Here is a 57671-nt window from a genome sequence, read left to right on the forward strand (position 1 = left end):
CGAGCGAGCCTGCCTGGTGCAAAACCACCGCCGTGCCGTTGAGGGCTAGGCGTGAGACCAACAGCGAGAAGACGCGCATCACACCGTCCTCTGCCCACGGGTCCGGCCTGGCGCCGCCTCGCATCGACTGCTCCTCGCCCTGACGCGGGGAGATGCCGGAAGCGAGCGTCAGGTAGCAGCCCTCCCGTGGAAGGTTCGGAAACTGCCGCAGGTCCAGGCCCTCACGGGGCAGGGGGCCGTTTCCCCTGAAGACACGCACGGTGTGCCGGCCGTTCGTGAGCCGGACTTCCTGGCCGACCTCCACGGTGAAGCCCAGCTCTGCCAGGCCCAGTCTCGAGAGCCACGCGCCTGGAGCCTCCGCGAGGCCGGGCAGGGGCTCCGCGAAGAGGACCGAGGCATGAGCCAGCGGGCGGGGAGGCGAGAGTCCCGCCGGGCCCTCGGCAATGGGGATGGCGTCTGGAGAGGAGTTCACGAGAGCGGATCGGGGATCGTGCATGAGAATGGGGACACAGGGAGCCTGGCCGGGCAACGGCAGCGCCTTCGCGCGGGGGCTCATCTCTCAACGCGCCAGAGCCCTCCGTCACTCCTGACCTCCTGAGCCGGAGTTGGGCCCCTCCGTGTGCCTGTCCCTGTCCGAGTGCGCCTGAGTCCGCTGTGCTTCGTCTATCCGCGGCCCGTGGCGACGCCGCGGGTTTCTTCAATCAGTCGGAGCAGGGTCGCCTCATCCAGGGAGTCCTTTCCCAGCCCCTTGCAGCAAGGTCTGACCCAGTCGGCGCTCTTCTGACGCATAAGAGGGATGGGGGCCTGTTGAGGGGGAGGGAGGGTGCAGAGGGGCCGAGGAGGGCCGCCGACGGGGCCGCCCGATTGGATGCTCCCGTCCGGTGGACAGGCCGCTTGAGCCCCTGGGGTACACGCCTGCCCAGACCGCGCTCCCTTCAGGTGCGTAGCAGGGGCCTGGACCTCTTGGCGCCTCTTGAGCCTCAACACCACGCGGCCTGGGGTGACCCTCGTGCCTAGGCCAACCTCGCACATGCCGTGGGCAAGCCCAGGTGCTTCTGAATTGCCCGCACCCCGGGCGCCCTGGTGTAGCCCCCTTCACGTACGCCAAGACCCTTGAACCTGCCTCCACACCTCACGCAGGCGTACACGTCGAAGTCGAACGTCCTCCTGAGCAACTCTGCGAATGTCCACTCGCGGTGTCCTCTCCTTCATCCGCTCCTTCCTGGCCGCGGCCTCAAGCCCCGCGCTCGCCTCCTACACACCTGCTTGAGGGAGCGCATCTCCACCACCAGCGACGCCGCCATGTCGCTGAAGATGCGCTCCGAGCGCGTGGCCGAGGTGGTGCGATCCTACCGCGTCTGAGCCACACGCCGGTCCGGACCAGCGAGAGGCCCACTGGCGATTCGCGTCGCGGAGGCTCCGTCAAGGCGCGAGCTGCTCGACGGAGGGCGCGTGCGAGATGCGGATGGCGGGGTTGTCCACGACATCGTCGTTCTTCACGCGGGTGCCCACCATGACCTGATACGGCGGTTCGTCCATGACGGGAGCGCGGCCGTAGACGATGAAGTAGCGTCCGCTCGCATACGCGACGTTCCCGAAGAGGAGTTGCCGGATCGCAGGGCCCTTGGAGATGGCGAAGCCGTTGCGGTCACGGACGTCCCCATTACGTTTCACCCGTGCAGCGCGAACACGGGCGGTGTCCGCCGTCAGGGCGCTCCAGGAGACGAGCACCTCGTCACCCTCGGAGGCAACCCTGGGCGAGAACTCCGTCGCGCTCGCGGTGGAGATGCGGATGCCCAAGGGGTCCAGGACGTTCGCAGACCCGCGCTTCAAGCGGGTGCCGTAGATGTCTGCCGAGCCTGAGCGTGAGTCGCTCCACGCAACGAAGAAGCCATACTTCGTCGCTGTCACGGATTGGTAGTTCTGGTTGCCCGGCGCAGCGGAGATGATGAAGCCATTTGGGTCGAGCACCGAACCATTGGCGCGGACCCTGGCGGCGAAAATGTCATGGCTGCCGTATCGCGTATCCGTCCATGCGACCAGGTACCGATCTTCTGACCATGCCACGGAGATGCCAAAGGAGAACTCAGTGCTCTGGGAGCGGGAGATGACCACTTCCTGGACATCCAGGCCCGGTTTGCCCATGTCGAGGGTGACTCCGCGAACCTCACGAGACACCGTGAGTCCAGAAGCAATCCAAGCCACCAGGCACTTGCGTTTGTGGCAGGCAATGCCGGGGGAGCCCACGGCATTGTGGTCGGTGGGTGTGAAGAGGGTGATAGGATCTCCGTCGAGCGTGCCATCCCGGTTGACGCGGGCAAGGAAGACTGATCTCTCCCCGGTCCAGATGACCAGGAACTGCCGTCCATCGAATGCGGTAGCGTGATAGTAGGCGTCCGGGCGGAGGTTGGGGTTGAGGTCGATGGCGTCGGGATCCAGCAGCCGGCCGTTCACCGACACGCGCGCGGCAACGAGCTTGCCTGCACGACGCCAGTCCGACCAGGCGACGAAGAACTGATTCCCGTCCTCGGCCACCTGGGCGTTGTTCGCGAAGGTGGGTGTCGACCAGTTCGGGAGAGGCCCTTGCCCCCCATTGCCGTGAAGCCCGAGCTCGAGGTCCCCCTGCGAACTCGGGTCTTCAAAGGCGGCTTCCGGTTCACCGCCACACGAGACGGCCAAGAACGCTCCGAGCAGCGCTCCTCGCCAAGTCCGTAGGCTCATTGTCTGTCCTTGCATGCTTCGCTCCCTTCAATCGCAATACGGCGACAGGTCCCATGGTTCGGGATTGACGGGCAACACCATGTGGACCATGACGAACGCGAGTGGACATCTGCGATAGACGTCAACGCTCTTGCGTTGCACCTTGAACGAATGAGAGGAACTCACGCCGCATGGCCAGCCGCGGTCCATGGCTCGTCCATGTCGCCATGAATCATCTGATACAGCTTTCACATCAAAGGACAGCGGCGATGGAACAATGGTTCTGGGAGTAATTGCATCTACGTAGGAACCGCCATTGACGAACAGCGTGTCCCTGATGCGACGCTCATCCCCCGTCTTCATGACAGGACTGTCAAACAAGGAGAAGGAAATGAAGCGAAGCAGAGGCGTTTCCCTGCCACGCATGGGATGGGTTGTCTTGGCTGCTCCGATGATGTGGGCATGCGGGCCCGAGGCACAGGCACCCGCGGCGCAGGAGGTGTCGCAACAGGATGTGCCGCGGGACGTGGTGAGCTGGGAGGAGTATCAGCGGAACGCGGCGCGTGTGGTGGATGGAAAGGAGCTGTACATCGTCGAGTGGGACCTGGCGCTGACGCGCGACGAACTCCGTGACAGGTACGACCGATATGTGGCCGCCGCGTCCACCGGGCAGGACGGCTCGGAGTCGCCTGGCCGCACGGAGTCTCCCCTTCGCGTCAACCGCGTCGGGAGCTCGGACGACATCTGGACTTGGGCGAACCGGTACAACCTGCGCTACTGCGTCAGTAATGCCTTCGGTACGAACAAGACGCGAATCGTGAATGAGATGGCGAACGCGGCGGCGAGCTGGGAGTACGTCGCGGACGTCGACTTCATCTATGACAGCACCCAGGACGCGAGCTGCACCAATGCGAACCCCGCGGTGACGTTCGCGGTGCAGCCGTGGACGGCCGGTGGTGCGTGTGCCTTCTTTCCGTCGGGAGGTGGCTGTATCCCGCGCACGGTGGTCATCGACATTCCCAGCCTGGACCCGGCGCCCCCCACCTCGCCGAATGTCACGACGGGAACCGTGCTCATCCACGAACTGGGGCACGTGCTGGGCTTCCGCCACGAGCACTCGGCTTCGTCGCTGAACCCCTGTTATGAAGACTCGAACTGGAGGGAACTCACCACCTACGACGTCGCTTCGACGATGCACTATCCCTGGTGCAACGGCGTTTCGACGGCCACGCTCAACCTCACGTACATGGATGCCGCGGGGGCCGCCGCCCTTTATGGCTGGCATACCAATGCAAACAATGGGGACCGCCGCTACCCGGCGGCGCACACCAATGACTATACTGCGGCGCTTCAGATGGGACAGTCGTTCCTCATTCCCTTCGCGGTGACCACGAACTTCGCGGAGGGGTGCTTCCTGGTGGGCAACGGCCCGACCGCCGCTCACATCCGCTACGGTGATGGCATGGCAGGCGCTGTGCTCGCGTCCGCGACGAGCGTCGTCAACACGGGGGTCCAGTGTGGCGTCAACTCCTCGTACACCTGGCACCGCGCCAACTTCCCGGGCGTAGCGATGTTCGCGAACAGCGTGTTCACGGTGGTCTTCGGCAATGGCACGCAGACGCTCCGCATGGCCATCAACATTGGAAATCCATACACCAGTGGAAACATGTGGGACTCATTTGGCGGCGGGCGCAGCCTGTCTCCTTGGGATGGGCGGGTCCGGATGGGGCGCCTGGGCCCTCCGTGAGTTGAGTGAACGGTGGGGCCGAGGTCCATGGCCCCCCGGTGGAGCGGGGAGGGCGCTCCGGCCTTCCTCGCGCCTCAGGTGTGGCACGCGACTGGCGAAGATCGTCGGCACGATTCTCCCCGGGCTGCCCGCGCGCTCCGCCAAGGCGCTCATCGCCGCCATCGAAGTGCTCGAGGGGAGGCTCCAGGACCTGAGACTCCCCCTGCTGGTGGTGCACGGGGGCGAGGACGTCATCACCTCCATCGAAGGCAGCCGCGCCCTGGTGGCGCAGGCCACGATCGCCGACAAGCGCCTCATCATCTACGAGGGCCAGCGCCACGACCTCGCGCACGAACCCGACGCGGAGAAGGTCATTGGAGACATCGTGGCCTGGGTGGAGGCCCACGTCCCGCCGAGCGCCGCCCCCTGACAATGGGAGCGGTCGCGGGACACAAGTCTCCCCCTGAAACCGCCCAACCACAGCGCATCATCAGTACCGCGAGCGGCTGTAGTCTCTGACCTGCGCTTCGATCCAGGGACGGAACGCAGAGACCCGGGTATAGACACCAGGCAAGCCCGGCCTCGCGCAGCCCACGCCGAAGCTCGTGATTCCGTAGAGCACGTATCGGCCACCGACCTGAGCGACCAACGGCCCTCCGCTGTCCCCCTGGCAGCTATCCTTCCCCCCTGACATGTACCCAGCCCCGAGCATCACATCGGGATCGATGATGATGCCTGCTTTCTTGTACGCAGTCTTCAGGGTCTCAGAGTTCACGGTGGGAACCCACACCTGCATCAAGATGGAGGATGTATCGTATCCCCCCTCCCTGGTAAGACCCCATCCTGCGGTCACCATCATCGTGCCATCCGGGACATCCGCACCCACCGACGAGAGCCCCACAGGGTTGAGCGACGTTTCAGCCAACGGGGACTGCGCGACCAGGTTGGGACGCATGCCAACACTGCTCGTGCCGCACGCAGCACCGCTCACCGAGAACGAATCCTCCGAGAGACACACAGGCTGTACCGCGGAGGTGAACTTGATGGGCTTGTCGAGCACGACAACCGCGACATCGTTCGCCGTCGTATCCGGGTCGTACTCTGGATGGTAGACAGTCTTTCTCGCGGCGACAACCTGCTGCGAGGGCGACGGGCGATTGAAATTATGAGCCCCAGCGACGACAGTCAATCCGGATGTTCCGTCGTAGACGCAATGGGCAGCCGTGACCACGATATCGCTCTCATCCTTGTTGCCAACCCTGATGAGAGAACCACCGCAGAAATGATCGTTGTATTGCTGCAGGCTGACAACCCACGGATGACTCCCAGGACGTGCCTCGACCCCTCCCACAATCGCCTGGTCCATGCGGCCCGTCGCTTCGACGTCCTGCCTCTCCAGCTCCGGACCACCACATCCCAACAGGCTGACCGTGACAACCACTCCACTCACGAAGCGCAATGCGCCCTCCTTGATCATGCGACACATGCCAAAAGCAAGCCACATGCCATGCCTCAACTAAAGGAATCCCGAGCGCATTCGACTCACGGCGCGCCGTTGACACGTCAGCGAGCTCTCGCAGAGACGGGATGACGCGTCAGCCGTCCATTCGTCGTGCCGCGCGGGCCGAAGAGCCAGCCTGGGTCACTCCTGAGTCATCTCCTGCGTCTGCTCGGACACACGTACGATGGAAGCTCTCCACTTGGGGGGCCTCCTGAGCAGCTCTGCGAAAGTCCACTCGCGGTGTCCTCTCCTTCATCCGCTCCTTCCTGGCCCCTGCCTCAAGCCCCGCGCTCGCCTCCTGCGCACCGGCTTGAGGGAGCGGAGTTCGGACGGGTCATCGGGCTGCGCGCACATCTCCGGGTGAGGGAGGTGTCTATTCATGGCAAGCTCCTCCGCGAGTCCTCCGAGAGCCCACCATGGCAAACGCATCCTCTCGCCCTTCCCCGCTGCTGAATCGCCCATCCCTGAAGCGCGTCCGGGATGCCGCCAACTTGCTGGCCTCGCTCGCACCGGGCGTGCTGTTCGTAATGGCGCTGCTGGTGGTGTCTCAGCAGACGCGATTCTCCTGGCTCGCCGAGCCCCGCCACTACCCCTGGGAGTTCTGGGTGGCGGGGCTGGCCGGAACGACGGCGACAGCGGCCGGCGTGGCGGACTGGCGCTACCACCGCGTGGCCCGGCTCCGAGTCGGGCCACGGGAGCACCTGGCGGAGTTCCTGGCGCTGGCTGGCGGAGGACTCCCCCTGTTCCTCTTGATGTGCGCCGCGTCGGTGGCGCACAGGCCCCTGATGTATCTGCTCCCCGTGCTCGTCGTCCTCATCGGGACGGTGGCCCTCATCTGCTACGACGAGTTCGTCTTTCACCGTCGGCGGTGCGACCGGTGGGAGGCCCTGCTGCACCGGACGCTGCTCGCCGGCCATGCGGCGGCCTTCCTCGCGTGGGCGCATTTCTGCTTCGTCCGTGAGAATCTTCATGGCGGATAGCCCATCCTCGCCATGGCAGCGAGGCATCGAGTTGCTGAAGCGCGCGGCCTGCCTCTACGACGCCCCCGGCTCGGTGCTCGCCGACGAGGCACGAGGCGCATGGCGAACGGGCTTCACTGGCGGCGCGGCGTGGATGGCGAACGGTCTGGCCCTGGTACGAGGTCAGCCCGCGGCCGCCGTGCCGTCCAACGTGGGTCGATGGGGCGCCCTCAAGTACGGTGGCGCACTGCTCTCCGCAGGAGTCGCCGGAGGGTTCGCATCCGGACTCGGGGCGCCTCTCGCGGTGGCGCTCGTAGTGGCGGGGCTCGCGTTCTATGCCGCTGAGGCCCAGGGGCTCTTCCTGTTCCCACTGCTGTTGGATGGCACGGAGCATCCTTGGCAGAGCGGACGCGTCCTGCTCCGCCGGGCAGGCGGCACGCCGAGCGCCATGGGAACGGTGCTCATGCTGGCCGGGGTGATGCTGCTCGGAGGGGTGGTGGGACGCGGATGGGTCCGCTGTTGGTGTCTGGGCTGTCTCGCGGTCGTGCTCTGGTACGAGGAGCTACGAACGTGAGCCGCGCGCGGTCCCTCCCGGAGTGCTGGAACCACGGACTCGCCCTCGCGATGGACGCGGTGCGCGTCAACACGGTGTCCCTGGAAGTCCGGCGAGGCGTCTCCCTCTGGCACAAGCAGCGACGCCTCGGCATGGGTGCGGTCATCCTCGTAGGCAATGTCTTCCTGCACCTATCGCGCAGCCGCATCCGGATGCATCCTTCAATCTCACGCTGGCGAGCTGGCGAGTTGGCCTCCTTCGCGCTCCTGCACCCGGGCCGCCTTGCCGAGCCTTGTGGCGGGCGCGCGGTTGCCCTGGAGGCCCTTCCAGGAGAGCGCCTCGACCGGCTGCTCCAGCAAGGTAGACTCACGCCGAACATCATGGAGGCCGCCGCGAGGGAATTGCACCGGGCCCACCGCCTGACGCTACCCGGCGCCTCCCGGGCATGGTCCCATGGGGACGCCCACCTGAAGAACCTCCTCTATGACGAGGCCGAGCAGCGCGCTTGGCTCATCGACTTCGAGACGGCACACGACACGAGCCTCGACGCCAGCGAGCGGCATGCGGACGACCTCCTCGTCCTCCTGCTGGACCTGAGAGGACGCGCGCCGCAGGAGCCAGCTCGCGCCCTGGCGGAGGCATTCCTCCGCGCGTACCCGGAGCAGACAGTCCGGCGGGAACTGATGTCTCGCCTTTGTCCGCCCCGAGGACTGGAGCGGGCACTCTGGAAGAGCCGCTCCCATCACCTCCCCGACGAGGCCCTCATCGACTGGCTGGAGTACCTGCGAGCAGTTGTCGCTGAAGCGGATGCCAGGGCGGCGGCACCGAGCGCCCCCTGACAGGAGTGTTGCCGCCCCGATGCCCCCCTCTCCTTCCTCCGTCGGCACACCAGTTACTCGCGAACTCACGCCGAAGCTCGTGCCCGAGAGGAGAGTCGCTCTCAGCGTGTCGCTGCATACGAAGCCGTCCGGCGTCGTCATCTGGCAGGGGAACCCCTGCTGAGAATCAGTCGCACGCTGGGGCTGGCGCGAGGAACGGTGCGCAAATATGCCGCCGCCGAAGCCTTTCCAGAACGCGCGGCGCGTGTGCCTGAACCGAGCATTCTCGGCCCTTGTCTGGAGTACCTGACGCAGCGGCAGGCCGCGGGGTGTGAGAACGCATGTGAACTCTGGCGGGAGATTCGCGCCCAGGGCTTTCGTGGCACATCACGTCAAGTCCACAGTTGGCTCCCAATGCGACGGACCGTTCCGCCTCGCTTCGGCGCACGCAGCTACCCCGGCGGCAATTTGGTGGTCGACGGGCACGCGCCCCGACGCGCTCGCCTCGCCGAAGCAATTGGCGTGGCTGTGCGTGAAGCGGCCCTCCGAGCTGACCTCCACGGAGGCCGCGGCATTGGCGCGCATCGAGCAGGACGAGGAAGTCGCGCGTGTCATCGCATTGACTCGGCAATTTTGTGAACTCGTGCGCTCGCGGGGCATCGCACGCAGAGCCGAGCCAACGAGGTCCTGTAGGCCCTTTGAAACGTGGCTGGGTAAGGCTCGCAAGTGCGGTGTGCGCGTAATTGAAACCTTTGCGAGGGGACTCGAACAGGACGGCGATGCCGTCCGGGCCGCGCTGACGTCTCCCTGGAGTAACGCCCAGGCCGAGGGCCAAATCACGAAGCTCAAGCTCCTCAAGCGTCAGATGTACGGCCGCGCCAGCTTCGACCTGCTGCGTCGTCGCGTGCTGCTCACCATTTGAGCCTACGGTCCACACGAAGTGCGGGAGAGCCACCGAAGCAGGTGATGCTCAGTTCGGATTACCGGGCGAAAGAAGGAACTGCTCAAGACGAGCGGTGGAAAATATGTCGCGCCGCTGAAAATCGAGGCACAGCTCAAGCGACACTCGCGCATCCAGGAGGCGGTCCTGATTGGCGATGGACGGAATTACTGCACGGCCTTGTTTGCGCTCGACGCTGAGATACTCGCCGAGATGGCTCGCCGCGAGGGGCTCCCGGCGGACCCGACCCACCCGCGAATCAACGACGTCCTGCAGACACTGGTCGCGGAAACGAACGTGGGTCTGGCGTCCTTCGAGTGCATCAAGACGTTTCGAGTGTCGCCCGGTCCGTTCTCGGTGGATGGAGGCGAACTCACGGCGTCGCTGAAGGTCAAGCGTCACGCGGTCGTTCGGAAGCACGCGGCGTTGATTGAGTCGATGTACGGAGCCCCGGAGTCGCAGCCGTAAGCGACTGTTCGTTGAGCCACCGTGCGAATGGTGCTTCGTGAGGCCCAGGGGCATCCCCCCGCTCAGCCGCAACGGTCTCCGCCCAAAGCACGACGTCCCGGCATCCCATGCATTCTTCCAACCGAGGCCCGGCGATAAACAGCGGGGCCCGAAATCAGGTGACGCTCCACTGGCGATGTCCCCTACCATCCAGCGAGTCCCCACCGCTGAGGCCGACTCCGCTGAACGCCACCGAACCCCGTCACCTCGCCGGCCTGGACCTGCTCCGGTGCCTGGCCATCCTCATCGTCCTCCTCTTCCACTACCCGCGCCCCGAAGGCCACGAGACCTACCGGATGCTCGCCAACTTCGGCTGGACGGGCGTGGAGTTGTTCTTCGTGCTGAGCGGCTTCCTCATCGGCTCTCAGCTCCTGGAGCCGGTGTCCCGAGGGGAGACGCCATCCCTGAAGCGCTTCTACCTGCGGCGCTCCCTTCGCATCCTTCCGCCCTATCTCATCGTAGTGGCCCTGTATCTCTTCATTCCCGCGTGGAGTGAACGCCCCGTGGAGACGCCCGCGTGGCGCTTCCTCACCTTCACGCAGAACTTCGGGCTGCGCCTGAACGGCTTCTCCCACGCGTGGTCGTTGTGCGTGGAGGAACACTTCTACCTGGTGCTGCCCCTCGCCGTCCTCGCGCTGCGCGGACGCGTTCGGGCTGCGCACCTGCTCGCGGGCGCGGTGGGATTGATGGTGGCCGGCATGCTTCTGCGAGGCGGCCTGTGGCAGCGCTACTTCTCGATGCTCGGACCGAGTGATGCCGGATGGCGAGGCTACGACACGCTCCTCTACTACCCCACGTACGCGCGGCTCGACGGGCTGACATGCGGCGCGTTGCTCGCGACGCTGCGCGTCTTCCGGCCCGCGGCATGGGAACGATGGACGCAAGGGTCCCGCGCCGGAGTCCTTGCACTGGTGGGACTCGGGTGCCTGGGAGGCGTGCTCTGGCTGAACGAGCAACACTTCCGATACCTGGCCCACACGATGCTCGCGTTCCCCCTGACGTCACTGGGCTACGCGGCGCTGCTCGTAGCCCTGGCGGGCCCGGCCGCCTCGCGTGTGTGCGCCCGCATCCCCGGCGCGAGGACCTTCGCAGTGTTGAGCTTTACCGTCTACCTCACCCACAAGGCCGTGCAGCACGGAGTCCGAGTGGCGCTGGAGCCCCATGGCATGGACGCATTCCACCCCGTCACGCTGCTGGGAGGCGCCGTGACGGTGCTGCTCGCGTCGCTCGCGCTGCACCACGGTGTGGAGCGGCCCGCGCTGAAGTGGCGCTCGCGGCTGGAGACGTGGCTCGTCCGCGAGCCGCTTCCCCAGCCCGCCGCCAGCGTTCCGCGGCCCTGAGTCCACCTGCGCGGCAACGACAATCATGCGCTGGACCACGGGGTCACCGGATGGACTCCCGACGGCCCAGGATGTGACGCGTAATCCGCTGCCCCTGCCCATCTTCGAAGCGGTTGCTGCGCCTTCAGAAATACTCGGGATGCTTAGCGGCCAGCATCTCCTCCAACGCGCTCACATCCTTCAGCAAGTGGTGGCCCGGCGCGATGTTCCTCGCAGCATCCCAACACAGCCAAGCCGCGCCCATGTCCCAGTCCGCGACGCAGATGTCTCCCAGCTCCGTGTAGGCCCAAGTGAAGAATGGATTGGCCTCAATGACCTCAAGCAGCAACGCGTGCGCCTCTTGGGGCTCATTGAGTGTACGGCGGGCCCCTGATTCGAAGCTCTTGAGAACATGCGCGTGGCGCCCCGCCGCCGCACGAAGCTCAACGAGTGTCGCGGCCATGGTGCTGGCTGCTGCGTTGTCGGAGGACCTCAACATGACCTCCCAGAAACGGCGCATGTCGGCGTCCGGAGTGCTTTGAATCGCCTCTCCCAACCCCGGTACCGCCTCACCGGTTTGCAACGTCAGCTCGAAAAACGCGAGCACGCTGTCGAGCATGCGGCCGGCGTCCACGGACTCCTTCGCTTCCATTTGCCGCCGCTCCCGCACCTGGGCGCTGTCCGGAGCGGCGCCGAGCGTCACGCGCTCCAGCGTGGCGTCGTCCGGAAGCCCGGGTCTTCCCTGCACCACGCGGCGGTAGCCCTCGAGCGGTATCCCACTGTCGGGCACGACGTTGGCGGATTGGACCCGCAACGTGATGGTGCTCCCGGGGAAGCCTCGCATGTCTTTTGCGCTGTATTGAATTTCGCGCGGCACGCGGCCCTCCGAGGCGAGCCGTTCGAGGATGAGAGGATGGCCGTGGTAGCGCTCACGGAGAAACTGGACGAAACGCCTGCCCAGGTCGGGCTCAATGCGGGTGCCTTCATCCGAGTACGAGAACAGCCGGCGTCCCTCCGCGGCGGCATACACCGTGTGCCCCGCTTCGGACTCCACGGAGATGTCTCCTTGCGGCTTTGGGCCGGAAAGGGCGGACCGCAGCAGTCCGCCGAGCCCGGTGCGCTTCGGCGGCGCCGCATCCGCGAGCGTTCGTCCCCGCGCCTTGTCGAGCACGGAGAGCTGATGCTCCATGATGACGGGCTCGAAGTCGGAGGTGTCACCCTGACCGGCCTCGATGACTTCGCGGACATGCTCGCGGTTGGACAACTCAAGGTGCCGAAAGCAGACGTTCGCGTACTACCGCACCCGTCGAGGTCGCGCCACCGACGCGGTCTACCTCAACGCGGAGGAGGACCATGTCCATGCCATGGTCGCTGGGCCCTGCTTACCGTCGTTGTCACTTGCGTCTATCCATCGGCTTCAGGCCAGCACTCTCTGCTCGAACTGGGAGATGACGTCATCCAGGACGCTCAGAAAGTAGCTATCCGCAGGAGCCTGTGAAGCACGGATGGCGAGGAGCAATGGATAGAAGCTCGGGTCGCCCGAAGACGCAGCGGCCTCAAGCGCGTACACCATCACTTGAGAGCCAGAAAGCGCCGCACGCACGGGCTCGACTGCGCGAGGGTCCTTGCGGGCCGCCAAGCCCACCAGTGCCTCCCCGAAAATCTCCGCGTCCTCTTCGCCGAGACGCGCTGCAAGTGCATCACGCAACTGCGGTGTGTCGACATCCTCCCGAAGGGAGGCCAGACCAAAGGTCGCCCAGTCCCGAACGTCGCGGTCCTCATCGGCCGAAAGCCGAATGAGTGCATCAACAGCTTCCGGCGCCTCCAAGACAGCCAGTCCGTGCACCGCGCCATAGCGCGCCTCGGCAATTGGATGACTCGCCAGATGGATGAGTTCAGAAAGGGCACGAGGCTCCCTCAGATGCCCCAGCGCAACACCGACAGCGAGGAGGACAGCGGGCTCCCTCTCCCGCCGGAGCTGGTCCAGCAGCGCCTCGCCGCACTCCGCCGGAAAGGCGGGGGTTCCACCTCCAAGCTGACCCAAGATGGCTGCGCCGCGCTCCCGTGCCTTCGCAGAGCGAGCACCGAGAAGTTGGATGGCAGCATCCAGCACGTCGCGCGTCCCCCGTCGGTGCAGCGCCCTGATAGCGGCCCAGGCGCGCTCATCGTCCTCGTCACCCTCAAGTGAAGCTTGGATGAGCGCTTCGGTGCTTCTCTCTTCGCCATCGTCGAGATGACTCATGGTGCCCCCCTGTGTACTCCGCGAGTACCGGCCGCCAGAGTGCGGCCCAACGTACACCGCTCCTGCCCTCCCCCCGAAGCGGCCACACAGGGGTACGCATAAGAGGGATGGGGGCCCTGTTGAGGGGGAGGGAGGGTGCAGAGGGGCCGAGGAGGGCCGCTGACGGGGCCGCCCGAGTGATGCTCCCGTCCGGTGGACAGGCCGCTTGAGCCCCCTTGGGGTACACGCCTGCCCAGACCGCGCTCCCTTCACCCCATGCATTGAATCTGGATTCTCGGGTGGCTTCTGCACCAGCAGCAAGTCTTGCTACTGCTACTGAACCGCCTCGCCTGAGCTGAATGCCCCGCGGCTGAGCGCTGCCCGCGCTCACCGCGCGGGCCGTTTCCAGGGCAACGCGCTGACCTCTGGAGCCACGCGTGACGAACCCCATCGAATGCCACGTCTCGCGGGCAATGACCATCCGCTGCATCTCGCTGGTACCCTGCCACGAGGAATGACCACGTTCTTTGGCCACTGGAGCGGCGCCCTCCACTACCGCGAGCGCTTCTTCATCATCGACTCTTTCAGGGGCTCAGGGCTGTTCCAGCCCAAGCCGCATGGACTGCGTCCCCAGGTTGTCTCCATCCCCGATGTCGGACGCTACCAATGCACCTACGGCGTCTCGGATGGAGCCCTGTACCTCGAACAATTCCGATCTTCCCGAGCCCATGCGGGAGGTGAGAAGGCACACCGCCCACACCGCCATCTGCTGGCACGAGGTCCACGAGCTGCGCTTCCAGGAAGGTTGCCTGACGGAAGCACGGGATGTGTCCGAGGCCGCCGCCCGCTTGCGCGAGGAACTGGCCGTGGAGACGAACGAGCCCGGAACCCCGGCCTGGAGCGAAGACCTCCAGCGCCGGCTCGGGTGTCTCTTCCACCTGGACTACGGTGGGCTGATGCAGCCTCGTGTCCTCCGGTGAGCAAGGCCCCCGTCACGGACGCTCTGCTCACCGCGCGGGCCTGGCCCCGGGCAATGCGCCTACCTTCGAAGTGGATGATGTGTCGGCGGAGGCTCCTCTGCGATGGGGCATTCTGACTTCAAGGAGGGTTGAGCTCACCCCACACGGTCAGGTAGACGACAGATCCCCCTTTGATTCGGAGGAACCTTGTTCAAGTCGATGATCCTGGCGGTTGCGGTGTTGGGACTGACGGCATGTGGCAGCGATGACTCGGAGCAGAGCGCCGAGTGCAAGAAGTACCTGGCCTGCATCAAGGCCACGACCCCCGAGATTCAGGCCACCGCCGAAGTGACCTACGGCGCCGACGGTTCCTGCTGGAAGACCGACGAGACGGCCAGGGTCTGCACTGCCGCGTGCACCGACGGCCTGACGCAGCTCCGGGGCCACCACCCCGACGCGTCCGCCTGCAAGTAGGACGGAGCCCTGTAAGGGCACCCTGGCCGCGCACACGTTGCGCGGCCAGGTGCAGGACTTCAGCCCAGCAGCTTGAACGTCTCGCGGGCAAGGGTGCAGAGGGGCCGAGGAGGGCCGCTGACGGGGCCGCCCGAGTGATGCTCCCGTCCGGTGGACAGGCCGCTTGAGCCCCCTTGGGGCACACGCCTGCCCAGACCGCGCTCCCCTCAGGTGCGTAGCAGGGGCATGGACCTCTTGGCGCCTCTTGAGCCTCAACACCCCGCGGCCTGGGGTCGCCCTCATGCCGGGGCCAACCTCGCACATCCCGTGGGCAAGCCCAGGTGCTCCTGAATTGCCCGCCCCCCGGGCGCCCCCTTCACGTACGCCAAGGCCCTTAAGCCTGCCTCCACACCTCACGCAGGCGTACACCTCTAAGTCGAACGTCCTCCTGAGCAACTCTGCGAAAGTCCACTCGCGGTGTCCTCTCCTTCATCCGCTCCTTCCTGGCCCCTGCCTCAAGCCCCGCGCTCGCCTCCTGCGCACCGGCTTGAGGGAACTGGCCTGACCTGCGCGCCGACACGGGCGTGCGCGGCGGTGACGGGCCGGCCTTCATGTGTGGCTGGTGCAATGGCGCACCCGGTATCGGACTGGCACGGCTCGGCACCCTGCCGCTCCTCGATGACGCCCGTGTCCGCGAGGAGATTCAGGCCGCGGTGAACGTCACGCGCACCACTGGCTTTGGCTACAAGCACGGCCTGTGTCACGGCGACCTGGGCAACGTCCTCTTCCTGTTGGAAGCGGCGCGCGTCCTGCGCGACGACGCACTCCTGCGGCACACATACCGGCTTGCGGGCGGCATCCTCCAGGACATCAACGAGCACGGCCATCGGCACGGGCTGCCCGAAAGCATTGAGACACCGGGCCTGATGGTCGGGCTCGCGGGCATTGCCTATGGCCTGGCCCGCCTCGCGGCACCGGAGCGGGTGCCAGACATTCTCGCGGTGGCGCCCCCCATGGGGTGATGCGGCCCGGACCTCGACGAGTTCCGGCACCGCGAGGGTTGGCGGCCCGGTGGCTGTCCCACACAACCCATGAGGACGACCCCATGAGCGACAACAACAAGAGCCACATCCTCCGCGCCTGGCGTGACCCGGACCACTACGACAGCCTCTCCGACGCGGAGCGTGCCGCGCTGCCCGACAGCCCCGCCTCCGTCCTGGAACTGGACGACCCGACCCTGGCCTTCATCACGGGCGGGGACGGCGCGTCCACCTGCCCCAACACGCCCCCCCGTCAACACCAAGACTTGTCTCGGGACGGTCTGCGGGAGAATCGCCTGCTGCATCTGAGCGGCGACCCGCGATGACGTGAATCTGGAGCGACTCACAGCCCTCCAGAACGCGAACGAGCAAGCGCCGGGGGAGCGGCGGGGCGCGGCCGCTCTACCCGCACAGCTCTGGGTGTCCTCAAATCCTCTCTGGAACCTCATTGGTGACACAACGCGCAAGACACACCACCTACCTCCAAAAAGCAGACTCCCACAGCGCCTCTGTCCCACACACCCTGAGCCCTGAAACCATCCACATATAAAATCTGGATTTTCTTGATTTTGCGGTATTTGCAGAATATCACCAGCCATTAATGGAGCATCCCATCCGAGGCTCCATTGCGAAAGGATCCACCACATGAAGAAGCTGTCTTTGATCGCGATGCTAGGACTCTCAACCGCGCTGTTCCTGGGCTGCGGGGGCGCTCTCGAGGACCCCAACCAGGAGGACGTATCAGCCACTCCGCAGCAAGAGGCGTCTGAAACCAACACCAGCATTGAGGGTGACTCGCGCACCGTGACGGCTTCTGCCTATGGCTGCTGCGCGTGGTGCTGGAATCGCGAACGGTACCATCTGGTCGAAGGTGTCGTCTCCAATTGTACGGATCGTGCTCGGGACTACTGCGCTGTTGCAGGTCGTGGCGGTCTCTTTGATGCCGCATGGGATTACTGCAGCCCGTAGCGTCCCTGGCGATACGACATCGGTAACTTGACGGGTTGGAGCCTGGGTGGTGCAGCCCAGGCTCCTCTCCCAGTCAGTGCCCACCTCTGACTCGACTTTCGCCATTTTGAGGGCGAAGGAGCCAGCAGTGCGAGGTCCCAGGCGAGCGCGAATGCCTCAAGAGCGCGGCGAGGCACGGTGACGTCGGATGGCCACGTCAGAACGAAACGGAAATGGATGCGATTTCGCGCCTCGCGCGGCGGCGACGCTCCCCTCCCCTCCCCTGCCCTACTCCTTCGCGAACACCGCCACCTGGCGCTCGGCGCCGGAGAACGGCAACCGGTACGCCCGCGAGGACACGACGCGCAGTTGCCGCTCCGCTGCGCGCGCCGCCGCCTTGATGAACGCGACCTTCTTCCCCACCGTGTCCACCAACGTGACGCCCAGCGACAGGCACCCCAGTCACCCGTGAAGGCGCGCGCGCGTGCCGTGCCTACTCGTAGCGCGGGTCGTCGGACACGCTGCGCGTGGACTGCCGCACGACAATGCAGCCGGCGGCGCCGCAGCCCTGATGCCGGTTGCCGCCCCCGGGGGCGGCCGTTCGGGTTCCCGGCCGCTCCGGGGCCCATGTCGCATCGCACATGCATCCCGTTTTGGATGTGCTAAGAACTCAGGCCGACTCGCCAGGAATCATTGGATGACCACCACCCGTCGTGACCTGCTCAAGTTCGGTTCGCTCGCCGCTGCCTCCGCAGCCCTGCCGGGTTGGGCAAAGCCGTCCAAGGCCATCAAACGCGCGGCGAAACCGCTGAACATCCTGATCCTCGGCGGCACCGGTTTCACCGGACCGTTCCAGGTCAACTACGCACTGGCGCGCGGGCACAAGGTGACGCTGTTCAACCGCGGCAAGCGCCCGTCACCGGAATGGCCGAGCGCGGTCGAGCAGCTGTTCGGAGACCGCAATACCGGCGACCTCAAGTCGCTGCAAGGTCGCAAGTGGGATGTGTGCATCGACAACCCCACCAGCCTGCCGTTCTGGGTGCGCGATGCCGGCAAGGTGCTCAAGGGCAACGTCGGGCATTACCTCTTCATCTCGACGATTTCCGTCTATGCCGACGGCAGCAAGCAGGGCATCACCGAGGACGCGCCGCTGGCGGTGTATGCGGGCAAGGACGCGATGGCCGAAACGCAGGACTCACTGAAAGCGGACATCGAGCACCTGTACGGTCCGCTCAAGGCGTTGAGCGAGGCCGAAGCGCGCAAGCAGTTCGGCAAGCGCGTCACCATCGTCCGGCCTGGCTACATCGTCGGCCCGCGCGACGAAACCGATCGCTTCACGTACTGGCCGCACCGCGTGGCGCAGGGCGGCGAGATGCTCGTGCCCGGCGATGGCTCCGACCCGGTGCAGATCATCGACGGCCGCGACCTGGGCGAGTGGATGATCCGCCTTGCGGAAGCGGGCACGCTTGGCACGTTCAATGCTGTTGGCCCGGCGAAACCGCTGAGCACCACGGCCATGCTGAAAGGCTGCGAGCGGGTCACCGGCAAGAAGCCGACGTACACGCATGTGTCGCCGGAATTCCTTGAGGAGAAGAAGGTTGAGCTGCCGATCTGGGTGCCGTCAAAGAGCGGGCCCTATGCGGGCTACGGGGCGGTCAGCAATGCCCGGGCGATGGCGGCCGGGCTCACTTACCGCCCCTTCGACACCACGGTGACCGATCTGCTTGCGTGGTTCCGCAGCCAGCCGGCCGAGCGCCAGGCGACGCTGCGTGCCGGCATCACGCGGGAGCAGGAAGCGGCGCTGCTGAAGGAGTGGCACGCCAAGCTCTGAAGCACGGGGTGGTTGGCGCATTGCGCCCTCGACGGTGCGGGGCAACTTCAGCGGGTGTTGACCGGTCAGCGCGCGCCTGGCCGCCGCTCACGGGCCTGTCCCGACCGCTGAGCCTCGGCATCGTCCCGAGGGCTAGAGCCCTTGCGATACTCCGTTGGGTTCGCGCTGCTCGAATAGCGTGCTCCCAAAGGGTGGTCCGAAGATGGTTGACGTATCCGAAGTCGCAGGTCCCTCAGGTCAGGCGTCGGTCGCGAGTGACGACCCGAGGAGCGAAGCGCGTGAGTCCTCGACGGGCGTCCAGTCGCTTCCCTGGGACAGGCGTGCGGAGCTGGGCCTGGGGAAGGCTTTCCGCCTGACGTGCAAGGAAGTGATGCTGCGCCCCGCCACCACGTTCGGAAGGATGGAGCCGGAGGGGAGCGTGGGCAGTTCCCTGCTCTTCGCGCTGCTTTGCTTCTGTGTGCTCTATCTTCCCTCGGGCGGGCTCTACACTCTCCTCGGCCTCTTGAATGTCCTCGGCTCCCCGTATGGGAGCTTCGACTCCTTCTCTTTCCGTCTGCTCGTTGCCCTGCCTCTCATCATCCTGGGGGTGGCGGCTGTGCTATCGCCGGTCGCGACACTCGTGGTGTCAGGGGTCGAGCACCTGTTGTTGAGGATGGCCGGAGTCCCTGGTTCGTTCCGCATGACACTGCGCAGGCATGTCATGTCCCAAGGGGTCTCCCTGGTGGGCCTGTTGCCTTTCTTCGCGCTGCCAGTGTCGCTGGTCTGGGCCACCGGGGTGCGTGTCATGGCGTACCGGAGCCTGTCCCGCTCGGGCTGGGTCAGGGCCTCGGTCGCCGTGTTGCTGCCAGCGCTCGTCATGGGCGGCCTGGGCCTGTGGGGCTATCGCGTCGTGACGGAGCCGTGGGTCGTGCAGCAGGAGTCCGCCTACGAGGGCGACGGAGCCCTCTGGGGGGAGGGCCACTGATGGCTGCCGAGAGCGGGGCGCGCATTCCCTGTCCCAGGCGGGCTCGCTGGTGGGGCCGTTGCCTTTCTTGTCGCTGCTGGCGGTGCCTCTCTGGTGCAGTTGAGGGGGAGGGAGGGTGCAGAGGGGCCGAGGAGGGCCGCTGACGGGGCCAACCTCGCACATCCCGTCGGCAAGCCCAGGTGCTCCAGAATTGCCCGCACCCCGGGCGCCCCCTTCACGTACGCCAAGCCCCTTAAGCCTGCCTCCACACCTCACGCAGGCGTACACATCGAAGTCGAACGTCCTTCTGAGCAACTCGGCCCAGTCTACTCGCGGTGTCCTCTCCTTCATCCGCTCCTTCCTGGCCCCTGCCTCAAGCCCCGCGCTCGCCTCCTGCGCACCGGCTTGAGGGACCAGAAATGGCCGCAGTCTGGCGCCTGGAGCGAAGACGCCGTGGAACCTCGTGAGGTTTGCCCGAGGCGGAGGTACCAGGGACGCTACACGCCGTAACAGTTCCAGCCCGGTGAAGAGCAGGTGCGTGGTGCCGTCCGGCAGCGGGCGCTTCATCCGATAGGCGATGCGGCCGTCCTCCGCTCGTGACAGCCGCTCCAGCGCCAGCGCACCGCGCGCCCCGTAGCGGCATCGCCGTTCCAGTCCCTGCCTGTCTTTGGCATGCAGGGAGAAACCCTCCAGCAAGGCGCACCCCGGCTGCTTGTTGGGCGGGGGCCGGACGTCCACCTCCGTCCAGCGCAGCCGTTGCTGCAGGGAGTGCGCCTGGTACGCCTGCAGCGCGTCCTCAGGCCCTTGCGCGGGCAGGGCCCCTCTTTTCTCCAGCAGGCGCAGCACCCGGTGACGCACCACCCTCAGCAGCCGCTCCACCTCAACTTGCGTGGGCGGCGGCAACGCCTCGAAACGCACGCCGCCCTCCCCCCGGCACGAAGACGCCTTCCGGCACCAGCGCATGGTAGTGAGGGACGACCACCCAGCGAGAGAGCCCCGTGCAGGTGCCCGGGGTCACGGGTGCCATCGCCGTGGCCGCGGGTGGCTACCATTCGCTGGCCCTGCTGAGCGACAACACCCTCCGGGCCTGGGGTAAGAACGAAGATCGCCAGCTCGGCGATGGGACGAACACCGACCGCCATACCGCCGTGCAGGTCTCCGGGCTGACCGGGGTCACGTCCGTCTTCGCGAGCGGTGGCCATTCACTCGTCCTGCGTAACGACCAGGCGGTGTGGGTCTTTGGCTCCGATATGTTCGGCCAGCTCAGAGATGGGAACACGCCGTCCGGCCACGGTCCCGTCCAGGTCTCCCTGCCGTGACACCGTGAGGGAAGCCGGTGCCCGGCGGTGGAACCGCGAGTCCGCCGCCGGTGCCCCTCCGGCGCGAGGTGGCGCACCGCATCGTCATTCGATGAGGCGTGGCGGATTGCTCAACGACTGACGAAGGCCTTCTCGATGAGGAAGTCGCCGCGCTCGTGCGAGTCGCCTTCCTGAAAGCCGAAGTCTTCGAGAATGGTCGCCGTCTCCTTGATCATCTCGTGGCTGCCGCAGATGACGACGCGATCGTACTCGGGTGAGAGCGGCTTCGCCCGAAGCAGGTCGGTGATACGGCCCTGATTACGGAACGGCTCGCGCGTGACCGTCGGAAAGTACGTCAGCTTCTCGCGCACGAGTTCACCCAGGTACGGGTCGTTCGGCAGCAGCTCTTCGAAGAACTTCGAGTACGAGAGGTCGCTCACGTGGCGACAGCCGTGCACCACCGTGACGCGCTCGAAGCGCTCCCAGGTCTCGGGGTCTTTCACCATGCTCAGGAACGGCGCGAGGCCGGTGCCGGTGGCGAGCATCCACAGGTGACGGCCCGGCCTGAGGTTCGCGACGGTGAGCGTGCCCACCGCCTTCGTGCCCACGAGCACTTGATCGCCCGGAGCGACCTTTTGCAGTCGCGAGGTGAGCGGGCCGTCTTGGAGCTTGATGGAGTAGAACTCGAGCGTGTCGTCGTAGTTCGCGCTCGCCATCGAGTACGCGCGCATGAGCGGGCGACCTTTGACCTCGAGACCCATCATCACGAACTGACCGTTCTGGAATCGGAAGCCGCTGTCGCGCGTGCAGACGATGGAGAAGAGACGGTCAGACCAGTGTTGCACCGAGAGTACACGCTCGGTCGTGAAACCAGTGGCCATGGTTCAGCCTAGCTCCTTGTGAGTGGTGCCCCCATTGCCACGTGCCCGCGAGGCTGTCGTCCTTTTGCCAATGAATTGGCACGAGGCCATCGAGTTGGCACGCGGGTCATTCGCGGCGCCCGAGGCCTTCCGAGCCACGTTGGTGCAGAGCCGCGACGTCACCTGGCGAAGGGGTCCCGACCTCTTGGGGCATCCAGGTTCCCCCTCATGGCGCCGCCCTGGAAGACACCACCGCCCGGCCCACATGAGGGACCGGGCAGTGGCGGGGAGGGCTAGAGGCCGTCGTGGTAGCAGAAGCCGTGGCCCCGGTCGAAGCCGCCACCGGAGAGCGCGTAGTTCATGTAACCCAGCTCATCGCCCGGGCCACACTCGGAGCGGGCGCGGTGGTAGGGGTAGCACTCGCCCTTGCCGTCGCGGTTCAGGTCGGCACACACACCACGCGCGCCCTCGGTGCCACAGTAATGCGCGAAGCCCAGGCTGCAGATCTCACCCGTCAGCGCGGGGTCGAACACGAAGCCACTCTGCTCGAGGACGGACTGCTCGGTGCACAGGCCGTACACGCCGCACATGGTGCCGGAGGGGCAGCCGGGGTTGGGCGCCATGAAGTCACATGTCTTGAGGCACTGGGCGTTCTCCGACAGCAGGTCGGTGCAGGCGAAGCCCTGCTCGCAATCCGTCGAGGCCAGTTCGGAGTCGCTCGCCGCCGCGGTCTTCGTGCAGGCCTCTCCCTGGACCTTGGTCCCCAGCGCGCGCTCCAGCGTGCCGTCGGAAGCAACGTAGTCATCCGGGACGCAGGTGGTGTCCGGCAGGTTCGCCGTCAACGAGCCCTGGCGAGGGTCGCACCCGTCCTGGCGCACCGTGTTCCACGTCGCGAAGCGAATCCACCGGCACTCGCCTCCCGGAACCACCGCGCTGCCCCAGTACGGCGCGTTGAGGGGCGGGGCATCCACCGACTCACGCAGCGTCACGTTCGTCAGCGCGCCAATGGTCTGCTGTGGCGACACCTTCACCGCGAGCAGGAGCGTGCCCGCGTCGGCGACGAAGAACTTCTCAGCGGGCGAGCCCTCATCCTGATAGCCGAAGACGCAGCGATCACAGGTGAAGGTGTTGCCTCCGCCCACGGACAGGTCATACAGGCCGGGCGCCGTGTTCACGTCCAGGCGGATGCGCGCCGGGTCCGGGAACGCCGGGTCGCCAAAGCTGTTGAAGTTGCCGCGGTACGTCGGCTGCGGTGAGTACATCGTCGGCGTCAGCCCGATGCCGTTGGCCAGCTCCCCCATCGTGATTTCGGTGCAGCCCGCGGGAGGTTGGAGCTGCTGCGCCTGCGCCTTCACGGCCTCGATGGCTTCCTGTTCGGGCGCCGGCTTCTGCGCCTCCTGTCCACAGCCAACCAGACCGGCCAGCAGCACCGCGCACCACCCCATTCCCTTCACGTTCGCTGCCTTAGCAACAGGGAACGACATATCGTGTCTCCGATTCCTCTCAGACGATGTCTGAGTTTCTCTGCCCGGACGCTCCGGGACCTGGTGAACGCCATTTCACGTGATGCAGGTGAAGCAGCGCTTTGGCCGTCAACGGGCGAGATGGACGTTCGAAAAGCAGGGATGCCGGCCTGGACAATAGATTAGCGAAATCCCATCGCAAGTCGAAAGCCATACCAAGCCAAGGAGGCGGACTGTTGCAACGGGGTTGAAAAAGGCCGCTGACCGCGGGATTCAGGTGGGAGAGCGGGCCCACCAACGAATCCGGCCCGCGCACGTTCACCACCAGGACGAGTGGCCGCGTCTCCACTTCCACCGCCTCCGCCGCCTTGGACGCGGCGGTGGGGGCGGTGCCGAGCTCGCGTACGTCAGACGCCAGCAACTCCCGTACGCCCGTGCGCAGAATGTTGCGCCCGCGCTTGAGCAGCGAGGCGTCCTTCACCAGCAGCTCCTTCAGCCTGAGCGCCAGGAGGACGTCTCGGAGCAACGCGAAGTGCTGTTGCTGCTCGGCACTCGGGGCCTGACACCGCTGCGGCCCCAAGAGGGCGGTGTACTCCTGGGGGGGTGCGTGCGCCCGCCGTGCCCAGGAGCCGACCACGCAGGAGAACGGCCACGTTCTCGTCCTCCAAATGCCACTTCAAGGCATGGCGGACATTTAGAGCTAGCCGCCCATATCCACGCTTCCACGATTCAATCAAAAACCACGCCTGAACCATGAATACACGACGCAGCGCGCCACCCCTGATGCGGCGGAGGCGGGACACGTCGCGCAGGCGCCAGACACCTCGAAACAGCCAAATGTGCAACTGGCGATACATTTGCAACGCGCATTCACCACACAAACAGTGCGGGCCATCCGTCGAAGCAGCAGTTCCGGCCTCGCACCGCTCCGTGGCGTGTATCGGCCCGGATTCCCGTTGAAATGCCCCGTTTCAGCACGAGTCAGACACCTCTGGCCCGCTGCCGCGTCGCACGCTGTGAGTGAATCAATTTGTAATCAACGACGCTCCTGCTAATCGTGCGTAGCAACTTTGCGAACAGGCCGTGACGAATGCGGTCCTCGTGACGGGCGCGGCGCGCCCGGAGCGACGGTCCCATGGGGGGACGGGGTCCTGCGCGGGAAACCGGCAGTACAGCCCTCCATGGTGGTGGGCTACCTGCCTTGGAAGGGTGGCACGCATGACTCGTGGTGCATCGCTGAAGAGCAGTCGTCGGACCGTCGCTCCCACTCACGACCGGAAGCGTGGCGTGATGCTGGGTGCGTTCCTGCTGGCGGGAGCAGCCTCGGCCGAGCTACCGGACTACACGTTCCAGTTGCAAGCGCGCACCAACCTGGCCGTCAACATCGAGGAGGGCTCCTACAACGTCGAATTGGGCAGCCTCGTCCCCGGCAGCTTCCACATGCCCATCACCGCGGACCGGCAGGTGGGCTTCCAGCTCTCCATCACGCGGGAGGGACGTCCGGGCATCTGGTACGGCCAGAACGGCGAGGGCGGCCGCATCTACCTGCTCCCTGAGGGCCTGGGGCCGGATGCACGCATCAGCGAGGTCAGCCTCAACTCGCACCGGCAGATGGTCTTCTCCGTCACCGGAACGAATGACGCGTCGAAGAACGGCATCTACGTGCTGAACGCGGCCACACCAGACGAGCCGGTGCAGATCGTCCGCTCGCCGCTGGGTAGCTCCAATTGGTCCAGCCTGGTCATCAACGAGGCGGGTCAGATGGCCGCCCGCGTCACGCTGAGCACGGGCTACGCCTACGCGCTGTACACGCCCAATGCGACGGGTGGCTTCGACTCGAAGATTCTCGCGGCGGAGAAGTACGTCGACCCGGGCTACCCCTACACGTTCCTCTACTCCCCCGGCGCGAACGACCTGGGGCAGATCGCCGCGGCGGTGGACCTGCAAGCGCCCGGCTCCGCCTGGTACCAGGAGCTGCGCATCTTCAACCCGGATGGGACGTCGCAGGTCATCGCGGACACGCGCGGGCACAACCCGGCCTCCAACATCTTCCGCTTCGCCTCCGTGCAGCCCGCCATCAACAACCTGGGCCAGGTGGCCATCCAAGCCACGCTGCTGGATGGGCCTGGGCGGCAGACCATCTCCATCCTCCTGTGGGATGGCAACGAGCTGAAGGTGGTCGCGCAGAACGGAATGGACGTGCCGGGCGAGCCCGGCGAAGCCATCGGGTCGGTGGAGGCATTCCCTCCCGACATCAACGACCGCGGACACGTGGTCTTCCGGGCCACGCGCAAGTCGGACGGGTTCCGCGCGGTGTGGGTGGGTGACGGCGTGAACTTGAAGCGCGTGGTCACCGAGCACGACATCCTCCCCTCGGACAAGGGTGACGCCCGGGTGGACCAGGAGACCGCCTCCAACCCGGTGTTCGCCGGCATGCCGAGCATCAACCGCCACAGCGACATCAGCTTCGGCGTGGGCCTGGCCCCGCCGGAGACGGACCAGGTGGAATGGGGCACCGCCCTCTACATCGCCCAGTCCTCGCTCTGGACGCCGGACGCCCCGGACGCGGGCACCGACCCCGAGCCCGACGCGGGCACCGAGCCCGACGCGGGCACCGAGCCCGACGCGGGTACCGAGCCCGACGCGGGCACCGAGCCGGACGCGGGCACCGAGCCCGATGCGGGCACCACCCCGCCGGACGCGGGCTCGGGCACCCCCGACCCGCAGCCCAACCCGGAGTCGGACAGCGGCTGCGGCTGCCAGTCCACCTCGGCCGCCGGCCTCTGGCCCTTCGCGCTCGCGGGCCTCGCGGGCCTGACGCGCCGCCGCTCGCTGAAGCGCCGCGAGCAGGCCTCGCGCGACTGACGCCCTCTCCCTCGCTTTCGCGGGGGCGCGCCCGAAGGCGGCGCGGCCCCGCAACCGCTTCGCAACATCGGGGGCGCGGCCCGTCTGGGTCGCGCCCCCGTTGTCTCTCCCCTCCTCTCCGGAAGAACGATGCATCTCAGGAAGCAGTGGCTCACCCATGTCCTGCTGGCGTCATGTCTTGGCACCAGCGCCTCGGCCGCTCCACGGTCGAACTTCGACGCATTCCTCGCGCGGCCCGGCAGCACGCCGCTCGCAGTGGCCGATGAGCAGGCCCATGCCCGCGGCCTGCGCGTCGAGCACAAGGAGGCACGGCTCGGCGTCCCCTCCGTCCTCTGGTCCATGCAGTCCGGCCCGGGCTTGCAGACCGCGGCCCGCGCTGGCACCCGTCCCGAGGACGCGGCGCGCGCCTACCTGGGCCAGGTCGCGGACCTCTACCGGCTGAAGCGAGAAGACGTCTCCGCCGCGCCGTTGCAGTCCGTACACCAGACGGGCAAGGGCGCCGTCATCGTGACCTTCCGCCAGGCGGTGGAAGGCGTGGAGGTGTTCCGCAGCGAGGTGAAGGTGGTGATGACGCAGGCGCTCGCGCCCGTGGCCGTCACGGGCTACCTGGCGCCGAGCGAGCTCACCCTCGCGGCCCGGCAGCGCACCGGCGCGAACGCCTTCCAGCGCTCCGCGGCGGACGCCGTGGCGGCGGCGTACTCGGACCAGAGCGGCACTTCGCTGGGGGCGCACGCATTCGTCGCCGTGGACTCCCGCGGCGGCTACACGCTGTTCGACTTCGAGCCCGGCGTGCGCACCGTGATGCCCGGCCAGCTCGTCGTTCCCGCGCGCGCGAAGAAGGTCTTCTTCACCCTGCCCGACGGCCTGCGGCCCGCCTGGTACGTGGAGGTCAACGCGGGCCCCAAGAGCAGCAAGGACTCGGACTACACCTCCTACGTCATCTCGGCCGTGGACGGCGCGGTGCTCTTCCGCAATGACCTGCGTGCCCACGCCGCGGAGCACACGTACCGGTACACCGTATGGGCGGAGACGGCCGCGCCGTACCGCCCGTTCGACGGCCCCCAGGGGTCCGCCGGCTCGCCCTTCCCCCGGCAGGAACTGGACGGCTACGACGCCCCGCTGGACGTGGCGCCGAACGTCGTGGAGCTGCGGAACAGCCCCTTCTCGCGGAACGACCCGTGGCTGCCCGCCAACGCCACGCAGACCGTGGGCAACAACGTGGACGCCTACGTGGACCTGGTGGCGCCGGACGGCTACCAGCCAGGCTCGGACCTGCGCGCGGACATCACCGGTGAGCGCGCCTTCGACTACGTCTACGACCCCCACCGCGCCCCGGGCTCCAGCATCGAGCAGATGAAGGCCTCGGTGGTGAATCTCTTCTTCATCAATAACTTCCTGCACGACTGGTACTACGACGCGGGCTTCGACGAGGCCTCCGGCAACGCGCAGATGCAGAACTTCAACCGTGGCGGCATCGAGGGTGACCCGCTGCGCGTCGAGGGGCAGGACTACAACGGCCGCAACAACGCCAACATGTCCACGCCGGCGGACGGCATCTCGCCCCGCATGCAGATGTATGTCTTCGACGGCATGCCCATCCTCCAGGTGACGGCCCCCGCATCGCTGGCCCGCGGCTACGTGAACGGGGATAGCCGCTTCGGGGCCCAGGAGTACACGCTGGACGGTCCGGTGCAGGTGCTCGCGCCCACGGGACGGACCCTGGGCTGCACGCCCTTCGAGGCGGGCACATTCGCCGGCCACGTGGCGCTGCTCGACCGCGGCGCCTGCGACTTCATCACCAAGGCGCTGAACGCACAGAACGCCGGCGCCATCGCGGTCCTCGTGGCCAACACCAATGCCGGTGAGGGCCCCCTCTCCATGAGCGGAGACGACGCGCGCGTCACCGTGCCCGTGGCCTCCATCTCCCGGGAGACGGCGGACCTCTGGAGGGCGGAGGTGGCCGCCAACGCGAGCACCCTCCAGGTGCGCATGCACCGCTCCAAGGACCTGGACCGTGACGGCACGCTCGACAACACCATCATCGCCCACGAGTGGGGCCACTACATCAGCAACCGCCTCATCGGTAACGCCAACGGCCTCACCAACAACCAGGGCCGCTCCATGGGCGAAGGCTGGGCGGACGTGCACGCGCTGCTGATGATGGTGCGTGAAGGGGACGACTACGCGCGCGGCGCCTACGCCGTCGGCGGCTACGTTTCGGGTGGTGGCGGCGGCGACGGCTACTACTACGGCGTACGCCGCGCGCCTTACGCCACCGCACCGACGTTGGCGGCGAGCCGCAACGCGCTGACCTTCCGGCACATCGAGAACGGCAATCCCCTGCCGACGAGCCACCCGCTCGCCTACGGCCAGACGGGCCTCGGCAACTCCGCCGTGCACAGCAGCGGCGAGGTGTGGGCCTCCATGCTCTGGGAGTGCTACGTGTCGCTCCTCCAGGCCCACCCCTTCCAGGAGGCCCAGGACCGCATGAAGCGCTACCTGGTCGCCGGGTACAAGGCCACGCCCGTCTCCCCCACCTTCCTCGAGGCACGCGACGCGCTGCTCGCGGTCACCGCCGCGAGCGACCCGGCCGACTACCAGCGCTTCCTCCATGCCTTCGCCAAGCGCGGCGCCGGCATGGGCGCGAAGGCGCCGGACCGTGACTCCATGGACCACGTGGGCGTGGTGGAGAGCTTCGCGGCGGGCAACTTCATCGAGGTCACCTCCCTGCGGCTCGATGACTCCCTGGTGGGCTGCGACCGGGACGGCGTGCTCGACGTGGGCGAGACGGGCCTGCTGCGCGTGAGCGTGCGCAACGTGGGCAGCGGTTCGCTGAGCAGCTTCTCCGGCACCGTCTCCACCACCAGCAGCACGGCCACGCTGGAGTTCCCCTCGGGCAACACCCTGACCTTCAGCTCAATGGACCGCGCCGGCACGGCCACCGCCACCATCCCGGTGAGGCTGGCCGCCGCGCAGCCGAACGCACACGCCGGCCTGAGCATCACCTTCGACGAGCCCTCGCTCCCCGCCAACGCGAGGAGCACGACGTTTGACCCACGGGTGAATTACGACGAAGTGCCCGGCGCGGCGGCGGAGGACGACTTCGAGGGCGCCCTGTCGTCGTGGACCTCGTCCACGTGGCTCAACCCCTATGGCGAAGCGGACTGGAAGGTCCAGGGTCCGGAGGGCGGGCGCTACATGCACGCGCCCAACCCGGCGGTCCAGGCGGACCTCTTCCTCACCTCCCCGTGGCTGAAGGTGAATGAGACCGGCGCCTTCACGTTCAGCTTCCGCTACCGCCACTCGTTCGAGTCCGAAATCTACACCGGCGGCTCCATCTTCCCGTACTACGACGGCGCCGTCCTCGAGTTCACCCACGACGGCCTGCAGTGGTACGACATCGCCGCGATGGGCGTGACCTCCATCTACTCCATCGACCCGACGGACGGCTCCCCGGGCTACATCGAGCAGGGGCCCAACCCGCTGATGTACCGCAACGCGTGGGTGGGCCAGAACGTCACGCGGGAGAACGGCCAGACGGTGCGCTTCCCGGAGTGGTCCACCGCCGAGCTGCGGCTGGCGGACATGTTCGCCGGCAAGAACGTCCAGTTCCGCTTCCGCATCGGCACGGACACCGCGGTGGGCGCGTACGGCTTCGACCTGGACGACGTGCGCTTCACCAATGTGGAGCGCATGCCCTTCGGCGGCCGGGTGGACGAGCAGGGCGACGGCACCACCTGCAACCAGCAGCCGGTGGCCAACGCCGGGCGAGACCTCGGCAGCCCCATTGCCCCGGTGCTCGAACGCGTGAGGAACGCCGAGACGGGGGCACTGGAGCTCGTGCGCCACACGCTGGACGGCACCGCCAGCTATGACCCGGAGGGACAGCCCCTCACCTACCACTGGACGCAGGTGAGCGGGCCGGCGGTCACCCTGGTGGACGCGGACACGGCCACCCCGTCGTTCACGGCGGATGTGCCCGACGACTCCATCCTGACGTTCCAGCTCGTGGTGCGCGATGGCATGGAGACCAGCGCGGCACGCCAGGTCCAGGCCTGGGTGCTCAACGTCAACCGCGTCCCCACGGCGGTGGTGACCGCGCCGGCGGAGGTGGCGGAGTTCTCCTCGGAGCCCGTGACGCTGGACGCCCGCGGCTCGAGCGACCCGGACGGGGAGCTCATCACCTACAAGTGGGCGCAGACGTCCGGCCCCGCCGTCGCGCTCAAGGCGAGCTCCGGCGCCACGCCGAGCTTCGTGGTGCCCGAGGTGGCCTCCGATACGAAGCTCACCTTCACGCTGGTGGTGAACGACGGCAGGGCCCAGAGCAAGACGGCCACCGTGGCGGTGATGGTGCGCAACGTCGACCGGGCGCCCGTGGCGGATTCGGGCTCGGAGCAGGTGGTGGACCCGCTGGCCACCGCGAGCCTCAGCGCGACGGCGGTGGACCCGGACGGGGATGCCCTCACCTGGACGTGGCGTCAGGTGGAGGGGCCCGCGGTGGAGCTGCAGGGAGCCGACACGGCCACCCCGTCGTTCACCGCCCCTGAGGTGCGGGCGGAGACGGTGCTGCGCTTCGAGGCCATCGCCAGCGCGAACGGGCTGACCAGCGCCCCGATGACGGCGACGGTGACGGTGCGGCACGCCAACAAGGCGCCCCAGGCCCTTCCGCGGCTGGTGGGTGACGCTCGGTCGGGGGCGCAGGTGACGCTCGACGCGTCCGCGTCCAGCGACCCGGATGGTGACGCCCTCACCTTCGGGTGGAAGCAGGTGGCGGGACCGTCCGTCACCCTCTCCGCGTCCGCGGGTGAGCAGGTGACGTTCCGCGCACCCGAAGTGAAGCAGGCCGTGACGCTGCACTTCGAGCTCACCGCGACGGACGCCCGCGGCGGCGCCAGCACGGCGGTGCTCGGGGTGACGGTGCAGCCGTCCTCTAGCGGCTCCTCGGGTGGCTGCTCCAGCACGGGCGGCTCATCGCCAGGGCTGCTGCTCTCCCTGTTCGGGCTGCTCGCGGGAGCCGTTCGCACCCGGCGACGCGCGTAGCGGCATCCGTCCCCCTGTCGCGGTGGAGGGATTCGCTCCTCCGCACAGGGTGCACCGATGAAAGAAGAGGGCCGCGCCCCCTGGACGGGAGCGCGGCCCTCGCTACTTCAGGGGCGCGTCGCCAGCCTGACTACGGCCGGGCCGGGTTCTCCTCGCCGAAGCTGGACGTCTCCGAGAAGGCCCAGTCCACCATCGAGTGGGTGTCGGCCCCCTGATAGCGGAACACGCTCTGGGTGTTCTCCTCCACCACGCCCCAGTCCACCGAGACGTCGAGCGCCGTCAGCGGAGCGCTGTCGTAGGCGCACGGCACCGGGGTGGCCGTCTCACCGCGGCAGTCCACCGGACGCCAGTGGCCCTCCTCCTGGGCGGCCCGGAGGACGACGGGGTAGCTGGGCGGGCGAGTCGTGGTCATGCTCTTGTGGGAGAAAGCCACCACGTCCTGTGTGTCGCCCTGGGGATTCGCGAGGCGCAGCAGACGGTCATTGAAGGTCGGATGGCTGCTGGTCCCTGTCACGACGTCCCACGCCCCCGGGTAGAACGTCTCGTACGTCTTCTCGTCCTTGGCCAGGGTGTCATTGCCCGCCGCGAGCTCGGCCGCGTTCGGACGGAAGTGGATGACGATGAGGTCGCCCGCGGCCACCGTCACGTCCGGCAGGGTCGCCAGCCGGGACACGCTGGTGGCCTCCTCGGTGAGCGTGATGCCCTCGAGGGCGCCCGCCGTCACGGCCTTGAGCTCGATGAGGTCGCGGTTGTTCGTCGCGGAGACGCCCGTGGTGATGTTCGGGTTCACCTCGTTGATGACGAGCAGCGCCGGCACCCGGTAACCCTTGAAGGTGGCCGTCCCACTCACGCTGACGCCGGTGTAGCTCTTCACCGACGGGTCCACGGACAGCGTGTACTGCGTGCCGGGCTCCTGCGCGGTCGTGGTGAGCACCAGGGTCTTCTCGTCGAGGGTGTAGGCCGAGGCGGTCAGCCCGCTGTCGCCGAAGGTGAACTGGGTCGCCACGTCCACGAGGGTGCCCGGGTCGATGCCGGGCTCGAAGGTCACCCGCAACTGCGTGGGCGACAGCGGGACCACGGTCTGCACCTTCAGGGTGACCGCCGTTCCCGAGCAGTCCACGGAGAAGTCCGACAGCGAGAAGGCCGTCACCAGGGGCATGGGGTAGTACGGCGTCTGGGGGTTGGGGGTGTTGGTCGCGTCGTCGTAGCGCCACATCACGCCCGCCTCGACGGAGACCCGGCAGTTCAGCCCGACGCCGACGAGGTCGGCCAGCCCGGTGGGCATGCGCAGCCGCGGCCCCAACCCGCCCGTGACCGTGGTCCCGTCCATCGCGAACTGCGCGATCTTATAGCCGGTACCCGCCTGCTTGCCGGAGCCCGCCGTGGTGGTCACCCTGCCCGTCACCCGGACGAGCCGGCTCTCGTAGGTGTCGAGGTTCACCACCGCGTCGTCGGTGACGTGCGTCACCAGGCCGCCGTCCGCCGCGAGCTTCCGCACGGGGTGGCCCGAGCTCAGCTTCTGGAAGTCGGAGATGACGCTCGCGGTGTCCAGCTTGTAATCCGCGGCGGCGTTGCCGGACTGGAGGAGCTTCGTGACCACCTTGAAGGAGACCCGGTCCCCCACGGCCACCTGCACCTCGTCGGAGTGGCTGACGAACAACGCGGGGCCTTCCGCCGTGGCCTGCACGAAGAAACCGCGGGGCTCAACGCTATCCGGAGTGATGGCGGTGACGAAGGCGCCGTGGAGGGACAGCGGCTCGGGCAGGTCGCCCGTGGGGGCCGCGTGGAAGGCGGCAATCTGCGCGTTCGCCTCGTCGAGCCCCGTCAGCGTCTCGCACCTTCCAGCGGCGTTGCAGCTCTGCCGCGCGGTGCACTGGCTGTTGTCGATGCACTCGACGCACTCGCCCTGCCCGTTGTCCCGAGCGGTGTCGCACAGTGGCGTCTCACCACCGCACTGCGCGCTCTCGGTGCAGCCGCACACGTTGTTGTCGCTGCACACCGGCTGGGCGCCGTTGGCGCAGTGGCTGTTCTCCAGGCACTCCACGCACACGCCCGGGGTCCCGGGCTTGCACTGCGGCGTGCCCTCGGCACACTCGGCGTTGGTGCCGCAGCCCTCGCACACGCCGAGACCGCCGTTGCCGCCAGCGTTGCAGGCCTGTCCCGGCAGACAGCCCTGGGCGCTGCTCTCGGTGCCCTCGCGACACGTCTTGCAGCTCTTGCTGGTGATGTCACATACAGGTGTATCACCGCCGCACTGCGCGTCGCTCAGGCACTGAACGCACACGCCACGTCCGTTGTCCGCCGCCTCGTCGCACACGGTACCGCTGCCACATCCTGCCGCGCAGGGAGAGTCGTCGGGCACGCATTTCTCCTCGACGCACACGTACGGGGTCGCCCCCGTCGACGCACAGTCCGATGAGGTCTCGCACTCGGGCGAGCAACCCGTCACCCCGAGGGCAACGGCCAGCACGCCGAGTGCAGCCAAGACACTTCGTTGTCTGCTCATGTTGTGTATCTCCAGGTTGGCTGCGCAATTCTCATACGCTCCGCCGCGACGAGCGTCCATGTGCTTGGCCGTTGACGCGAGCCGGCGGACGTGCCCCGCTCCGGAGTCACACCCTTCGTGCATCGGGAACCGCCAGTGAGTGCAGATGGAATGCGTGTCTTTGGCGCCCCTCAGCAGAGGGCACCACCACTGGATGTGTTTAGATTGAGAGTGACGCAAGACTTGCGACTCATGGAAGGCCGGAGCCCTCCAGCGCACGCCGCGTCACGGCCCATGGTCGCCACTTTCGGCCCCTACTTCTGCTTCTTGGGGCCCGCCTCATCGCCCTCCATCCATACGGGAGGCGGTGGCGGCTCGTCATCGCCACTCATGAGCTGGACCTCTTCATCCTCCTCGGCGCTCGCGGGCTCCCCCAGGAGCCTTTGTTTTTTGTTTCTCGACGGCGCAACCTGTCCCGAGCCCGAGAACGCTGCGGTCCCCCAGTCCGCTGGGCTCATCTCATCGGTGGCGTCGTCGTCGTCCTCCTCCTCCTCGTCCTCATGGACGAAGCCGCGCTCCTTGCGCTTGACTCCCCTGGAGTTGTCCTCCAAGGCCTGCCACTCCTCGATGCCCTGCATCGAAGCGTCGTCCTCGACGACCTGCTCCTGCGACGCCACGCTCCGGACGTAGACCTCCGTACAACGCCAGCACAACGCCTCCAGGCGCTCGCGCAGATAATCCAGCGTCCGAGGCGCGTGTTTGTCGAGCTTCCCCAACTCCGTGCCAAGAACGATGCGCCCCTCATCGTCTCGTTCGAGCACGAGCCTGCGGTACTGGCCGCTCTCCACCTTCTGGGTGAGCACGTCCAGGTCCTCGTCGAGCATCGCCTTGTTCTTCTCGTAGTCCTTGTCCGACAGCAGCCCCGTCTCAGGGGAAGTCGCGCCGGAGAAGAGCAGCGTCCTCAACGAGACGACGTTCGGCTGCCCCAGGACGCTCGTGCTGGAGTCATCTCCCATGAAGGCCGCCTGGCTCATCACGACTGAGACCTCTTGCACGTGGAGGTCCGACGCCTGCTGCCGCACCACGGTAGGCACGAGCACGTTCACCTGCGAGACGACCAGCACCGTGCCCAGGTGCTTGTTTGCCCAGTCGATGAGTTCGTCGATCTTCTTCGTCAGGTGCGCCCACGTCCTGGGCGCCTTGCCCGGCAACCCGGCGACTCCCGTCCCGATGTCCACATGGCCCCGCGAGTGGTTCCACGGCACCACCAGCGTGGTGTACTTGCCGCTCTTCAGGAGTTGGACGGCCTCGGCACAGTCCTCATCGATGGCCTGCTGGTTCTTCGCGAGGTCCGTGTCCTCCATCCCCTTGCCCGGCACCCAGCACGTGCGAATCCCGAGCGCGTTCGAGTTCATCCGGATGACGGCCTGAGTGTTCGGCTGGGGGTATCTGGCCTTCTTCGCGACGGCGTTCTCCCCGAAGAGGAAGAGTGCGTGCGGGTGGTGGGTGGGGGTGTCGAACTGGAAGTAGCACGTGTGAGGCCACTTGCAGACCGGGCCCACCGTGTGCGGAGCCGACGCGGCGGTGGCGCTCTGCGTCGACGTAGCCGCTGTCCGCGGAGACTCGACCGTCTTCGAACCAGGCTGGGGTGCCTGCCCCTCGTCGCGGCGGCGGCGCTCGCTGAGCGCTCCCAGTTCGGCGGGGAATGCCGCGGCCGCGGGAAGCGGCGCATCCGTGGGCCCCACCGCCTCGTAGTGTGCGTTGCCCAGGTTCGCCAGCCGGAGCAGGGGCCGCGCCGCGTGTCCCTCGGTGCGCGGCACGAAGTCCACCAGGTCCGTCCAGTATGAAGTCGCCCCCGTCTGGGCGAAAACCTCGAAGCGCACCTGGAACAGGTGGGACGCCGCCGCCAGCACCACGTGGTCGCCCCAAGCCCTGTCCCGGCTCATGGCCCGCAGGTACTGGCGCCAGGGGTCCATGCCCGCCACCCGGCGATACGCGGGCTCCTGCGGCCAGGCCACACGGTGCCAGTCGAGCAGCAGCCCCATGTCCTGTCGGAACGTCGCCGCCGTGGAGGGCCCCACCATTCCCCCGTCGTCCAGCGACTGCCCGGCGAGGAGGTCCTCCAGGTGATTGACCACGACCTGGCGCACCTCGCGGTGGTGCGCCTCGGTGCCGAAGAACAACTGGGACAGCGAGCGGAACAGACAGTCCCCCCCGCCCGCGTTGTGAACCCGCCTCTGGTGGATGGAGCCCAGGTGGGCGTCCAGCGAGATGCCCTGGCCGCCCCCCTTGTCCTTCCCCTTCTCCGACTCCAGCGTGGGCCGATGGTCCCAGTACGCCTCCGGGTCGAAGCCCGCGCTCCGCAGCGCGGCGAACGTCTCCCGCCACTGCATGGCCTCCGCCACCAGCGCGTTGGAACGGGCGTGGTCCGAAGCGGAGACCTTCTCCGCGGCGTCCAGAATCGCGCCGAGCGCCTCCGTGGCTTCGTCATCCGTGGCCTGGGACTTCTGATAGGCGGCACACAGCGCTTCCAAATGGCCCAGCTCGGAGGACGCAGTCTCGGTGGCGACCTCCACCTCCTCCACGACCAGCGCCTCCTCGCCGCTGTAGATGAGCCGCAGGTCGGAGACGAGCGGCATGTGGTCGCTCAGCTTCTTCGCGGCGGCCATGACCTCTTCCCAGCGCGCGTCCTCCGAGCCCGTGAGCTTCACGCCCGGGGCACGCAGCTGGTCGAAGATCCGCTTGTCCTTGGGCAGCTCCGCGTCCTCCAGTTGGATGAGCCGCCAGAACGGCTGGAGGTGCTTGGGCAGCAGGTCGCCGTGGATGAAGAAGAGCCCCTTCTCCTTCTCGTCCGCGAGCGCCATGGGAAACGGGATGACGTAGACCGACGACTGCTCCAGCATCCAGCCATCCGTCCGCCGCGAGTACACGAGAATCTTGTCGTAGCCGCTCGCCCCGTAACGCTGCTGCGGAGGAGTGATGAACGACTCGATGTGGGCCAGCACGTCCTCCGCGGACGAAAACATTGGCCGCAGCTCGTGGCCCGTCGACATCTTGAAGGGGGCGAACATCTCCGGCTTCACCCGGCTGTTGACGAAGCTTCGGAGCGTCTTGAGCGAGCCGTCCCCGAACGCATTCTCGCTGTCCACGGCCCAGCTGCCGAACTTGCTCTTGGCGATGGTCGAGAGTTGGGGCGCCATGTCGTACAGGTGGCTCGCATCCGCCTCCGGCCCCAGCAGCGTCTGGAAGAACTGGTGGAACGACAGGCGCTCCACGCAGGTGTCGATGTACGGCGTGCCATCCTTCGCGAGTTCGGCCTTGGGCCGCGCGGTGTCGATGTTCAGGTCCGAGAGCACCACGCCGAGCACCTTCTCCTGGCGCTCGTCCTTGCAGTACTGGAGGAAGGCGCGGAAGTCCGTGCCGCGCGCGTTCTTGTTGCGGTCTCCCGGCGCGGGGGGATGCCACGCCACCACGCTCACCTCGGGCGCGTTCCGCACCTGCGCCAGCCGCACCGGAATCCGGATGGGCTCCCGCTTGCTGTAGAGACTCTTGACGGTCTGCGCCTGCTCTTCCTCCGCTTCGTCCCCCATCGTGGTGTCGACATCCATTGACGAGGATTCGCCACCCGGCGAGCGCTTCGCCACGTAAGCACTGAGGTACGAGATGGCCGATTCGTCCACGTCCAACTTGGACTTGCGCCACAGGACACCGTACGCCTCATCCTGGGTGTAGAGCCCCTTGACGGGCTTGTCGGGCACCTCCGCGGGCCACGACGCATAGACCTCCTCACCGCGCGCCTTGCACTGGTCGTTCAGCGCATCACGGATGCGAAGGAACTCGCGCAGACCCGCGTGCGACTCCGGCGCGTCCTCCACCTCGCCCTTGCGCTCCTGGTACTCGGCGAGCTTCTTTTCGTAGACGCGCTGCAGATGCGCGTCGTTGGAGCGGTGCAGGCTGTTCTCGAGGACCTGCTCCTGCCTGGCTGGGACCTTCTTGGCGTCCAGGCCCGCGATGACCGCCAGGTAGCGGTGGAACAGGATGCCGCAGTGCTCGCGGAGAAGCGCGATGCCAAGCTTCGCCAACTCGTCCCGCTTCTCCTTCTCCTTCGCCTCCGCGCCTCCCTTCTTCGAGTCCTTCTCCTTCGACGTGTAGCGGTTCGCATGAGGCTGGAGCCAATCGTAGTAGCCCTCCTCCACGAGCAGCCGCACGCAGAGCAGGCAGTAGGCATCCAGCTTCGCCTGCTTCTTCCCGTGCACGTCGATCGACGTCGCGACGAGCGCCTCGGGCGGGTCCTCGTCTTCTTCGGCGTCCTCGTCCTTCGCCTTCTTCACCGGAGGCTTGCCGAAGCGCTTCACGAGGTCTGGCTCACAGGCCCCCCAGGCCGCATCGAGCCTGCCCTCGATGATGCCCAGCCTGTCGGGTCCCAGCGCCCGCGAGGTCTCGCTCCACTCGATATGGGAGGGGTCCCACGCCTCGGCGTCCGTGCCCTGTTCGTCACGTGGCCAGATGGTCCGCCGCACGTGCTCCGCGAAGTGCTTCGCCAGGTCGTTGAGGAGCGCCGCCTCCTGCTCCGCAATCTGACCGACCAGCGTGTCGGGGGCGGTCTTGACCTGGTAGCCATTGGGCTCGACGAATGCCGACGCCAGTCGCATCAACACCGGAAGCTTCGTTCCGCTGCCTCCGCGGCCCGTGTGTTGCTTCATCGGGACCGGAGGCTTGGGCTCCACCAGACGGATGCCACCCTTCTTCTTCAGCTCCAGGATGGTGACGATGTCGGCGTTCGCAGTGCGGATGACATGGGCCAGGGCGGCAATGGTCCACGGCTTGCGCACCGGGAGCGTTCCGCTCGGGCCTCCGCCCAGGTCCGCGATGTTCCACAGGAGCGTCCGCAGCGGGAAGCTCGGCGGAACCACGGGCTTGTCGGAGACGGTGGTCTCCGAGCCCAGCGGAACACAGCGCTCCTCGGCGACGTCGTCGCCCATCGTGTTGGACGGTGGCGACTCCGGAGGCGTGATGTCGTCGGTGACCAGCGATGCCCGGAGCGTCTCATCACGCATCTCGTTGCTGGAGAGCCGGTACGACTCCTCGTCGTCCAGGAAGTCGTCCAGGACGTCGTCGTAGTCGCCGCTCTCCAGCCGCTCGACCTCTTCCTGAGCGTCCTCCTCGAAATCGGCCCCCATCGAGTCGAGGGGGGGCGGAGTGCTGGGAGGGGCCGAGACCAGCACCGCGCCGCATTCCAAGCAGCGCGGCGGCGTCACGGACAGGTCGCGCATCGTGCCGAGCGCGCAGTTGGGGCACTGCATGACGAAAGACCTCCGGTGCTACGAGCGGTGCAACAGGCCCAGCGCGGCGCAGGTCGCCTCGTCGGCCTCTCCGCTCGGAGGCAGCCCGAGCGCGTACTGGAACCACTCCACGGCCAGGCGCGTCTTCGGGCCGAACTGGCCACGCTCGCCGCCACAGGAGAACCCCAGGTTCTCCAGCCGCTCCTGCAAGCCCTCCGGAGCGCTCGTCGCACGCAGCGCCGCGAAGCGCAGCGTCACCTTGCGCTCGTCGTCGCGGCCGGGCGACACCGTCACCTCGCCCCGCGCCGCGCGTGCGGGCAGTACCTGCGCCATGCGGCCCTCCGCGTCGGTCATGCCCTCGCGCGCGGGCAATTCCTCCTCGTCGTCCAGCCACACCTTCAACAGGTAGGGCTGGTGCGCTCGGGGGTGGTGCGTACCGTCGCGCAGCACCACCACCAGGGACAGGGGAAGCCCGATGCGGTGAACCACATGCCGGAAGCCGGTCTCCACCGCCGTCCACTCGTGGGAGAACAGCCGCACCTCCACACGCGTTCCCGGCGCAGGGGCCACCTCCGGGGTGAGCGGCTGCCCCGTGCTCGAATCGATGAGCCGCGAGGGACGCACACCCAGCTTCGCCGCCAGCACCGCGAGCGACTCCGTCCCTTCGCACGTCCAGGACAGCGGCTTCGGTCGTGAGACGGAGCCCCAACGAGGCGCTGCGCCCGCGGCGCGCGGAGGCAGGGGAAGCCGGCCGAGCACCCGCCACAGCGCGGGCTCCACGTCGAGCAACCGGAAGCGGTAGCGCCCCTCCTCGAGCCCCTCGAACAGCGCGACGCCGTGCTCGTCGGTGCGCGTGCGCAGCGCCGCGTCCGCCGTCTCCTGCGCCAGCTCCACCGCTACGCCGGACAGCGGCGTCTCGCGGTCATCGACGACGACCACCTCCACCTGCCCCTTGCCCGCCTGCAATGGGCATGGAGCAACCGCCGGGTCCTGCCGTGAAGTCGAGGAAGGGGGCATGAGGCATCCAGGGAGAGGAAAAGTCAGCGGCCCGCGCCGGGCGCGGCGTGGCGGAGGCGGAAGGCCGCTTCCTTCCGTTGGTTCTGCGCTGCCACGTCCTCGCGGCGGCGGCGCTCGCGCACCACGCGGTGCAGACGCGCGACAGGGTCCGAAACGGAGGCGTCATCCAGCCACGAGCGCATCCACGCGTGGCGACGCTGTGACTCGAAGTCATCCCCCAGCGACTCGGCGAGCTGCACGTACACGCGCACGTCGTCGAGCGAGAAGATGCCCCGGTCCACCACCCTGCGCACCACCGGCTCGAGCCGCTCGCGGGTCCATCCAGGCTCCGCCGCCGAAGGCTCCGCGAGGAGCGCCGTGACGAGCTGCGCGACGCGGCTGTCCATCGCGGCGCTGCGCAACGAACTCATCTGCGACTCGCGAATCCGCAACAACGTTGAAACCGTCCCGATGGAGTGACGCGAGATTATTTCTGTTTCACGCGAATCAAACAAGGTGCGGCGACGCGCTCCGCACCGAGCACCTCGGCCTCCTGGAATTCATCGGATTCACGCGCGAAATTCCGGAGTTCGACACCGCGCCGCGCGAAGGTGGCCCCTTCGCGGTTGGGCTACAACCGCGCCGCGCCTTCCTGCCCGCACGTCCGCGCCAGGACCAACGCCCCGTGAAGGAACAGCCGATGACGCCCGTGGACCGGACCTGGAAGTACCCCTCCACACGCAGAGACGCGCGGAGCGGCTACACGCTGCACGGCCAGCGCTTCGACGACCCCTACGCGTGGATGGAACAGCTCGATGCGCCGGAGACGCAGGCGTGGATTTCCGAGCAGGAGGCCCTCACGCAATCGGTGCTCCACGCCCTCCCTGGCCGCGAGGCACTGCGCGAGGCGGTCACCCGCTCCGCGCGGCAGGCACGCAGGTCCCCGCCCATTTCCGCCGGTCCGGGGGGGCGTGAGTTCCTCTGGCAGGCAGAGGCCCGCGACGACAAGCTCAAGCTCCTGCTCCGGCGCCACGAAGGAGCGCCGTTGGAGACGTTGCTCGACCCCAACACGTGGGCGAGCAACGAGGTGCTCGTCTTCGCGGTCCCCTCCCCGGATGGCGCATTCGTCGCGTTCGGCAAGGCCGTGGGAAGCGCCCACGGCGCATTGATTCACGTACTCGAGGTCTCGACGGGGAGGCTGCTGCCGGACCGCCCCCGAGGCACCAGCCACGCCTCGGTGGCCTGGCGGCCCGATGCATCCGGGTTCTTCTACGCCGCGAACCCCGACCCCGGCGAGGTGCCCGCGGGCGAAGAGGCTCACTGGAACGCCGTCTACGAGCACCGGCTGGGCTCGGGCGCACCCGCCCGGCGCGTCTTCGGTGATGACCACGAGAAGGAGTACTGGTGCACCGTCAAAGTGAGCGAGTGCGGCCGCTTCGCCGTGCTCGCGAAGTGGGACTACGTCCACGCCAACGTCATCACCCTGCTGCGCCTCGTGGACGATGCGCGCATCCCCGTGGCCACGGGGATGAAGTCCCTCAATCAGGTGCAGGTCATCGGCGAGTCCCTGCTCATCCACACCGACCTCGAGGCGCCTCGTGGCCGGCTCTGCACCGCGCCGCTGTCGGCGCCCACACAGTGGCGGACGCTCATCCCTGAAAGCGAGCACACGCTTCAGACGGTCGCGGGCGTCGGCGGCCGGCTCTACGCCGTCTACTCACGCGCGGCGGCGCACCACGTGCGCATCCACGCCGAGGACGGCACCTGGCTGCGCGACCTGAAGCTCCCAGCCCTGGGCGCCGTGAATCGCAACGAGGGCGAGGGAATCGTCAGCGGCGTCAGCGGCCCATGGCGGGGCGACGAGGTGTGGGTGAACTTCATGTCGTACGTGCAGGCCCCCTCTGTCTATTGCTACGACTACGACGCAGACCTGCTGACGCCGTACCACGTCCCCGACGTCGGGCTCGACGCGTCCAAATACGTGACGGAGCAGGTCTGGTACCCGTCGCTCGACGGCACCCGGGTGTCCATGTTCCTCGTCCACCGGAAGGACCTGCCGCGCGACGGACAGTGGCCCGTGAGGCTGAGTGGCTACGGCGGCTTCAACATCTCCGTGGAGCCGCGCTTCACGCCGCTCCAAGCCGCCTGGCTGAAGTGGGGCGGCGTGCTGGCCTTCGCCAACGTACGGGGCGGCGGAGAGTACGGCCGCGCCTGGCACGAGGCGGCCCTCAAGACACGTCGGCAGAACGCCTTCGACGACTTCATCGCGGCGGCGCGCTGGCTCGTCTCGGAGGGCTACACGGTGCCCGCCCGACTGGCCTCGCGAGGAAACAGCAACGGTGGGCTGCTGGTCGCCGTCACCGCCCTGCAGGCCCCAGCGTCCTTTGGTGCCGTCTTCTGCCGCGCGCCCACGCTCGACATGCTGCGCTTCCCGAGCTTCGGCTACCTGAGCTCGGCCACCGTCGAATACGGCTCACCCGAGGACCCGGTTGAGGGTGCCTACCTCGCGGGGTACTCGCCCTACCACAATGTCAGAGCCGGGCTTCGTTACCCCCGGATGGCCTTCGTCGCCGCGCTGAACGACCGGACCGCCCCTCCCCACGACCCGCTGAAGATGGTCGCCAGACTTCAGGCAGACGGCACGCAGGGCGGGCCCTTTCTCCTGCTCCCGCTTCGCGACTCCGGGCATGGGGGCGGCACCACCCTGACGGCGCTCATCGAGCAGGACGTCGACGAGCTCTGCTTCTACTGTGGGGCGCTCGGCGTCTCACCGGGTTGAGGCACCTGCGCCGCAGGGCCCGGCCCCCAGAGGCCCCGAGCCCGCAGGAGAATTCTGCGCCCGACGACGTCAAGCGACCCACCACTCCGGGGATTCTTGATTCGAGAATCAACGCGCGTTATGTCGGAAATCCCTAAATTGACAGCCCTTGGGGGAAGTCTGGGGATTCGGGGCAGCCATGCCATCTGACGCATCCACCGTTAGCGATTCTCGCGCCCAGTCCCAGGATTGGCGGGCGCGCACCCAGCGGAGCGTGGTCCAGCTCGTGGGATGCGTGGGCGCCTATGTCCTGCTCGCGGGGGCCAGCTATGTCTTCTTCGCCCAAAGCCTGGTGGGCGGCGTGGCGCTGGCGGTGCTCGCGGGCGTCGTGCTCGTCCGGGTCTTCATCCTCCAGCACGACTGTGCCCACCGCTCGCTGTTCCAGCGTCCGGTGACGAATGACCGGGTGGGCGTGGTGCTGGGCATGCTGACGCTGGCGCCGCACGCGTACTGGCGGGCCATGCACCTGGTCCATCACAGCACCAGCGGCGACCTCGACCGGCGCGGCGTGGGCGACATCGTGACGATGACGGCCCAGGAGTACCTGGCGCTCAAGCCCTCCCAACGCCTGCGCTACCGGCTGTACCGGCACCCCGCGGTCCTCCTGGGCGTGGGGCCCATCTTCCAGTTCCTGCTGCGCTTCCGCATGCCGGGCATCGTCGCCAAGGAGCGCAGGCCCGAGCGCCGCTCCATCCTGGTGACGAACCTTGCGCTGGTGGCCGTCCACCTCGCGTTCCTGGCGCTGGGTGACTGGCCCCGGTGGCTGGTGGTGCACCTCATCATCACCCAGGTGGCCGCGGGCCTGGGCATCTGGCTCTTCTTCGTGCAGCACCAGGTGGAGCGGCCCTACTGGGTTCCCCGGGCGCAGTGGTCCCTGAAGGGCTCGGCGCTCCAGGGCAGCAGTCACCTGGTGCTGCCGCGCGCGTTCGAGTGGCTCTTCGGCGCCATCAACCTGCACCACGTCCATCACCTGAAGCCCCAGATTCCCAACTACCTGCTGCGCGGTTACATGGAGCGGCACGGCCTGGCCGAAGAGGGCGTGAAGCTGGACTTGCGCGACTCGGTGCTCGCCTTCCGCCTCAAGGTGTACGACGAGGCCACCGGCAGGATGACGGGCTTTCCCCCTGCCCACGCGGGCCAGGCCAGGACACCGCTGGCCTCCCCGCCCTCCATCGAGCCGACAGGTCAGCTGGTCCGACTGATGACCTTCTCCGGCGAGGAACGCTGAAAATGCCTGATTACGTCCATGTCCTCCTCGGACTCGTGCTGGGGTACGTCATCTCCTCGTACGTCGAGTCCTTCATGCACGAGTACGTGTCCGACGCGCGTCCGAAGGCGGTGCGCTTCTGGAACCGCGCGCCGCGGCTGTTCCGGCCGATGATCAACACGCACTTCTCCCACCACACCATCCATCACGTGAGGACTTTTCGGAGCAACCACGTGACGCAGTTCCGGAGCGAGGAGGAGAAGCAGAAGCTCACCGAGGAGCTGCTCCAGCGGGGCAAGCACGGCCGGACCATCATCAACGGCGCATTTGCCACCCGGCTGCACGGCGAGGGCGCCTTCGTCTTCGTGGCCCCGCTGGTCATCTTCTTCCCGGTGTTCTACTTCACGCTCAAGCCCATTGCCTTCCTGGCCGGCTGCGTGACGCTGCTGCTGCCGCCCTTCATGAGCCACTTCGTCCACCCGTACCTGCACCTGCCCTTCGAGGAAGGACAGCGCACCGCGCCCCGGTGGCTGGCGTGGCTGCTGCGGACCCGCTACATGCGCGCCGTCTACCGCAACCACTTCCTGCACCACCGCTATGGCGGCGTGTCCAACTTCAACCTGGTGCTGGGAGCGGACATCGTGCGGCGGCGCACCCGTGTGCTGACGGAGAAGGACCTGGCCGTCATGGCCGAGGTGGGCATGCCGCTGCCCGAAGAGTCCCACACGCGGACCGTCCATGGCTGAGCACGCGAACGCCTTCCACGTCCCCTGGTGGCTGCGCTTCTCCCATGTGCAGACCGTCGTCCCCCACCTGGACCGGCGCCGACACGACGTGCTCACCGAGCACATCCGCCACGAGCTGGCGGACGGCGACTTCGTGGACGTGTACTGGCTGAACCGGACGCGGCCAGGGCCCTTGTTCATCCTGCTGCCCGGCATGCAGGGCACCCAGGACTCCACCTACGTCCGCAGCCTCCTGTCGGAGCTGTCCCTGCGCGGCCTGCGCGCGGCGGTGTTGTGCCACCGGGGCGGCGCCGTGCCCAACCGGCGGGCCCCCTTCTATCACGCGGGTTTCACCGACCACCTGGCCTGGCTGGCGCGCTTCGTCCGTGAGCAGGAGCCCCACACGCCGCTCTATGGCGTGGGCTTCTCCCTGGGCGGCAGCATGTTGATTCGCTACCTGGCGGAGACGGGCCACGCCAGCCAGCTGTCCGCCGCGGCGGCCGTGTCCCTGACGTTCTCCCTGGGCAGCACGGCCCGGCGGGCCTGCGAAGGCATCAACCAGCTCTACCAGCTCCGCGTGTTGAACTCGTACAAGCGCGTCGCGCGGCTCAAGGCCCACCTGCCGGAGTTCGCGTCACGCGTTGGGACGCTGAACGGGATGCGCAGCATCCAGGCCTTCGACGAGGCCTTCACCGCGCCCCTCCACGGCTTCAAGGACGCGGAGGACTACTACGAGCGGTGCAGCAGCCAGCAATTCCTGTCGGGCATCGAAGTGCCCTTCCTCGTCCTCAACGCCGAGGACGACCCGCTCGTCGCCCGGGACACGCTCCCTGACGCACGCGCGCTGCGGGAGCACGTGCGGCTGGAGCTGACGCCGCATGGCGGGCACCTGGGTTTCATGTATCAGCGTTCCTCCGGGCTGGGTTACTACCCGCCGGCCCGGCTCATCTCGTTCTTCCTGCAGGAGCCGTCCGAAGCACATGAATCTCTATCTCAGGATGTTGTGGGTCATGCTCTCCTCGCTCTGGAAGCCGGAGATGCGCGTGGACGCGCTGACGAGCACGCTGGAGCAGCGCGTCCTGCCCAATGACCTGGACCTGAACCTGCACATGAACAACGGACGGTTCCTCACCGTCTGTGACTTGAGCCGGGTCGACCTGTTCATCCGGACGGGCCTGCTGGCGCTCATGCTCAAGCAAAAGTGGGCGCCCATCATCGTGCGTCACACCATGGACTACAAAAAGCCGCTTCGCCCGTTCCAGAAGTACACGGTGTCCATGTCGATTACCCGTTGGGACGAGAAGTACTTCTATGCCACCCACCAGTTCCTCTCGCGCGGGAAGGTGGTGGCGGAGGGCGAATCCACCGCGGTGCTGCTCGGGCGCGAGGGCGTCGTCCCTCCAGCGACGGTGCTTGAGGCGGTCACCGCCCGGCAGAACCGGACGGCGGTGGAGAGCCGCTGAGCGGCCCGGGCCTGGGCCCGCTTCACGCCCAGGCCTTGCGGACCTCCGCGTAGTAGTTGCGGAAGAACGGCACCATGGCCGCGCGATTGCTGTCGACGATGGCCAGGAGCTCCGGGGGCATGACGAACTCCTCCTCTCCCAGCGCGTCGTAGAGCGAGTCCAGCATCTGCTGGTAGAAGCGCGGGAAGGCGCGGTGCCAGCCCACCTTGGGCAGCCGGATGCCGTGCTCCCACCCCATGGCCAGGTAGTGCTTGAGCGCCTCCGCGCGCGCCTCCTTCAGCGTGTAGAGGGAGATGGGCTTGCGCTCCGGCAGGAAGTCCTCGGCCACCAGGCCGCTCTGCCCGCACATCCGCCGCGCCATGTGCTGCCCCAGCAGCGGGGAGAGGAACAGCCCGTCGCGGTACGTGCCCGTGAGCAGCCACAGTCCGTCCACGGACGTCGGTCCAATGAGCGGGCACGTGTCCACGGTGACGGGCCGGTTTCCCGCCTGCCAGGCCACGAGCTGCGCGGCGCAGAGGTCCTGGTCAATCTGCTCCAGGACGCACTCCAGCAGGAAGTACATGTCGGCCGGCGTGGTGCGAAGCATCGGCCGAGCCATCAGGATGTTCGTCGCGCCGAAGTAGAGCTGGTCGCCCCCGCGGGGCATGCCATGAAGGCCACAGGCAAAGGCCCGGTTCGGCGTGCGCACCACGTGCTGGAGCGACGGCCTGGGCACCTGGAGCAGCAGCGACGTCCCGCCGCCGCTGAAGATGCGGGGGATTCGCCGCGCCAGCTCCGGCAGCTCGTCGAGGACCGCCTGCGTCCCCACGCCCATGGCGAGCACCACCTGCGCGGCGCTCAGCGCGCGGCCATCCTCCAACCGCACGCCCGTCACGCGGCCCCCCTGGACGTCCAGCGTCTTGACCGCCCCATCCACGATAGACACCTGCGGCGACTGCTCCAGGGACAGGGTGAGCGCCCGCAGCAGGCGGCTCGCGTCCACCGAGCCCTCGCGGGGAAGGAACAGCGCCTGCTTGGGCCGGCAGTCCTCCGCGGGATTCAGGCCCGGCACCTGGTTGGGGTCCAGCAGTTCGTGGGGCTCTTCCTCATCCTTCACCGCCTGCTGGATGGCGATGAAGTTCTCATCCTCAATCGTCCCGGACTTGGCGTTGCTGAAGACGATGGTGCCGGCGCGGACCTGGACGTGCGCGTCCTCGGGCAGCTCGCCATTGAGCTGCTCCAGCCATGAAGGCCAGAGGCGCGCGGCGAGCACGCCCTTGGCATGCTTCGCGCGGCCCGGCGCGGTCCGCAACAAGGGCGCCGTCACTTCCCCATAGCACCCCAGCATCGCCCCAGCGGCGGGGGACGCTCCCGCGGGACGGCTGACGGGACCGACCATGGCGATGCGCAGACGGGGGTCCACCAGCGTCAAGGCGCGCGCGGTCGCCAGGCCCAGCGCGCCGTTGCCCGCCACCACGATGTCATAGGTGTCCATTCGCTCGCTGTCCTTGGTGGCATGGGGATACGGCACAGCGCCCGCCGCATCCGGCTCGAGAGAGCGCGGACACGGCGGGCAGAACGTCAGGGCTTCAGGCTGACCCGACGGGGGTCAGTCCTCCTTCTTGGACGTGTCGTTGACGACGTAGGGAGGCCACCACTGGCGCTCCACGCTCGACCCACACGTCACGCTCGGCTCCTGGAGCAGGTCCTTCTCGGCCACCAGGTTCTTCACGGTCTCCAGCCACTGCGATCCGTTGTTCATGCCACGTCTCCTTGCTGCCGTGTTGGCTCTACGAGGGTACTGCGTACTAGTGAGTCGAGCCCCGAACGCAACTGCCGGCGCGCCTCGTCCGGGGCCACTCTCGCGCCGACAACCTCGAGGTAAGCCCGCTCCATGTCGGAGTACGTCCGGCCGTCGCTGAGTTCGAAAATCAGCCACGCATTCAAGTCGAGCCAGTGGATGCGCGGCGCGGCCGGTGAGAACACCATCAAGCACTCGCCCTGCTTCGACGGGCGGACCCGCAGCCCGTTGACCTTGCGGTACGCGGCCCGCTCCTGCTCACAGGCTCGGGGACCGGCGTCCTTGAGGAAAAGCTCGCGGTCCACGGGCGCCAGGGACTCGCGCAGCCACCTGACGAAGTCGCGCCCCTGCGGTGTGAGCAGGTGGGCCCACTCCGTCAGCAACATCTCCCCCAAGTAGCGAGCCCGGTCCACCGAGCGGCCGTAGCGCGAGGCACTGTCGTTGTTCACCACCGACATCGCATGCGGGCGGGACACATACGCCGAGGGGTCCCCGAACCGCTCCGTCAGGGTGCGGTCCGCCGTGAGCGCGGCCGCCTTGAAGAGCGAGAGGTGCACGTAGACGTGGTAGGCGAACACCGTGCGGACGATGGACCAGCGGATGTCACGCCAGGGGACCTGGATGGTCTCCTCCGGGCGGGCCGCGAGCGCCACCGAGCGAGTCGCATCGAAGAGCTTCATGTGAAGCCCTTCGTGCAGCAGACATCCGGCGACGTCCCAGGGGTTCCCGAGTTCCTCCAGCGACAGGAAGATGGTGGAGGGCGTCAGGTCTCCCCCCGCGGCGGACAGGACGGTGCCCCCTTCGAGCCGAGCGCTGAGCAGCGCGATGGCCTCGATGTGGGTCAGCGCGCTGGCGCCCGAGTCGGGCAGCAGCAGGGAGAGCAGCTCGATGGAGTCGTTGATCTTCCGCTGCGCGGTGGCGTCCGGGCTCAAGAGCGTGCCGCCGCTCTTGGACTTCGCGCCGAAGACGCCGTCGAACGCGGCATGCAGCGCCCGGGAGTACGGGTCCGCGGGCCGAGCCACATCCCACAGCCACTTCGGCACCTCCGAGCCCACCCGCCAGCGCGACGGCATGCGCGACTCGCACAGGCCCAGCGGCAGCGCCTCCAGCGCGCCCGGCAGCATCTCCTCCAGCGGGTGCGGCGACGCCAGGTGGCCCGCCTCCAGGCCGGAGAAGGCCTGCTCCAGCGTCAGGCGCACGAGCGGGTCGAAGAAGACGCGGCGCGCGTCGGCGTCGCTGAGCGACTCCACCGCGGACGCGGCGCGCGCCAGGGACGGCAGCCGCTCTGCGAACAACTCCACGCCAAAGCGGTAACGGGTCAGCACCTTCGCCAGGATTCGCGGCGAGTCTCCGAACACAGAGTGCCTCGACAGCGCCCGGTCCGCGGTCTGAACGACGCCCAGGACACTCGTCACGGTGCACCTCCCTCGGTGACCTGCTCAATCATCCCGCTTGACTCCAGGCCCCTGAGCGTGGGCGCCAGCTGGGCCCAGGCGCGCTCGGCCCCGAGCCCCAGCGACGACGTGTACGAGGTGAGAACCTCTTCCTCCGTCTTGCCGTCACACAGCTCGAAGGCGAGCCACGCCGACAGGTTCAGGGTGACGATCTTCTGCGACGAGGGGTCCAGCGCGAACAGCACCTCCGACGCCGGAGAGCGGCGCAACGAGAGGTCCCGCCCCTGCCGGTAACGCACCGAGGACGGCGCCCTGCTGGAGCTGGACGGTGCCGGCGTGGAGGCCGCGGCGCGCGGAGCGGTGTCGCCCGTGGTGACTCCGTCCACCAGGGGACGAACCGTGTCCCAGAGCCACGCGACGAGCTCGCGCCCGTAGGGCGTTACCCGGGGCGACAGCGGGCCCGAGAGCTGCGAGTGCAGGTACGCCAGCCGCTCCTCGGCCCGGGAGTAGGGCTTGACGTCGTTCTTCACCACCGACATCGCGTGGGCCGGAGCGTCGTAGTCACGGGGCGCGCCGAACTCCGCGTAGCAGTCCGGCCCCAGGTGCTTCACCGCCTCGCGGAACACCTGCATGTGCGCGTACGCGTGGTAGGCGAAGACGCTGTTGGACAGGGCCGTCCGCCGTCCCCAGGGCAGCTCCACCGGGTCGTCATCCGTCACGATGGCGCCCGTGCGAATCAGGTCGGAGAGCTTGAGGTGAATCGCCTCATGCAGGATGTGGCCCGCCGTGTCCCACGGGTTCTCCAGCTCGTCCGGGTCGATGAAAATCATGCACGGCGTGCCGTCGCCCCCGGAGCCGGTGAGCATCCGGCCACGCGGGCCCCGGATGTTCGCCACGGCGATGCAGTGCAGGTGCAGGAAGACGCTCTGCGCCATCTCCGGCACCAGCCGCCGGAGCAGCTCACAGGCCCGCTCCAGGCCTTCCACCATGCGTGGCGTCGGACGGATGATTTCGACGCTGCTCTTGGCCCCAGGCATGAACCCGGTGCGGATGCTGTCGCGCAGCAGGTCCCCGACCCGCGACGGTGTGTCCGGGAGGTCCCAGACCCAGGTGCGGCCCGAAGGCCCCACCGTGAAGTCACGCCCCATCGCCTTGCGCGCGACGGACAGCCGACGGCTCTCCTCCAGCGAATCGAGTGCCTCTCCGAGCAGCGCCGGGAAGGTGTCACGCACCGCCCCTACCCGCCCCGTCGTCTCCAGCTTGCTGATGGCCGTCTCCAGCGCGGCGCGCACGAGCAGGTCACCGAACAAGACATTCACAGACGCGGTGTCCAGCGCCTCGACGCGCTCCGTCAGCGCTCGCAACCGCGCGTCCTGGCGCGACAACACCTCCAGGACGAACTTGTAGCGTTCGATGACACGCAACACGATTTTCAATGAGTTCCCAAACGGCTCCTGATGCTGGAACCGATGGTCGAGCTGCCGGATGACCTCAATCTGTTGCACGCTGCTCTCTCCTCGGACGACAGATTCATCAAAAAATCCGCATCCCGGCATAAACAGCATTTCGAAATTTCAAGGTACCAACCCTTGAAGCCTGTCACAAGCACCTGACGACGAAACAGCGTCCTGCCCTCGCTATTTCCCGCAAAAATCAGACAGCTATGTCTGGAAAGAAATTGTCTCAGTGAAGTAGCGAAGACGCGTTGCGTTGGCTCGCCCGGAGCACCGCGCCCAACCCCAAAGACAGCCAGCAGCGCATCGACCGCAGGAAGCAGTTGGAGTTGGGCATGGAACGATTGTCGTGACTAGGGCCTCATCCTGCCTTCCCTTTCGCGCCCTCTTCTCGATTTCGGACATAGACGTCCGGGTCATGGCGCTCCATGAAGCGCGCGGGCGCGCCCAATGGCTGAAAGCCGTAACGCGCATAGAGTGAATGGGCATCTCGCGTGGCGAGCAAGAACCGCCGAAGCCCTTGCAGGTCGGGATGCGCGAGCAGCGCCTCCATCATCCACTGGCCCAGACCCCGCCCCTGGTACGACTCCAGGACGAAGACGTCACAAAGATAGGCGAAGCTCGCGCGGTCGGTGACGACGCGGGCGTAGCCCACCTGGCCTCCAGACGAATAGAGCCCAAAGACGAGCGAGTTCTGGGCGGCCCGTTCGACCGTCTCCCGGGGAATGCCCGCGGACCAGTATGAGCGGGACAGGTAGCCATGGACGACGTCCAGGTCGATGCGCGCGGGGTCGTCGGAGGCGACGAACCCGTCATCGCGGTGGACTTCGTAGGGAATGGACTCAGTGTGGGTGCGCATGAGCGTGACGCCATCCTACGTCCTCCCAGCGTGTCGCTCGCTGTGCTGCATCCAGGGAGCAGTACAGTTCGTCGCGCGCGTCAGGGACAGGCCACCACGACCTTGTCCACCTTGGTACGGCAGCGCGTCCGCGTGTGCCGCGCTGCCACACAGCAGCAGTCCCAACGTCAGCCAGCTCGATTTCGGCCTGACGCGGGGTGGTAACACCTGTCACCAGCCGAGGACGGCTGTCACCACCTGTCCGTCATAAAATTGCGAGTGGGGCATACGCCATCACCTCACTCGCCCCTGGAAGGCGCTGCACCCGCGTTGGCATGCCGCATGCTCATGCGGACTCCACATCACGCCAGGGAATCCCTCTCACTCCCACGCGCAGGCGATGTCCCCTGCCCTGGCGTTCGCTCTGCCGCGGGAACACTCCCCATCTACTTCCATGAATCGAATGTCTGATTGGCTTTCTACCGCGGCGATGTTCGCTGGCCTTGCCACCCTGACGGGCCTGCCGATGGCCGCCGAGGCCTCGAACGATGTGTCGCCAGAAATCGTCTCCGCGATGCGCCGGGACCTTGGGCTCACCGAGCAGCAGGTGCATCAGCGCCTGTCCTTCGAAGCGAAGGCGCCCGGGCTGGAGCAGACGATGCGTGAACAACTGGGCGACGCCTTCGGTGGCGCCTGGCTCGACGCGGAGGGCGGCCAGCTCATCGTCGGTGTCACCGACGAGTCCCGCCTCGCCAAGGCCCGGGTCGCCGGCGTGAAGACCGTGCGCGTGGCGCGGAGCCTGGCGCGGCTGGAGCAGGTGAAGGCGGAGCTGGACCAGAACGTCCAGGCGCTCTCGCCCGCCATCCACTCCTGGTACGTCGACCTGCCGACGAACAGCGTCGTCGTCTACGTGGACGCCTCCAGCCAGACGAAGCTACGCGCGGAGGCCTTCATCGCGCAGAGCTCGGGCCTGAAGGACGGCAGCCTCCGCGTGGTGGCCTCCACCCACGCGCCCGAGCCCGCCTACGACCTGCGCGGCGGTGACCCGTACTACTTCAGCAACTACCGCTGTTCGGTGGGCTTCCCCGTCAACGGGGGCTTCGTCACCGCCGGCCACTGCGGCGGCGCCGGCACGCCCACCACGGGGCACAACGGCGTGGCCCTGGGCACCATCCGTGGCTCCGTCTGGCCCGGCTCCGACTACGGCTGGGTGGCCACCAATGGCTCGTGGACCCCACAGCCGTGGGTCAACAACTACAGCGGCGGCAACGTCACCGTCGCGGGCTCCCAGGAGGCTCCTGTGAATGCCTCCATCTGCCGCTCCGGCTACACCACCGGCTGGCGGTGCGGCGTGCTCCAGGCGAAGAACATCACCGTCAACTACTCCGTCGGGCCCGTGTACGGCCTGCACAAGACGAACGCGTGCGCGGACGGCGGAGACTCCGGCGGCTCCGTCATCTCCGGCAACCAGGCCCAGGGCGTGACGTCCGGCGTGGCGGGCACGTGTGCCAACGGCAATCCGCCGCAGACGTTCTACCAGCCCGTCAACCCCATCCTGGGCGCCTACGGCCTGACGCTCCGCACGACGGGCGGCGGCAGCAGCGGACGGTCCTTCGTGTCGCGCCTCAACGGCAAGTGCATCGACGTGCCCAACTCCAACTTCTCCGACGGCGTGCAGCTCCAGATGTGGGACTGCAATGGCACGAACGCGCAGCGGTGGACCTTCGTCAACGGCACCGTTCAGGCAGGCGGCAAGTGCATGGACGTGGCCTGGGCCTCCACGGCCAACGGCGCGGCCATCCAGTTGGCCAACTGCAGCGGCAACCCGGCACAGCAGTTCGTGCTGAGCGGCGCGGGTGACCTGGTCAGCGTGCTCGCCAACAAGTGCGTGGACATCGTGAACCACAACACGTCCAGCGGCGCCCGGCTCATCATCTACGAGTGCACGGGCAACCCGAACCAGAAGTGGGACTACCGCTGAACCCTCCGTCGCCTGAACGAGCGACCCGGGTGCCTGGAGGCGATTCAGGCACCGAGGGCCGCGCGGGCGTGACACGCTGAGGTCCTCCAGCGCGCCTGGGCCGGCCAGCCCAGGCGCGCCGTCTCACCAGAGGACATTCCCATGGCCCCCTCTTTGCTCCGCACGCGCCCCCTGCTCGTGCTCGTCCCGCTGCTCCTGGCGGCGGCACCCTCACCCCAAGCCCCGACGCCGCCTCGGCTGGAGGACGCGGTCCCCGACACCTTCACCGGCGTGGAGCGCGTGGTGGCGGTGGGGGACGTGCACGGTGACGTGGACGCCCTGAAGGAGGTGCTACGGCTCGCCGGCCTCATCGACGCGAAGGACCGGTGGATTGGCGGCAAGACGCACCTGGTCCAGACGGGCGACGTGCCGGACCGGGGCGACCAGACGCGAGCGGCGTTCGACCTGCTCATGCGGCTGGAGCAGGAAGCGCTCGCCGCGGGCGGACGGGTCCACGCCCTGCTCGGCAACCATGAAGCCATGAACATGCTGGGTGACCTGCGCTACGTGAGCCCCGGGGAGATGGCTTCGTTCGCCGACCAGAGCCCCGAGCAGGAGAGCGCCGGCTCCCCCCCCGGCCTCAACGGGCACCGCGTCGCGTACAGCCTCCAGGGCCGCTACGGCCAGTGGCTGCGCAAGCACGCCGCCGTGGTGCGCATCAACGACACCCTCTTCGTGCACGGCGGCGTCGCGCCCGGCGTTCCCGGCGGAAACCTGGCCGAGCTCAACCGCTGGGTGCGCCAGGACTTCTTCCCCGACCATCCGCCCGGCGGCGCGCGGGACGCACAGGGCCCCTTGTGGTTCCGAGGCTACGCACTGGGCGAGCCGCAGGACGCCGAACCCGCGCTGGACGCGGTGCTGAAGCGTTATGGCGCCAGGCGCATGGTCATGGGGCACACCACGAACCGCGACGGCAAGGTGAAGGTGCGGTTCAACGGCAAGGCGCTGCTCATCGACACCGGGCTGAGCACCGGGTACGGGCGGAACCTCGCGGCCCTGGAGCTTCGCGGCGGCAAGGTCAATGCCCTGTACCGCGAAGGCCCCGTCACGCTAGGCACCGTGGAGCCCCCCGCCGCGCCGGCTCGCCCCGCGGCCCCGAAGCCTCGGAAGAAATGAGTGGCTGCACAGGTGCGGCTGCTCAGCGTGCAGGCGCTTGCACACGCCGAAGTGCCGTCACCTCAAGGGGATGCAGGGCCCGGTGGTTGCATCCGGGCGGCCGCATGCGCCTTCCCGTCCCGCTCCTGGCGGCTACCGTGCTCTTCGCCCTGCCCGCGAGGGCGGACATCACGCTGTTCCCCGAAGAAGAGACCTGGCTGTCCGTGGGCCCCATGTACAGCGTTGCCTTCGGGGCGGACGAGCCCGGCACGGGCGTGGGCGGGGAGTTGACGCTCAATTGGTTCAAGGACGTAGGCGCCCTGGGCCTCTTCGCGCAGGCGCAGAAGATGGAGCGCGGCAGCGCGCGGCTCTGCGCCGGGCTCCAGGGCACCCTGTTCTTCGGGGGCGTGGAGCTGGGCGTCATGCATGAAACGGCGAGCCGGACACGCGTTGCGACGACGGGCCTGCACGTCGCGCCCTACCTGGCCCTCGTGTTCGGCAGCCTGGGCGTGCGCTTCGGGATTCCGCTGGCCGGGGAGCCGGACATCGGCCCCGGCGGCGTGGAGCGGACGCGGCATGCCCGCGAGGTGGGGCTGGTGTTGACACTCAAGCTCCCCATCGCGCTGAGCCGGGACTCCGTCTGGGGCCCCGTCTTCCCCTGGAACTAGCGCTCAATCGAGCGGCATTTCGTCGCGAATCCACGCCGTGACGGAGTCGTGCCGGGGATTCCACTCCAGTTCGCGGCGCGCGCGCTTGCCACGCACCCGGCTGTTGGAGCCGAAGGAGTAGCGCGCGTGGCCTTCACCCCACTCGCGGCTGGCGTCCTCCACCGACCAGGATTGGACGGGCCCCAGCCCGAGCCGCTGGGCGATGGCGGTGCCAATCTCCGCGAAGGAGGCCTCGCCGTTCTCCACGAAGTAGAAGGCACCGGCGGGAGCGCGCGCCAAGGCGAGCAGGTACAGCGCCACCACGTCATCGATGTGCACGTTGGACCAGCGGTTGACGCCCTTGCCGACGATGCGCACCACGCCGCTCTTGCGCGCCTGCTTCACCAGCGGGGGAATCTGCACGCTGTCCGGGCTGAGCCCGGTGCCCGTGCCGTAGATCATCGTGTTGCACAGGACGATGCCGCGCATTCCCTCGGCGGCGAGCACGCTGTTGTCGACCGCGTGACGGGCCTGCTTGTCGGGCTCGACGATGAAGGGGGTGTCCTCGTCGAACACCTTGTCGGAGAGCACGTCGCCCCGGACGTCATCGCCAATCACGCTGGAACCACTGGTGTGGAGCAGCGGCTTGCCGGAGCCGCGCAGTCCCGCGAGGAGCGCCTCGACAGCCTCCGCGTGGTCACTGCTGGCCGCGTTGATGACCGCGTCCGCACGCCGCGCCTCGGCCGTCAGCAAGGCGCGGTCCTCCAAATCACCCAGCACGGGCTCGATACCGAGCGCCGCCAGCCGCTCCGCCTTCGCCTTGTCCCGGACCAGCCCCCGGATGGCGTGGCCGCGGGCCTTCAGCGAGTGAGCAAGGGAGCCGCCGATGAAGCCGCTCGCGCCCGTCAGGAACAGTTGCATGGAGGACCTCCAGATTCAGGGATGCGTGCAGTCTGCGCATTCCTCACTGGAAACGCCGCCCGCCTCAACGGACCGCTGTCAGCTTCGGTGACTTCTGGGCGCGCTGGCCCAGGTAGCTCTCTCCCCAGGCGCGCAGGGCCAGCACCACCTTGCGGAGGGATTCCCCCAGCTCGGTGAGGCGGTACTCGACGCGGGGAGGCACCTCGGCGTGCACCTTGCGGTGCACCAGCCCGCTGGCTTCGAGTTCGCGAAGTTGTTGGGTCAACATGCGCGCGGTGACGCCAGGGATGCGCTTGCGCAGCTCCCCGAAGCGAAGCGTGCCGTCGAGCAAGTGATAGAGGATGAGCCCCTTCCACTTGCCGCCAATCAAATCGAGCGTGGCCTCCACGGGGCAGCCCGCGGAGCAGTCGTAGGTCTTGTGCCGGGCCATTGGTTACCTTTTTGTACCTACGTGCGAAAATAGTGCGTACTTGTCGTCCAGGTCCACTGGGGCAATGGTGCACGCAAGGAGGCCCCATGCGAGCCGTTGCCCTGCACAAATACCTGCCCGTCGATAATCCAGAAGCACTCATCGACGTGGAACTGCCCACGCCGGAGCCCGGTCCCGGAGAGCTGCGCGTCCGCGTCCACGCCATCTCGGTCAATCCCGTGGACGTCAAGGTCCGCGCGCCCAAGTCCCAGGTGGAAACCACGCCTCGCGTGCTCGGCTGGGATGCGGCGGGTGTCGTTGACGCCGTGGGCCCCGGCGTGAAGCTGTTCCGGCCCGGGGACGAGGTCTACTACGCGGGCTCCATTGCCCGGCCGGGGACGAACGCCGAGTTCCACGTCGTGGACGAGCGCATCGTCGGGCGCAAGCCGCGCTCCCTGTCGTTCGCCCAGGCCGCTGCGCTCCCGCTCACGTCCATCACCTCGTGGGAACTGCTGTTCGAGCGGCTGGAGATTCCGCAGGGCAACGCTCCGTCCCAGGATGTCCTGCTCGTCGTCGGCGGCGCCGGTGGCGTGGGCTCCATGGCGCTCCAACTCGCGCGCAAGCTGGCGGGCGTGACGGTGGTGGCGACCGCGTCGCGTCCGGAGTCGACGGAGTGGTGCGAGGCGCAAGGCGCTCACCACGTCATCAATCACAGACAGTCCCTGGTGCCGCAGCTCCAGAAGCTGGCGCCCCAAGGCGTGCGCTACATCGCGAGCCTGACGGCGACGGACACCCACTTCCCGGAGCTGGTGGAAGTGGCGACGCCCTTCGGGCGGCTGGGGCTCATCGATGACCCGACCAAGCCCCTGGACATCAGCGCCATGAAGCGAAAGAGCCTGTCGCTCCACTGGGAGTTCATGTTCACCCGGCCCCTGTATGAAGCGGCGGACCCGCTCGCGCAGCACCGCATCCTGAACCGGGTCGCCGACCTGGTCGACGCGGGGACGCTGCGGACGACGATGACCCAGGACTTCGGTCCCATCACCGCGGCCAACCTGCGGCGAGCCCACGCCGCCATCGAATCCGGCCGAACCGTGGGGAAGATTGTCCTGAGTGGCTTTCCTTCGTGAGGCACCCGACACGCGGCAGAGGACGGCGCTTTCGAGTGGTCGACCACGAAATCAGGAACCCTG

The 57671-nt window shown here is 67.6% G+C and carries 48 protein-coding genes and 1 pseudogene (1 of these 49 cut by a window edge); 27 read left to right on the forward strand and 22 right to left on the reverse strand.

The features are described from left to right. The 3 genes from OZ403_RS28590 to OZ403_RS28600 all read right to left on the reverse strand — a co-directional run. Nucleotides 1-472, reverse strand: the beginning of a protein-coding gene (locus OZ403_RS28590; protein WP_237079869.1) for a hypothetical protein. 1016 nt of this gene lie to the left of the window's left edge; the window shows 472 of its 1488 coding nt (coding positions 1-472); it begins with the start codon at nucleotides 470-472; the stop codon falls past the left edge of the window. 950 nt (nucleotides 473-1422) lie between these two features. Next, entirely contained in the window at nucleotides 1423-2679 is a 1257-nt protein-coding gene (locus OZ403_RS28595; RefSeq protein WP_140796623.1) for a hypothetical protein, read from the reverse strand. Nucleotides 2680-2748: 69 nt separating this feature from the next. Further along, the gene (locus OZ403_RS28600) at nucleotides 2749-3126 is read right to left on the reverse strand and encodes a hypothetical protein (RefSeq protein WP_268782259.1); all 378 of its coding nucleotides are present in this window, start codon (nucleotides 3124-3126) and stop codon (nucleotides 2749-2751) included. 25 nt (nucleotides 3127-3151) lie between these two features. Here OZ403_RS28600 and OZ403_RS28605 point away from each other — a divergent pair, with 25 nt between their 5' ends. Together OZ403_RS28605 and OZ403_RS28610 are read left to right on the forward strand one after the other, a co-directional pair. Beyond that, nucleotides 3152-4447: a M57 family metalloprotease gene (locus tag OZ403_RS28605; protein WP_237077498.1), complete on the forward strand. Its 1296-nt coding sequence runs from the start codon at nucleotides 3152-3154 to the stop codon at nucleotides 4445-4447. A 1-nt stretch (nucleotide 4448) separates the two neighbouring features. Next, entirely contained in the window at nucleotides 4449-4856 is a 408-nt protein-coding gene (locus OZ403_RS28610) for a serine aminopeptidase domain-containing protein (RefSeq protein ID WP_161605180.1), read from the forward strand. Between the two features lie 60 nt (nucleotides 4857-4916). Here OZ403_RS28610 and OZ403_RS28615 read toward each other — a convergent pair whose 3' ends face one another. After that, nucleotides 4917-5942: a serine protease gene (locus OZ403_RS28615; RefSeq protein WP_328285472.1), complete on the reverse strand. Its 1026-nt coding sequence runs from the start codon at nucleotides 5940-5942 to the stop codon at nucleotides 4917-4919. Between the two features lie 401 nt (nucleotides 5943-6343). On the opposite strand from OZ403_RS28615, the gene OZ403_RS28620 reads away from it, so the two are divergent. From OZ403_RS28620 to OZ403_RS28645, 6 genes are all read left to right on the forward strand, one after another. Beyond that, nucleotides 6344-6907, forward strand: a complete 564-nt coding sequence (locus OZ403_RS28620; RefSeq protein WP_268782261.1) for a hypothetical protein — start codon at nucleotides 6344-6346, stop codon at nucleotides 6905-6907. Then, complete coding sequence (locus OZ403_RS28625; RefSeq protein WP_237080660.1) at nucleotides 6897-7460, forward strand: hypothetical protein; 564 nt, start codon at nucleotides 6897-6899, stop codon at nucleotides 7458-7460. Before OZ403_RS28620 ends, OZ403_RS28625 begins: the two co-directional genes overlap by 11 nt. Further along, nucleotides 7457-8278 (forward strand): phosphotransferase, encoded by an 822-nt coding sequence (locus OZ403_RS28630; RefSeq protein WP_268782262.1) that lies wholly within the window; start codon nucleotides 7457-7459, stop codon nucleotides 8276-8278. The genes OZ403_RS28625 and OZ403_RS28630 overlap by 4 nt, the downstream gene beginning before the upstream one ends. Before the next feature lie 511 nt (nucleotides 8279-8789). Beyond that, the gene (locus OZ403_RS39830) at nucleotides 8790-9179 is read left to right on the forward strand and encodes a transposase (protein ID WP_442929632.1); all 390 of its coding nucleotides are present in this window, start codon (nucleotides 8790-8792) and stop codon (nucleotides 9177-9179) included. A 120-nt stretch (nucleotides 9180-9299) separates the two neighbouring features. Next, nucleotides 9300-9665, forward strand: coding sequence for a hypothetical protein (locus OZ403_RS28640; protein ID WP_418766509.1), 366 nt, complete (start codon nucleotides 9300-9302; stop codon nucleotides 9663-9665). 107 nt (nucleotides 9666-9772) lie between these two features. Next, a complete protein-coding gene (locus OZ403_RS28645) occupies nucleotides 9773-11044 on the forward strand; it encodes an acyltransferase family protein (RefSeq protein WP_237081487.1) in 1272 nt (423 codons plus the stop codon). A 124-nt stretch (nucleotides 11045-11168) separates the two neighbouring features. Here OZ403_RS28645 and OZ403_RS28650 read toward each other — a convergent pair whose 3' ends face one another. Both OZ403_RS28650 and OZ403_RS28655 read right to left on the reverse strand, forming a co-directional pair. After that, nucleotides 11169-12194, reverse strand: coding sequence for a hypothetical protein (locus tag OZ403_RS28650; RefSeq protein ID WP_140794498.1), 1026 nt, complete (start codon nucleotides 12192-12194; stop codon nucleotides 11169-11171). A 246-nt stretch (nucleotides 12195-12440) separates the two neighbouring features. After that, nucleotides 12441-13265 carry a HEAT repeat domain-containing protein gene (locus OZ403_RS28655; protein WP_140799563.1) on the reverse strand — a complete coding sequence of 275 codons (825 nt, stop codon included), beginning with the start codon at nucleotides 13263-13265 and terminating at the stop codon, nucleotides 12441-12443. Nucleotides 13266-13981: 716 nt separating this feature from the next. Here OZ403_RS28655 and OZ403_RS28660 point away from each other — a divergent pair. The 5 genes from OZ403_RS28660 to OZ403_RS28680 all read left to right on the forward strand — a co-directional run bounded on the left by OZ403_RS28660 (nucleotide 13982) and on the right by OZ403_RS28680 (nucleotide 16665). After that, on the forward strand, nucleotides 13982-14224 hold the full coding sequence (locus OZ403_RS28660) for a hypothetical protein (protein ID WP_268782263.1): 243 nt from the start codon (nucleotides 13982-13984) through the stop codon (nucleotides 14222-14224). Nucleotides 14225-14410: 186 nt separating this feature from the next. Continuing rightward, nucleotides 14411-14677 (forward strand): hypothetical protein, encoded by a 267-nt coding sequence (locus OZ403_RS28665; protein ID WP_140794501.1) that lies wholly within the window; start codon nucleotides 14411-14413, stop codon nucleotides 14675-14677. Between the two features lie 563 nt (nucleotides 14678-15240). Next, nucleotides 15241-15678, forward strand: a complete 438-nt coding sequence (locus OZ403_RS28670; protein ID WP_268782264.1) for a lanthionine synthetase LanC family protein — start codon at nucleotides 15241-15243, stop codon at nucleotides 15676-15678. Nucleotides 15679-15761: 83 nt separating this feature from the next. Then, nucleotides 15762-16022 carry a mersacidin/lichenicidin family type 2 lantibiotic gene (locus tag OZ403_RS28675; protein WP_268782265.1) on the forward strand — a complete coding sequence of 87 codons (261 nt, stop codon included), beginning with the start codon at nucleotides 15762-15764 and terminating at the stop codon, nucleotides 16020-16022. Between the two features lie 319 nt (nucleotides 16023-16341). Beyond that, entirely contained in the window at nucleotides 16342-16665 is a 324-nt protein-coding gene (locus tag OZ403_RS28680; protein ID WP_140794503.1) for a hypothetical protein, read from the forward strand. A 267-nt stretch (nucleotides 16666-16932) separates the two neighbouring features. Here OZ403_RS28680 and OZ403_RS28685 read toward each other — a convergent pair whose 3' ends face one another. Continuing rightward, nucleotides 16933-17067 carry a hypothetical protein gene (locus OZ403_RS28685; RefSeq protein ID WP_255508193.1) on the reverse strand — a complete coding sequence of 45 codons (135 nt, stop codon included), beginning with the start codon at nucleotides 17065-17067 and terminating at the stop codon, nucleotides 16933-16935. A gap of 274 nt (nucleotides 17068-17341) precedes the next feature. On the opposite strand from OZ403_RS28685, the gene OZ403_RS28690 reads away from it, so the two are divergent. Then, nucleotides 17342-18475 carry an SDR family oxidoreductase gene (locus OZ403_RS28690; protein ID WP_140799567.1) on the forward strand — a complete coding sequence of 378 codons (1134 nt, stop codon included), beginning with the start codon at nucleotides 17342-17344 and terminating at the stop codon, nucleotides 18473-18475. Nucleotides 18476-19175: 700 nt separating this feature from the next. Continuing rightward, nucleotides 19176-19439: a hypothetical protein gene (locus tag OZ403_RS39530; protein ID WP_140794505.1), complete on the forward strand. Its 264-nt coding sequence runs from the start codon at nucleotides 19176-19178 to the stop codon at nucleotides 19437-19439. Nucleotides 19440-19919: 480 nt separating this feature from the next. On the opposite strand, the pseudogene OZ403_RS28700 reads toward OZ403_RS39530, so the two are convergent. Beyond that, nucleotides 19920-20381: pseudogene (locus OZ403_RS28700) on the reverse strand (transposase); the annotation flags it as partial. Between the two features lie 41 nt (nucleotides 20382-20422). Between OZ403_RS28700 and OZ403_RS28705 the strand changes: the two are divergent. Beyond that, a complete protein-coding gene (locus OZ403_RS28705) occupies nucleotides 20423-20737 on the forward strand; it encodes an RCC1 domain-containing protein (RefSeq protein ID WP_268782266.1) in 315 nt (104 codons plus the stop codon). Between the two features lie 110 nt (nucleotides 20738-20847). Here OZ403_RS28705 and OZ403_RS28710 read toward each other — a convergent pair whose 3' ends face one another. From OZ403_RS28710 to OZ403_RS28720, 3 genes are all read right to left on the reverse strand, one after another. Continuing rightward, on the reverse strand, nucleotides 20848-21597 hold the full coding sequence (locus OZ403_RS28710) for a ferredoxin--NADP reductase (protein WP_268782267.1): 750 nt from the start codon (nucleotides 21595-21597) through the stop codon (nucleotides 20848-20850). Nucleotides 21598-21869: 272 nt separating this feature from the next. Next, nucleotides 21870-23021, reverse strand: coding sequence for a hypothetical protein (locus OZ403_RS28715; RefSeq protein ID WP_418764042.1), 1152 nt, complete (start codon nucleotides 23019-23021; stop codon nucleotides 21870-21872). Between the two features lie 58 nt (nucleotides 23022-23079). Then, the gene (locus tag OZ403_RS28720; protein ID WP_268782268.1) at nucleotides 23080-23520 is read right to left on the reverse strand and encodes a hypothetical protein; all 441 of its coding nucleotides are present in this window, start codon (nucleotides 23518-23520) and stop codon (nucleotides 23080-23082) included. Between the two features lie 809 nt (nucleotides 23521-24329). On the opposite strand from OZ403_RS28720, the gene OZ403_RS28725 reads away from it, so the two are divergent. Both OZ403_RS28725 and OZ403_RS28730 read left to right on the forward strand, forming a co-directional pair. Then, on the forward strand, nucleotides 24330-25904 hold the full coding sequence (locus OZ403_RS28725) for an MXAN_5453 family MXYO-CTERM-anchored protein (protein ID WP_261344648.1): 1575 nt from the start codon (nucleotides 24330-24332) through the stop codon (nucleotides 25902-25904). A 129-nt stretch (nucleotides 25905-26033) separates the two neighbouring features. After that, nucleotides 26034-30944 carry a myxosortase-dependent M36 family metallopeptidase gene (locus OZ403_RS28730; RefSeq protein WP_140794509.1) on the forward strand — a complete coding sequence of 1637 codons (4911 nt, stop codon included), beginning with the start codon at nucleotides 26034-26036 and terminating at the stop codon, nucleotides 30942-30944. 130 nt (nucleotides 30945-31074) lie between these two features. Here the strand turns inward: OZ403_RS28730 and OZ403_RS28735 are convergent, their stop codons facing one another. The 4 genes from OZ403_RS28735 to OZ403_RS28750 all read right to left on the reverse strand — a co-directional run bounded on the left by OZ403_RS28735 (nucleotide 31075) and on the right by OZ403_RS28750 (nucleotide 40138). After that, on the reverse strand, nucleotides 31075-33306 hold the full coding sequence (locus OZ403_RS28735) for an Ig-like domain-containing protein (RefSeq protein ID WP_268782269.1): 2232 nt from the start codon (nucleotides 33304-33306) through the stop codon (nucleotides 31075-31077). Between the two features lie 437 nt (nucleotides 33307-33743). Further along, a complete protein-coding gene (locus OZ403_RS28740; protein ID WP_268782270.1) occupies nucleotides 33744-38732 on the reverse strand; it encodes an OTU domain-containing protein in 4989 nt (1662 codons plus the stop codon). An 18-nt stretch (nucleotides 38733-38750) separates the two neighbouring features. Then, the gene (locus tag OZ403_RS28745) at nucleotides 38751-39728 is read right to left on the reverse strand and encodes a peptidoglycan-binding protein (protein ID WP_268782271.1); all 978 of its coding nucleotides are present in this window, start codon (nucleotides 39726-39728) and stop codon (nucleotides 38751-38753) included. 23 nt (nucleotides 39729-39751) lie between these two features. Then, entirely contained in the window at nucleotides 39752-40138 is a 387-nt protein-coding gene (locus tag OZ403_RS28750; protein ID WP_268782272.1) for a hypothetical protein, read from the reverse strand. A 254-nt stretch (nucleotides 40139-40392) separates the two neighbouring features. Between OZ403_RS28750 and OZ403_RS28755 the strand changes: the two genes are divergently transcribed. The 5 genes from OZ403_RS28755 to OZ403_RS28775 all read left to right on the forward strand — a co-directional run bounded on the left by OZ403_RS28755 (nucleotide 40393) and on the right by OZ403_RS28775 (nucleotide 45920). After that, nucleotides 40393-42486: a prolyl oligopeptidase family serine peptidase gene (locus OZ403_RS28755; RefSeq protein ID WP_268782273.1), complete on the forward strand. Its 2094-nt coding sequence runs from the start codon at nucleotides 40393-40395 to the stop codon at nucleotides 42484-42486. Nucleotides 42487-42664: 178 nt separating this feature from the next. Further along, nucleotides 42665-43753, forward strand: coding sequence for a fatty acid desaturase (locus OZ403_RS28760; protein WP_268782274.1), 1089 nt, complete (start codon nucleotides 42665-42667; stop codon nucleotides 43751-43753). 2 nt (nucleotides 43754-43755) lie between these two features. Next, nucleotides 43756-44478 (forward strand): hypothetical protein, encoded by a 723-nt coding sequence (locus tag OZ403_RS28765; protein WP_268782275.1) that lies wholly within the window; start codon nucleotides 43756-43758, stop codon nucleotides 44476-44478. After that, complete coding sequence (locus OZ403_RS28770; RefSeq protein ID WP_268782276.1) at nucleotides 44471-45547, forward strand: YheT family hydrolase; 1077 nt, start codon at nucleotides 44471-44473, stop codon at nucleotides 45545-45547. Before OZ403_RS28765 ends, OZ403_RS28770 begins: the two co-directional genes overlap by 8 nt. Continuing rightward, nucleotides 45468-45920: an acyl-CoA thioesterase gene (locus tag OZ403_RS28775; RefSeq protein ID WP_237081489.1), complete on the forward strand. Its 453-nt coding sequence runs from the start codon at nucleotides 45468-45470 to the stop codon at nucleotides 45918-45920. Before OZ403_RS28770 ends, OZ403_RS28775 begins: the two co-directional genes overlap by 80 nt. A 22-nt stretch (nucleotides 45921-45942) precedes the next feature. Here the strand turns inward: OZ403_RS28775 and OZ403_RS28780 are convergent, their stop codons facing one another. The 5 genes from OZ403_RS28780 to OZ403_RS28800 all read right to left on the reverse strand — a co-directional run bounded on the left by OZ403_RS28780 (nucleotide 45943) and on the right by OZ403_RS28800 (nucleotide 51407). Further along, nucleotides 45943-47394: an NAD(P)/FAD-dependent oxidoreductase gene (locus OZ403_RS28780; RefSeq protein ID WP_268782277.1), complete on the reverse strand. Its 1452-nt coding sequence runs from the start codon at nucleotides 47392-47394 to the stop codon at nucleotides 45943-45945. Between the two features lie 114 nt (nucleotides 47395-47508). Beyond that, entirely contained in the window at nucleotides 47509-47661 is a 153-nt protein-coding gene (locus OZ403_RS28785; RefSeq protein ID WP_268782278.1) for a hypothetical protein, read from the reverse strand. Then, nucleotides 47658-49115, reverse strand: coding sequence for an aKG-HExxH-type peptide beta-hydroxylase (locus OZ403_RS28790; protein WP_268782279.1), 1458 nt, complete (start codon nucleotides 49113-49115; stop codon nucleotides 47658-47660). Before OZ403_RS28790 ends, OZ403_RS28785 begins: the two co-directional genes overlap by 4 nt. Next, nucleotides 49112-50599 (reverse strand): aKG-HExxH-type peptide beta-hydroxylase, encoded by a 1488-nt coding sequence (locus OZ403_RS28795; RefSeq protein ID WP_140794518.1) that lies wholly within the window; start codon nucleotides 50597-50599, stop codon nucleotides 49112-49114. Before OZ403_RS28795 ends, OZ403_RS28790 begins: the two co-directional genes overlap by 4 nt. 310 nt (nucleotides 50600-50909) lie before the next feature. Continuing rightward, nucleotides 50910-51407 carry a GNAT family N-acetyltransferase gene (locus OZ403_RS28800; RefSeq protein ID WP_268782280.1) on the reverse strand — a complete coding sequence of 166 codons (498 nt, stop codon included), beginning with the start codon at nucleotides 51405-51407 and terminating at the stop codon, nucleotides 50910-50912. A gap of 442 nt (nucleotides 51408-51849) precedes the next feature. Between OZ403_RS28800 and OZ403_RS28805 the strand changes: the two genes are divergently transcribed. From OZ403_RS28805 to OZ403_RS28815, 3 genes are all read left to right on the forward strand, one after another. After that, nucleotides 51850-53367, forward strand: coding sequence for a ricin-type beta-trefoil lectin domain protein (locus OZ403_RS28805; protein WP_268782281.1), 1518 nt, complete (start codon nucleotides 51850-51852; stop codon nucleotides 53365-53367). A gap of 141 nt (nucleotides 53368-53508) precedes the next feature. Continuing rightward, nucleotides 53509-54522, forward strand: coding sequence for a metallophosphoesterase (locus OZ403_RS28810; RefSeq protein ID WP_268782282.1), 1014 nt, complete (start codon nucleotides 53509-53511; stop codon nucleotides 54520-54522). Nucleotides 54523-54626: 104 nt separating this feature from the next. Beyond that, entirely contained in the window at nucleotides 54627-55169 is a 543-nt protein-coding gene (locus OZ403_RS28815; protein ID WP_268782283.1) for a hypothetical protein, read from the forward strand. A 3-nt stretch (nucleotides 55170-55172) separates the two neighbouring features. Here OZ403_RS28815 and OZ403_RS28820 read toward each other — a convergent pair whose 3' ends face one another. Further along, nucleotides 55173-56069, reverse strand: a complete 897-nt coding sequence (locus OZ403_RS28820; RefSeq protein ID WP_268782284.1) for an NAD-dependent epimerase/dehydratase family protein — start codon at nucleotides 56067-56069, stop codon at nucleotides 55173-55175. Between the two features lie 64 nt (nucleotides 56070-56133). Beyond that, nucleotides 56134-56499, reverse strand: coding sequence for a winged helix-turn-helix transcriptional regulator (locus OZ403_RS28825; protein ID WP_140794523.1), 366 nt, complete (start codon nucleotides 56497-56499; stop codon nucleotides 56134-56136). 86 nt (nucleotides 56500-56585) lie between these two features. Here OZ403_RS28825 and OZ403_RS28830 point away from each other — a divergent pair, with 86 nt between their 5' ends. Continuing rightward, entirely contained in the window at nucleotides 56586-57608 is a 1023-nt protein-coding gene (locus OZ403_RS28830) for a zinc-binding alcohol dehydrogenase family protein (RefSeq protein WP_268782285.1), read from the forward strand. Nucleotides 57609-57671: the final 63 nt, after the last annotated feature.

This window comes from Myxococcus sp. NMCA1 (assembly GCF_026810205.1).
Classification (GTDB): Bacteria; Myxococcota; Myxococcia; order Myxococcales; family Myxococcaceae; genus Myxococcus; species Myxococcus xanthus_A.

Excerpts from the sequence above, each read along its gene's own strand:
- OZ403_RS28600 (WP_268782259.1), bottom strand. The coding sequence starts at position 3,126 with ATGCGTGGCAGGGAAACGCCTCTGCTTCGCTTCATTTCCTTCTCCTTG.
- OZ403_RS28605 (WP_237077498.1), top strand. The coding sequence starts at position 3,152 with ATGATGTGGGCATGCGGGCCCGAGGCACAGGCACCCGCGGCGCAGGAG.
- OZ403_RS28620 (WP_268782261.1), top strand. The coding sequence starts at position 6,344 with ATGGCAAACGCATCCTCTCGCCCTTCCCCGCTGCTGAATCGCCCATCC.
- OZ403_RS28625 (WP_237080660.1), top strand. The coding sequence starts at position 6,897 with ATGGCGGATAGCCCATCCTCGCCATGGCAGCGAGGCATCGAGTTGCTG.
- OZ403_RS28645 (WP_237081487.1), top strand. The coding sequence starts at position 9,773 with ATGCATTCTTCCAACCGAGGCCCGGCGATAAACAGCGGGGCCCGAAAT.
- OZ403_RS28655 (WP_140799563.1), bottom strand. The coding sequence starts at position 13,265 with ATGAGTCATCTCGACGATGGCGAAGAGAGAAGCACCGAAGCGCTCATC.
- OZ403_RS28675 (WP_268782265.1), top strand. The coding sequence starts at position 15,762 with ATGAGCGACAACAACAAGAGCCACATCCTCCGCGCCTGGCGTGACCCG.
- OZ403_RS28680 (WP_140794503.1), top strand. The coding sequence starts at position 16,342 with ATGAAGAAGCTGTCTTTGATCGCGATGCTAGGACTCTCAACCGCGCTG.
- OZ403_RS28690 (WP_140799567.1), top strand. The coding sequence starts at position 17,342 with ATGACCACCACCCGTCGTGACCTGCTCAAGTTCGGTTCGCTCGCCGCT.
- OZ403_RS39530 (WP_140794505.1), top strand. The coding sequence starts at position 19,176 with ATGTCCCAAGGGGTCTCCCTGGTGGGCCTGTTGCCTTTCTTCGCGCTG.
- OZ403_RS28710 (WP_268782267.1), bottom strand. The coding sequence starts at position 21,597 with ATGGCCACTGGTTTCACGACCGAGCGTGTACTCTCGGTGCAACACTGG.
- OZ403_RS28715 (WP_418764042.1), bottom strand. The coding sequence starts at position 23,021 with ATGGGGTGGTGCGCGGTGCTGCTGGCCGGTCTGGTTGGCTGTGGACAG.
- OZ403_RS28725 (WP_261344648.1), top strand. The coding sequence starts at position 24,330 with ATGCTGGGTGCGTTCCTGCTGGCGGGAGCAGCCTCGGCCGAGCTACCG.
- OZ403_RS28730 (WP_140794509.1), top strand. The coding sequence starts at position 26,034 with ATGCATCTCAGGAAGCAGTGGCTCACCCATGTCCTGCTGGCGTCATGT.
- OZ403_RS28740 (WP_268782270.1), bottom strand. The coding sequence starts at position 38,732 with ATGCAGTGCCCCAACTGCGCGCTCGGCACGATGCGCGACCTGTCCGTG.
- OZ403_RS28745 (WP_268782271.1), bottom strand. The coding sequence starts at position 39,728 with ATGCCCCCTTCCTCGACTTCACGGCAGGACCCGGCGGTTGCTCCATGC.
- OZ403_RS28750 (WP_268782272.1), bottom strand. The coding sequence starts at position 40,138 with ATGAGTTCGTTGCGCAGCGCCGCGATGGACAGCCGCGTCGCGCAGCTC.
- OZ403_RS28760 (WP_268782274.1), top strand. The coding sequence starts at position 42,665 with ATGCCATCTGACGCATCCACCGTTAGCGATTCTCGCGCCCAGTCCCAG.
- OZ403_RS28765 (WP_268782275.1), top strand. The coding sequence starts at position 43,756 with ATGCCTGATTACGTCCATGTCCTCCTCGGACTCGTGCTGGGGTACGTC.
- OZ403_RS28770 (WP_268782276.1), top strand. The coding sequence starts at position 44,471 with ATGGCTGAGCACGCGAACGCCTTCCACGTCCCCTGGTGGCTGCGCTTC.
- OZ403_RS28775 (WP_237081489.1), top strand. The coding sequence starts at position 45,468 with ATGCTCTCCTCGCTCTGGAAGCCGGAGATGCGCGTGGACGCGCTGACG.
- OZ403_RS28780 (WP_268782277.1), bottom strand. The coding sequence starts at position 47,394 with ATGGACACCTATGACATCGTGGTGGCGGGCAACGGCGCGCTGGGCCTG.
- OZ403_RS28785 (WP_268782278.1), bottom strand. The coding sequence starts at position 47,661 with ATGAACAACGGATCGCAGTGGCTGGAGACCGTGAAGAACCTGGTGGCC.
- OZ403_RS28800 (WP_268782280.1), bottom strand. The coding sequence starts at position 51,407 with ATGCGCACCCACACTGAGTCCATTCCCTACGAAGTCCACCGCGATGAC.
- OZ403_RS28805 (WP_268782281.1), top strand. The coding sequence starts at position 51,850 with ATGTCTGATTGGCTTTCTACCGCGGCGATGTTCGCTGGCCTTGCCACC.
- OZ403_RS28810 (WP_268782282.1), top strand. The coding sequence starts at position 53,509 with ATGGCCCCCTCTTTGCTCCGCACGCGCCCCCTGCTCGTGCTCGTCCCG.
- OZ403_RS28815 (WP_268782283.1), top strand. The coding sequence starts at position 54,627 with ATGCGCCTTCCCGTCCCGCTCCTGGCGGCTACCGTGCTCTTCGCCCTG.
- OZ403_RS28820 (WP_268782284.1), bottom strand. The coding sequence starts at position 56,069 with ATGCAACTGTTCCTGACGGGCGCGAGCGGCTTCATCGGCGGCTCCCTT.
- OZ403_RS28825 (WP_140794523.1), bottom strand. The coding sequence starts at position 56,499 with ATGGCCCGGCACAAGACCTACGACTGCTCCGCGGGCTGCCCCGTGGAG.
- OZ403_RS28830 (WP_268782285.1), top strand. The coding sequence starts at position 56,586 with ATGCGAGCCGTTGCCCTGCACAAATACCTGCCCGTCGATAATCCAGAA.